Below are 54,252 nucleotides of genomic sequence, written 5' to 3'. Positions count from 1 at the left end.
CGCCGGGCGAGCCCTACTCGCGCTCACGTCGGGAGGTGCGTCGAGCCGGCCGCCGTCGCCTCTCCACGGGTTCCTTTTCCTTGGCCTCGTCTTCTTCCTCGGCCTCCTCCTCTTCGCCGCCGTCACGGCCGGTGATTCCCTTGAGGGAATCGGTGACCGCTTCCGCCGCGCCGGAGAGGGCCCCCTTGGATTTGCCCTTGGCCCCGCTCTCCACCGTGTCTCCGACGATGTCGGTCAACTGGGCGGGTGCCTTCCTCCCGGTCTCGAGGTCGAGACGGTTGCATGCCTCGGCGAAACGCAGATAGGTGTCGACACTGGCCACGACAATACGAGCGTCGATCTTGAGGATTTCGATCCCCACCAGTGACACGCGGACGAAGACGTCGATGACAAGCCCGCGATCCAGAATGAGTTCCAAGACGTCGTAGAGGCTGGTGCCACCACCACCGCGCGCGACAGCGCCTCCACTCTGCGGCACCACCGTCATGGTGCCTCCCTTCATGGCTGTTGCGGCCTCAGCCCAGTCGGTCGATCTGGCCGCGGCTGTAGCGACGCGTCCTTCGGTACTCCACCAGGTCGCCTTCCTCGTCCAGCGTCACTCGGTAGGTAGCCATCACGCTCGTGGTTTCGGGGACGCGTTCCAGTTCGAGTACCTCCACGTCGGCCTCCCAACCGGCTTCGGTGGATTTCAGTGCCGAGACGGACTCGGGGGCCCGCCCGAGCAACTCCTGCAGTTGTTCGACTGCGGAACGAATGGCCCAGGCTGCGTTGCCCCTGCCGGAGCGTCGCCGGGGGCCATCTGTGGTCCCCCGGTCCGTGCCGCGGCTACTGCTGCTGGATCGCCGCCGGGGTTCTGCTGCGGCCATGGTCTCTCCGGTGGTCGGAGCGCGCGCCATACTCCACGCACGAACACTATAATTCCATCATATAGGGGTACATATCGTCGGGCACGGATGGCTCTGAGCGAACCTGCCCGGTGGGGCAAGGACCCGCCCCCGTGGGGCCGCATGACGTGTCTCGGGTGCTCCCAGCAGCCGAAAGGCGCGTCGCGTGCGATCTGCTTCTGTCTCAACCACTGGTTGGGCAGGGGATGTTGGCCCGAATTCGAGTGTGTTCACCTCCCCTTTCCGAAGGGAACCGCCTCATGAACGACACGACCAAGATCGGCCTCGCCGCCGCGGTCGCAGCCGGCTATGTGCTCGGACGTACGAAGAAAGCCCGTTTCGCCTTCGGGCTGGCAACCTATATCGCAGGTCGCCGATTTGGGCTCGATCCGCAGCAGCTGTTGACGACCGGCCTGAAGAAACTCGGTGACGTTCCTGGAGTCGCCGAGCTGAACGAGCAGGTGCGCGGCGAGCTGCTGGACGCCGGACGCAAAGCCCTGGCCGCCACCGCCGACCGGCGCCTCGCCGGCCTCGCCGATTCTCTCCATGAGCGCACGCTGCGCATCGGTGAGGAGAAGGGCGAGGAGGAAGAGGGCGAGGAGGAACCGGAGGAGGGCGAGGAGCGCTACGAAGACGAGGAGGAGACGGAGGGCGAGGAGGAACCGGAGGAGGAAGAGGGAGAGGAGGAACCGGAGGAGGAAGAGGGCGAGGAAGAACCTGAGGGGGAATTCGAAGAAGAAGAGGAGGAGGAACCGGAGGAAGAAGAACCGGAGGCAGAAGAACCGGAGGCAGAAGCGGAGGAGGAGGAAGAAGAGGAAGAAGAACCGGAGGAGGAGGAAGAGCCAGAGGAAGAAGCCGAGGAAGAGCCGCCACGGCGTCGTCGCCGCCCGGTAGCGGGAAAGAAGCAGGCGGCCAAACCCTCTCCCCGTAGGGCGGGCGCCAAGAAAGCCGCCCCCGAGAGGAAGAGGACTCCTGCGAGGAGGACGCCCGAGAAGAAGGCCCCCGCGAAGAAGACCGCGGCGCAGAGGCCCCCGGCCAAGAAGTCGTCGGCGCCGAGGCCGGCAGCCAAGAAGACTGCCGCCAAGAAGTCGCCGCCGGCGAAGAAGACCGCGAAGAAGTCTCCGCCCCCTGCCAAGAAGGCGGCGGCGAAGAGGGCACCGACGAAGAGCGCGTCCGCGAAGAAGGCCCCGTCCAAGAAGGCGGCCTCCGCGAAGAAGGCGACTGCCAAGAAGACTCCCGCGCGGCGGAGGTAGGTCATGGCCGACAAAGAGCGAGACTCCGGCCGGGGAGAGGGATCCGGCCTCGACATGTTGCGCGACGAACTGACCGACTTCCTCGGTGCTCAGGTCGAACATCTCGTCGACAAGGCCGGGGAAAAGTTGGGGGATGTCACCGACCAACTCCTTGACACGGCCGAGAATGGTGGATCGGGTGGATCTCTTCTCGGTATCGGCGGACGCATCCTCAAAGGTGATTCCCCCTTGAAGGCGTTCGTCGGCGAGAAGGCCAAGGGCCTCAAAGACAATGTGATGGACAAGGTCAAGAGCGTTTTCGGCGGGGGACGCGGAGGCAAGTCCGGCAGCACCAAGGTGATGAACATCATTGAAGTGCTGGACGTCGGTGTGCCGATCCGCGTGGCATACAACTACTGGACCCAGTACGAGGAGTTCAGCGACTTCACCAAAGGCGTACGGAGTGTGTCCCGGAACGACGAGACCACCAGTGACTGGAAGGTGAAGGTCGGCCCCTCGACTCGCGGTTGGAAGGCGACGGTTCAGGAACAAGTGCCGGACGAGCGGATCGTGTGGAGTTCCGAGGGTGCGAAGGGCACTACTCACGGCTGTGTCAGTTTCCACGAACTCACGCCCGACCTGACGCGGATCGTGCTTGTCGTCGAGTACTACCCCTCGGGTTTCTTCGAGAAGACGGGCAACCTGTGGCGTGCCCAAGGACGCCGTTTGCGGCTGGACTTCAAGAACTTCCAGCGCTACGTCACGTTCGCCGACGAGGACGTCGAGGGCTGGCGCGGAGAGATCCGCGACGGCGAGGTAGTTCGCAGCCACGAGGAAGCACTGGAAGAGGAGGAAGCGGCAGGGGAGGGCGAGGAGCAGGAGGAGTACGACGAAGAGGCGCCCGAGGAAGAGGCGCCCGAGGAAGAAGAGGAAGAAGAGGAGTACGACGAAGAAGAGCCAGAGGACGAGTACGCCGAGGAGGAAGGGGAGGACGACGAGGACGAGGGCTGACGCGGCTCGAGCCGTGCGGTTCCCCTCGGCGTGACCTGCCCCGAGAGACGGCGTGACCTGCCCCGAGAGTTGGTCGGCTGGTGTTCCCGGACTCTCGGGCCTCGTCTTCTGGCCGGAGTGAGCCACCAGTTGGAGAAGCCGTCGGACGGACGCGGGTGCGGCGCTTGAACCACTGCGCGCTCACCCGCGTCCGGCGGGATATCGACGTTGACGACACGAGCCCCCGAAGACGCGGACCAGCCGTACGCCCTCGATCAGTGCCCGCTCCGCTTACGGAGGTGGCCTGTCGCCTTTTCCGTCATCTCGTGTGCCTTGGCGCGCAACTGTTCCCCACGCCCTGCCTGCTGCATTGATGAGTCCCCCAGGGCCTTGCCGAGAGTCTCCTTCATCTTGCCCGTGATCTGATGCACCTTCGCATTGCCCTTGCCCTTGGCCTTGGCCATCGGAATCGCCGTCCTCTCGAAGACGCTGGAAACGCGGCCCGTCCAGGACCGACACATCTTTGTTCACCGTGCGCCTGCCCGCGGGGCTCGGCAACTGGGAGCACCTCGTGCTTGCAAGCGGGATCCGCTGCTGAGGCAGGCCGTCGGTGTCCTGCCTTACTGTGCGCGGTGCGGTTTGTGGTGGGCGACCTGGAGGCGGACGTCGGTGTGCATGTGGCGGGTGTCGGGGGAGCCGGTGGACCGACGAGCGGTACGGATCGGGCCTTCGTACACGGCGTCGAGGGCGGCGCCGGGCGCACCCTGGGGGGTGAGAGCGAGTGTGATGTGGGTGCGGGGGTGGGCAGGTCGGCCCGTGATGTGCACGGTTGCATGCTCAACGCCCGGCTGGGCACCGGCTTCGGCGGCGATCGCGTCGCTGAGCGCGTGGTCGCGCAGTTCGACGCCTTCCTGCGGGGGCGTGCCGCCGACGGGCAGCGCTCCGGGGTGGCGTCGGTGCAGTTGGGCGAGCAGCCACCACAGGGCGAGCAGGGCGACGAGCGTGAGGGCGGCGATGACGGCGGGCCACCACCACCAGCCCTGACCGCTCCAGCGGGCCCGGTCGGCGGACCCGAGCAGGACGTCGTGCGGGGTGGTGAGGGGCCAGCCGACGGGCGGAATCAGATCGTGTCGCCGGTAGACGTCGAGCCCGGCGAAGAGAATCAGCAGACCGCCGCCGAGCAGTACCAGTCCGGCGAGGGCCAGCAGACTGCGGTTGAGTACGGTTCGCGGCGTCATGGTGTGGGCTCCGGTGTTGGGGGTTCGCTCAGCCGGTGCGTTGCCGCACGCGTACGACGATGCGAGGAGGGCGGGCGAGGACGAGCTGATCGCGCTCCTCGCCGAGGACGGCGGTGAGGTCGTCCTTCACCTGCTGGGGGTCGCGGAAGCGGACGTCCGCGCGGGCCTTGATGCGGTGGCGGCGCACCCGGACGCGAGCCCTGCTGACTCCCGGGACCCGCATGGCGGCGTCGCGCAGCAGGTCGGCGGCGCCGTCGCGGTCCAGGGAAGCCCGCAGCCCGGGCGCGGGGGAGCGCAGGGGCAGCCAGTGGCGTAGCCCGGGGGTGAGGGCCAGGACGATCAACCAGATGCCGAGCGCGGCGGCCACGGCGGCCCCCGTGAGCACCCACACATCGTCCAAGGGGCGGGTGGCCAATTCGTCGGCCAGGTGCCGTCGCCAGGCTGCCGCAGGGCGTCCCGCCCGTACGGCGACGACGTCGAACAGCGCCGCGACCGCCGCCACGAGAATCACCGAGGCGACCAGCGCGGCCGGAATGCGGCGCGCGGACCACGGGCGGTGGGTCCGATGGCGTCTGTCGTGCTCGCCCGCCGCCAACTCCGGCGGAAGGGGCGCGTCGTGTTCGGGTGGACCGGGCTCTGTCGGCTCTCTCGGCTCCTCGAGCTCCTTCGTCATCGGCACGGTGGCACGGCGCGCGGACGGCGTGGAGCCGCGTGCGGGAGGGTCCGGGTCGGGTGTCATTCCGGTCCTCCTTTCTGCGCGGCGTGCCCGGCGGCCCGGGCGGCGTGGCGCCTCATCGGACCCGTCCCCGGCTCGCGTCGGCGGCAGTCACCAACCGCCGGACGGTGAGGGTGACCTCTCCCACCGCCAAGCCGGTCAGCTGCGTCACCCGTTCGGCGACGTCGTGCTGGATCCGCTCGCAGACGTGGGGGATGTCGGTGGGGTAGGGCAGGTCCATGGCCAGGTGCAGGCGCACCGATCCGGTACGGACGGCTGCGGAGGCGCCGGGTGCCGCCGCCCCACCCCGGTCGGGCGGTACGGCGGCGCGTCGGGACTGGGCTGCGCGTGCGGCCCTGGCGGCGATACGGGCGACCACCCTGTCCGGGATGACGGTGGCCCCCCGTTCGGCCGGAGGTGGCAGGTCGGCGGATCGCCCGGGTGGGCCGGGCCCTTCGCCAGAGGGTTGGGAACCGGGCCGGGTACTCACCGCTACCTCCGCCTATGGAGGTCGAGGTCGCCCTGCACGACGAGGCCGATGATCAGCCCCGCCGCACCCAGAACCAGGACGAGCAGGAATGCCCAGAAGCCTCCGAAGTATCCGGCGAAGCCCAGGGCCATGCCGGCCGCGAGGCCCGTCGTCGCTGCGTTCATCATCCACTCACCCGTCTCGCGAACGAGACCGTCCGTGTGAGCACCCGCTCATGCCCAGGGCATGGCCGTGGTCACGGCGGTCGGTCACCGCACGCGGCCCTCGTCCCGTTCGGCCTCTTCCTCCTCGTCGGGGAGGTGGACGTCGTCGACGGCGATGTTCACCTCGACGACCTCCAGTCCCGTCATTCGTTCCAGGGCGCTGATCACGTTGGTGCGCACGGCACCGGCGACATCGACGATGGAGACGCCGTACTCGACGACGACGTCCAGGTCCACCGCGGCCTGGCGCTCGCCGACTTCGACCTTCACCCCACGCGTGACGCCCCCGCCGCCACCTGCGCCGGGGACACGTTCCCGCATGGCGCCGAATGCGCGGGCCATCCCTGCTCCCAGGCTGTGGATGCCCGGCACCTCGCGTGTGGCCATGCCCGCGATCTTGGCCACCACGCCGTCCGCGATGGTGGTCTTCCCCCGTGTCTCGGCCGGTGCTCCGGCCCCGGTACGGCCCTTCAGCGCGCTCACGCCTGTGTCTGGCCGGTTGCCCCCGCCGACGCTGGTGATGTTGTCCGTCATGGCGGTCGCCTCGAGTGGCTCGGTGTGACACCTGCGTGGTGTCTCTCAACAGTTTGGACACCCGAGGCGGCTTACCTCTCACAGGCATAGCGTGTGATGTGCATCACACAGGCGTGGTAGGGGTACACGCTCTTACCGAGCCACCTGCGAGAGCGTCATGACTCAACGTATTGCTTCCCCACAACGGGGATGCGACCTGCCGGACGGACTGCTTGCCGTGCGGGCGGCCGAGGGAGACGAAGACTCCTTCGCCGTTCTCGTCCAGCGGCACAACCGGTCCCTCCTGGCCCTGGCCCGCGGCATGCTCGGCAACCCCCAGGACGCCGAAGAGGCCGTTCAGGACGCCTTCGTCAGCGCCTGGCGGCGTCTACCGGAGTACCGTCACAGTGCGGAGTTCAGCACCTGGATGTACCGGATCACCATCAACCGCTGCTTGACCATGCGACGGCGGCGCCGACCGCCGCCTGTCCCCCTGGACACCGTCGCCGAACCCGCGACGGGCGACGCGAGGAGCCAGCCGGCCCGGTCCGCCGAGCAGGACGCGGCCACCGAGGCCCTCTCCCGCGCGCTCGCCGAGCTGGACGACGGCCAGCGGATCTGCTGGATCCTGCGTGAACTGCAGGGCCTGCCCTACAACGAGATCGCCCACGTGACACGGACCAGTGAGCAGACCGTGCGCGGCAGACTGTTCAGAGCACGCCGATCCCTGCAGGAGGCGATGGGCCCATGGCGCTAGACGACCCGCACGTCTGGCCTTCCGAGCCGCCCCACGCCGACGGGCACCGTCCCGGCCGCACCGCCGCCGGCCTGCTCCCGTTCGTGGGTGATGAGGTACTGCCCTGCGGTCGCCTGCTCAGCAGGGTCTGGGAACAGGTGCGGGACGCCGCACCGGCCGCGGACCCGCACACGGTGTCCTGTCCTCACTGCCGCGAGGCGGTCGAGGGACTGGCCACGGTGACCGCGGCCACCCAGGCGCTGCGTGCGGAAGACCCTCCCGGCCTGCAGACACTCGCCGACCGTGTCATGAACGTCGTCAGGGCGGAAATCCGGCTCGGACGGCTGCTGCCGCTGGCCGACCCGGACCGGGAGCTGCGGATCGCCGAGAACGCTGCCGCGAAGGTACTGCGGCAGGCCGCGGACACGGTCCCCGGTGTGAGGGCCTCGACCTGTCGGCTCGTACCCGCGGGCGAGGGCACCGACGTGCGGGTGACCATGACCCTGGCCGCTTCCCTCGACCGCCCGCTGCCCGACCGGGTTGATCAGGTACGCCGATCGGTGCTCCACTCGGCAGGACCGTACCTGGGTCTGGCGGTGACGACTGTCGACATCGTCGTGGTCGACGTTCTGGAGCCGTGGCCACCCCTGAGCCCCGGCCATCCCACAGGCGGTGGCACGTGATGACCGCCACCGGCACGCCCACGCTCCTCGGCGTCGCGGCCGAGGCGGCCCTCGCGGTTCCCGGCGTGGCCGACCTGCAACCCCGCCTGGCCCACTGCCTCGCGGCAGCCGCCGCGCTTACCCGGACGGACACCGCACCGCACCGCATGCCGCCCGAGGCGGGCATCCGCGCCGACCGGGCGCCGGACGGTTCGGGATGGCGCATCGAGGTGCGCTGCGTCCTGGCCGAGGGCCACCGAACCCTGGACACCGCCCAGAACGTTCACGACCGGGTACGGACCGCAGCCACGTCCCACCTCGCCGCTCACGGCGTCGCGGCGCCGGTCACCGTCACCGTCGCGGTCACGGTGACGCGTATCGCCGCCCGACCCGGCACGGCATGAGTGCCGCGAACACCGGCGAACGCCCTTCACGACCATGTCCTTCGATGCGGCCCTCGGCCGGGCCTCCTTGCCGGAGGCCGCACATGTTGCCTCACGAGTGTTTGAGCGGCGCTGAGGCGTGCACGCGCCCGGTATGACCCATACGAAACGAGAGACAGAGCGAAAGTACGAAGCTCCGTCGACCAAGGACACCTCGTGGCTGCCGGACCTCACCAGCGTGGACGGCATCGCATCGGTCGTGGGAGAGGGCCTCGACGAACTGGACGCCGTGTACTACGACACTGACGACCTGCGCCTGGTTGGAGCGTCGGCGACGCTCCGGCGAAGGACCGGCAGGGCTGATGCGGGCTGGCACCTCAAACTGCCCATCTCCGGGGACAGCCGGGAGGAGGTGCAGGTCCCGTTGTCCGACACGGTTCCGGACGCCTTGCGTGACCTGGCCCTTTCTCGCACCCGAGGGGGAGAGCTGAGGCCAGTCGTCCGTATCCGGTCCACTCGCAGCACGCGGCACCTCGTCGATTCCGAAGGTGCGGTCCTCGCTGAGCTGAGCCTCGACAAGGTCCGCGCGGATTCCCTTCTGGCCAGGACCAAACGGGCCTCATGGACTGAGATGGAAGTCGAACTCGCCGAGGACGCCGATCCCTTGCTCCTCGACCTCCTGGACAAGGCGCTGCGCAAGAAGGGCATCGACCGTGCGCGTAGTCCGTCCAAGCTGAGCCGGGCCCTGGAGGAAACAGGAACGGGAGCGTCGCGTCTGCCGGACACACGTGCCGAGACCGTCGTACCCGGCTCGGCCGCCGAAGAGGTTCTCAGGTATGTGGACGGACAGGTGCACGCCCTGGTGGACCTCGATCCCGCCGTACGCCGCGGCCTGCCGGACTCGGTGCACAGGATGCGTGTCGCCTGCCGCCGACTGCGCAGCACCCTGCGTTCCTACCGGGCGGTGCTGGAACGTGAGGTCACCGATCCGATCCGCGAGGAGCTCAGGTGGCTGGGCGGCGAGCTGGGCGCCGAACGCGACCAGGAGGTCCTCATGGAGCGGCTCGGCGTGCGCATCGGGGCCTCGCCCCGGGAGTTGGTCCTTGGGCCCGTCGAAGCCAGGTTGCAGGTGTGGAACGTCTCCCGTACCTCCAAGGCGCGGCAGCGCACCCTCGACGCCCTGGTCTCACCCCGTTACCTGGCCCTTCTGAATTCCTTGGCCACGCTCACGCAGCAGCCCCCACTGCGTCGTAGGGCCGCTCGCAAGCCGGAGAAAGTCATGGTCAAGGCGATCCTCAAGGAGTACGACCAGTTGGCCGGCCGGGTGGCGCACGCGCTGGAACTCTCCCCGGGGACGGAACGCGACGCGGCCCTCCACCAGGCCCGCAAGGCGGCGAAGAAGATGCGGTACGCCACCGAACCGGCGCGCGCCTCGCTCGGCAAACCCGCCAAGCGGCTCGGCAAGCGCGTCAAGGCCGTGCAGAAGGTGCTCGGGGACCATCAGGACACCGTCGTCGCGCGGGACGCCCTGCGGCACCTGGCCCTGGCGGCGCACGCGGCGGGAGAGCCCGCTTTCACCTGGGGCCTGCTGTACGGCCAGGAGCAAGCCGTGGCCGAACGCCGCGAACGGGAACTGCCGACCGCGTGGGCCGACGCATCGAAGCCCGGGCTGCGCAAGGCGCTCGTTCACTGAGAAGTCGTCCTCTCCCGGCGTTTCGACCCGGAGCACTGCGAAGCACCATGACGTGTACCCGCCGGCCGCCGACGTTCACCAGGCGGTCGGTGTGGAGGAGCACGCCGGGCCTACCGAAGGCGCCTCTCGCCCGGGACAGCGGTGATGTGTGTCCAGACGAACCACGAACCGAACCACGAACCGACCGATTCGCGGCGGGCGTCGGCGACCTGCGCGTGCGCGCGGGCCACCTTCAGACGGGCCTTCTCCCGGTTCTTCGACCTCTTCTGCTTGCGGGACAACTCCCGCTGCGCCTTCTTCAGCTTCTTCTCCGCCCGGCGCAGAAACCGCGGGCTGTCGATCTTCGTCCCGTCCGACAGGACCGCGAAATGGGTCAGGCCCAAGTCGATCCCCACAGACGGCAGACCGTCGGCATCCGGCATCCGCGCCAGGTCGGCGTCCGGGTCGGTCTCGATCACGAAGGAGGCGAAGTACCGGCCGGCCGCGTCCCGGATCACCGTCACGCTCGACGGGGCCGACGGGAGCCTGCGCGACCAGCGCACCCTCACCTCGCCGATTTTCGGCAGGAGCAGCCGCCCCGCCTCGGTGATCTTCCATCGGGCGTTCGCGGTGAACCGGATCGCCTGGCGGGCATCCCGCTTCGACTTGAAGCGCGGCGCCCCTACCCGTGCCCCCTGGCGGGCTCCTTTCAGAGAGGAAAAGAAGTTGGTGTAGGCGCGCTCCACGTCCCGCAGCGCGTGCTGCAGGATGACTGCCGACACCTCGGACAGCCACTGCCGCCCGGGGCTCCGCTTCGCCTCGGTGATCAGCGTCTTCGACAGCGCGCCCGCGCTCGGAAACGCAGCACCCTCCCGCCGGGCCCGCTCCCGGGCGGCGACCGCGTCGTTGTACACCACCCGCGCGCACCCCAACGCCCGCGCCAGCGCAACGCGCTGACCGGGCTCCGGGTCGAGGCGGAAGGCATACCGAAGCTGCATGATCCGGACGCCAACACCCACCACCGACAACCCCGACCCGATCAGCCAGCCCAGCCTCGCCCGAACAGTTCCGCACCGCTGTCATACGGGCAACATGGGCCCGGAGGAAGCATTCCCCGGCTCCGCCGGGCAGCCCTGCGGGCGCTCCGCGCCCACCCCGCCCGGCACCGCAACACTCCACGTCGCGGCCACAGGACCCCCAGGCTGAAGCCTGTAGCACTGCGCAAGAAGTTCGGTAGCACGCCCCCGGCACAGCACCGCGTGCTACGTCCGGATGCGCGGCGTGCGTTGGCGGGCGATGCTTGCCGAATGACCGAGCGTTCCGTGACCGTTTGCCCGCCCGTCAAGGGGGAGGGGCGCCAGGTACGCGTGGACGGGGAGCCTGTGGGGGCGGCGTCCAGTCTGCGAGGCTTGGCCGAGATCATGCGGCGGGCGGGCTGGGTGGGCTTGGATGAGATCGATGTGGCGGACTCACCGGTCATCGAGTGGTACGGCGGGGGCCCTGAGGTCTGGTGACGGCACACTCGAGTCGCCAGCGTCGGTCTGCGCCTGCATGGCTCGCCGCCCGGTAGGTGACGGCGTGCAGGGCGGGGGAGAGCCCGATGTCGTCGAACGTCGAATGCTGCTTCAAATGGGGCCACACAAAGATCAGTTCGCATGTGCGCGCAGGCACATGTGCACATGGGCCCGCGTCCGTTCCTCGCGGAGGCGATGCGGCCGGTGAAGCTCTTGGCCGCTCGCGCGGCGGACTGACCACGAAGTCCACATGGCGGCGGACGGCTGGTGCCGCCCGCCGCGGCGTACGGATGCGTTCCCGCAACCGATCAGGCAGCGAAATGGTCGATGGCTGGTGCCAGGTCGTCGTTGGTCATTGGGTGCCGCATGTCCCTGAGGAATGCCGCATGTCCCTGAGGAATCTTGCCGTGGCGCGGAGGGCGTGCTGCTGGCTGGTCACGACAACACTCATGTAGTCCTCGTCGGGGATCAGCAGCATCGCTGCGCGATAGCAACGTCGGGATCGAGAGGCGGTCGCTCACGACCGTGGGGGAACTCGGCAACCCTCTGCGCAGCGCCGACCAGCATCGGGGCGGGGCCTGGATCATCGGCATCATCGTCGGCCGCCGGGGTACCTGCGACTCACACCAACCCATGCTCGAGGAAGCGAGAACCCCGTGAGCGAGCGCCGCCCGGAAGCCCCTGGGACCAGCGGGAAGCCGATACCGAAGCCGGTACCCAGGGATCCGCCCGATCAGCAGGCCACCGCCGACGTGGACCCCTGGGACGCCGCCGGCGTCCCGACGAAGTCCACCGCCGAGGGGCAGCCAGACCTGGAGATTCCCGATACGGACGAGGCCGGCACCGGCCGCAGGGGCGCCCCGCACTCCGGCAGCCGACGCCCGGAGCATCCCGTCCCCGACGAACCGCCCGCCTGACGCTCCGCGTGCCGCGAGAGCCCCGGCGGGTGACGCTGGGAGAGATACCCGCGACTGGTGACAGGAGTCCGGCCGCCCGAGAGGACATGTCATGGGTGTACGCACTTGGGTGAGCGATTGGCCCGTCTACCGACAGCTGACCGGAGCCGATCCGCTGGCGCGTGGCCGGGCCGCCGTGTCGGCCCACACAAGGCAGCTCAGACCGCGCACCGACACCGCCGAACGGACGGTTTCTTCCATCTGCCCTTACTGTGCGGTCGGCTGCGGCCAGCAGATCTACGTCAAGGACGACAAGGTGGTCCAGATCGAGGGCGACCCCGCGTCGCCCATCAGCCGAGGGCGCCTCTGCCCGAAGGGATCTGCGACCCTTCAGCTCACCACGGGCTCCGCGCGTCGTCACGAGGTCCTCTACCGGCGCCCGTACGCCACCGACTGGGAGCCCCTCGACCTGGAGACGGCCATGGACATGGTCGCCGACCGAGTGGTCGAGACACGTCGTGCGACCTGGGAGTGGGAGAAGGACGGGCTGCGCACCGCACGCACGCTCGGCATCGCCAGCCTCGGTGGCGCGACCCTCGACAACGAAGAGAACTACCTGATCAAGAAGCTGTTCACCGGGCTCGGCGTCGTACAGGTGGAGAACCAGGCGCGGGTCTGCCACAGCTCCACCGTCGCGGGCCTGGGCACGTCCTTCGGCCGTGGCGGCGCCACCACCTTCATGCAGGACCTCCAGCACGCCGACTGCATCGTCATCCAGGGTTCCAACTTCGCGGAGGCGCACCCGGTCGGGTTCCAGTGGGTCATGGAGGCCAAGGAGCGTGGCGCCCGCATCATCCACGTCGACCCACGCTTCACGCGCACCAGCGCCCTCGCCGACCTGCACGTTCCGATCCGGGCCGGCAGCGACATCGCGTTCCTCGGCGCAGTGATCAACCATGTGCTCACCGAGGAGAAGGACTTCCGGGAGTACGTGCTCGCCTACACCAACGCCGCCTCGATCGTCAGCGAGGACTTCCAGGACACCGAGGACCTGGACGGTGTTTTCTCGGGACTTGACGTCGACGAGCACCACTACGACCCGCGCAGCTGGCAGTACGAGGGTGTGGAGGTCCAGGCGCCCTCCGGCGACGTCGACGAACAGTACGAGCAGAAGACACAGGGCTCGGGCCGCGCCGAGAGCCACGGGTCGGGAGGAGCGCGGACCGGTGCCCAGCCGCCACGCGACGAGACGCTCAGCCATCCGCGCTGCGTCTACCAGATCCTCAAACGCCACTACGCCCGCTACACCCCCGAACTCGTCGAAGAGACTTGCGGAATCCCGCGTGCGACCTTTCTGCGCGTCTGCGAAGCCCTGACCGCCAACTCCGGTCGCGAGCGCACCAGTGCTTTCGTGTACGCGGTCGGCTGGACCCAGCACTCCACCGGATCCCAGTACATCCGCGCTGCCTGCGTCCTCCAGCTCCTGCTCGGCAACATCGGTCGTCCCGGCGGCGGCATCCAGGCCCTGCGCGGCCATGCCTCCATCCAGGGCTCCAGCGACATCCCGACCCTCTACAACCTCCTCCCCGGCTACCTGCCGATGCCGCACGCCCACGCCCACGAGGACCTGGACACCTTCGTCGAGGCCACCCGCACCGACAAGGGCTTCTGGGGCAACATGCGGGCCTACTTCGTCAGCCTGCTCAAGGCTTACTACGGCGACGCCGCCACAGCGGACAACGACTTCTGCTTCGACCACCTGCCGCGCCTCACCGGCTCCCACTCCACCTACGACACGGTCATGGCGCAGCTCGACGGCGACTGCAAGGGCTACTTCCTGATGGGCGAGAACCCGGCCGTCGGGTCGGCCAACACCCGCCTCCAACGCCTGGGCATGGCCAATCTGGAGTGGCTGGTCGTCCGAGACTTCTCCCTCATCGAGTCCGCGACCTGGTGGCAGGACGGACCGGAGATCGAAACGGGTGAACTGAGCACCGAATCGATCGGTACCGAGGTCTTCTTCTTCCCGGCCGCCGCTCACACCGAGAAATCCGGCTCGTTCACCAACACCAACCGGTGGATTCAGTGGCACCACGCGGCCGTGGAACCGGAAGGGGACGCCCGCAGCGACCTGTGGTTCATGTACCACCTGGGCCGCCGCATCAAGGAGAAGCTGGCCGGCTCGACCGACCCCATGGACCAGCCCGTCCGGGATCTCACCTGGGACTACCCCGTCGAAGGGCCGCTGCGTGAGCCCGTCGCCGACACGATCCTGGCCGAAATCAACGGACACGGCCCGGACGGCGGTCCGCTCTCCGCCTATACGGAGTTGAAAGACGACGGATCCACCCGCTGCGGCTGCTGGATCTACTGCGGGGTGTATGCCGACGGCGTCAACCACGCCGCTCGCCGCACACCCCACACGGAGCAGGACTACGTGGCCGCCGACTGGGCCTGGGCCTGGCCCGCCAACCGCCGCATCCTCTACAACCGTGCCTCCGCGGCCCCCGACGGCAGCCCGTGGAGCGACCGCAAGGCATACATGTGGTGGGACGGCGCGGAGGGGAAGTGGACCGGCCGCGACGTCCCCGACTTCATACCCGACCGCGCGCCCGACCACGTGCCACCGGAAGGTGCGACCGGGCCCGAAGCCCTGCGCGGCGACGACCCGTTCATCATGCAGGCCGACGGCAAGGGCTGGCTGTACGCGCCCGCGGGCCTGGAAGACGGGCCGCTTCCCACCCACTATGAACCGCAGGACTCGCCCTTCCCCAACGCCCTCTACCCGTCGACCGCGCGCTCGCCCGTACGTCGGCTGCTGCCCCGCGAGGGCAACCGCTACCACCCCAGTGGCGACGAGCCGGGCGCGGATGTGTATCCGTACATCGTCACCACCCACCGTCTCACCGAGCACTTCACCGCCGGAGGCATGAGTCGCTGGTCTCCCTACCTCTCCGAGCTCCAGCCCGAGTTCTTCTGCGAGCTCTCCCCGCAGCTGGCTGCCGAGCGAGGCCTGGAGCACGGCGGTTGGGCCACGATCATCACCGCCCGCAACGCTGTCGAGGCGCGCGTCATGGTCACCGAGAGGCTCAAGCCCTTGACCGTTCACGGGCGGACCGTCCACCAGATCGGGCTGCCCTTCCACTGGGGGCCCAACGGGATCTCCACGGGGGACGCGGCCAACGAGCTCATGGCCATCGCGCTCGACCCCAACGCCCATATCCAGGAGGACAAGGCACTCACCGCCGACATCCGCCCCGGCCGCCGACCCCGTGGGCCCGACCTGCCGAAGCTGGTCGCGGAGTACCGCCGGCGCGCGGGCATCACCGACACGACCGGGACGGAGACCCGAACATGACGGACCGGCACCTGCTGAGCGGCCCCGAACCGGACCCTGCCCGCGACGCCGGGCACCCCGACCCCCCGGAACGCGTCGGATTCTTCACCGACACATCCGTGTGCATCGGATGCAAGGCCTGCGAAGTGGCTTGCAAGGAGTGGAACGCGATCCCGGAGGACGGGATGCCGTTGAGCGGCATGAGCTATGACAACACCCAGGGCCTGGGCGCCTCCACGTGGCGTCATGTCGCCTTCATCGAGCAGAAGGTGCCTGCGCCGGAGGGTCGCACCGAGCTCTCGCTCATCGAGGGAGCGCCTGCGGCTCCCGAACCTCCGCAGGCGCCTGGCGACATGCGCTGGCTGATGTCCTCGGACGTCTGCAAGCACTGCACCCACGCGGCCTGCCTGGACGTCTGCCCCACCGGCTCCCTGTTCCGCACGGAGTTCGGCACGGTCGTCGTTCAGGAGGACATATGCAACGGCTGCGGCTACTGCGTGCCTGCCTGCCCGTACGGGGTGATCGAGCAACGCCCCCACGACGGAAGGGCGTTCAAGTGCACGATGTGTTACGACCGCCTCGGCGCGGGCCAGGAACCGGCCTGCGCGAAGGCCTGCCCGACCCAGTCCATCCAGTTCGGCCCCTTGGACGAGCTGCGCGAACGTGCCACCCTGCGTGTGGACCAACTGCATGAACAGGGCGTGGAACGAGCCCACTTGTACGGACATGATCCGCAGGACGGGGTCGGTGGTGACGGAGCCTTCTTCCTCCTCCTCGACCAGCCGGAGGTGTACGGACTTCCGCCCGACCCTGTCGTGACCACCCGTGACCTTCCGGCCATGTGGAGACACGCGGGCACCGCCGCGCTGTCCCTCGCCGGGAGCATCGCGCTCGCCTTCGCACTGGCCGGTCGAACCAAGGAGGCACGATGAGCAGGACCCGGCAGCGACGGGGCGAACAGCTCATGGTTCCGCGCGCGGAATTCGAGTCCTACTACGGGCGCCCGATCATCCACGCTCCGTCCTGGGCAGCCCGGGACATCGCGGGGTACTTCTTCCTCGGCGGTCTCGCCGGAGCGGGCTCGGTGCTCGCTGCAGGTGCTCAACTCACCGGGCGCCCCCGTACCGCCACCGCGATGAAGGTCTCGTCCCTCGCCGCCGTTTCGCTGTCAGCCGCCGCCTTGATCCACGACCTGGGCAGACCCGGCCGGTTCGCCAACATGCTGCGGGTGTTCAAACCCACGTCCCCGATGAGCATGGGCTCATGGCTGCTCAGCGCGTACGGCCCCGCCGCCGGCGCAGCCGCTCTCAGTGCCGTCACCGGTCGGATGCCCCGGGCGGGCGCCACCGCGACCGTGGGAGCGGCGTTGCTCGGGCCGGCTCTGGCCTCGTACACCGCGGTCCTTGCCGCCGACACCGCCGTTCCCGCCTGGCACGGCGCTCACCGAGAACTTCCCTATCTGTTCACGGCGTCTGCGACGGCCGCCGCCTCGGGGATGGCATTGATCGTCGCGCCAACGCGCGAGAGCGGTCCCGCGCGTTGCGCGGCGGTACTCGCCGCAGCCGCCGAAAGCGTGGTGACCGAGGCCGCGGAACGACGCCTGGGACTGGTTGCCGAGACCTGGCGCGAAGGCCGCGCGGGCACGCTCATGCGCACCGCCCGCGCCCTCACCCTGGCGGGCGCCGCGACCGCGGCGCTGGCCGGCGGCCGCAGTCGGCCGGCTGCCCTGGTGGGTGGGCTCGCACTGCTCGCGGGTTCGGTCTGCACCCGCTTCGGGGTCTTCGCGGCGGGCATCGCCTCCGCCGAGGATCCGAAGTACACCGTCCTACCTCAGCGGAATGGAGTGTGACCCCGATGGTCACTGTGTCCCTCACCGGAGCGTCCAAGCAGGACGCCGCCACCGTCTTCGACGTCCTGAGGACGGCGTTCCCCACCGACCGGCCCTCCGACGCCGCGCCCCAGGAGCAGCCGGGAGACCACCCTGTCGTGTGGACCGCGGAGTTCGAGCCGACGCAGGAGCGCATACCCACCGGGTCGACCCCGCTGGAGGGTTCGCTCACCGCCACGCTGCAGGGCGGCTACGTCGCCGTGGACCAGCTCTGCGAAGCCCTGCGAGCCGCGTTCGCCGTGTACGAGCGGGGCACGGCGTCGGGAGATCAGGAGAAGGAGGTCGACCTGCAGCTCCGGAGGAAGCCGTAGTGACAGGGGCACCGCGTTCTCGCAGCTCCATGCGTGCCCGAGCGGCCCCAACCAGGAGGAGAAGAGCGACATGGTGCAGATCGGGTACACGATGATGACCGAGCAGGCCGGCCCGAGGGAGCTCGTCGACCATGTGGTCGGAGCCGAGCACGCCGGCTTCGACTTCTCCGTCACATCCGATCACTATTTCCCCTGGCTGGAATCGCAGGGACACGCCTCCTACGCATGGAGTGTGCTCGGTGCCGCCGCGCAGGCCACCGAACGCATTCCCCTGATGACGTACGTGACGTGCCCGACGACCCGCTACCACCCGGCGGTGGTTGCCCAGAAGGCCGCCACCGTGCAACTCCTCTCCCAGGGACGCTTCCGCCTCGGACTCGGCTCCGGGGAGAACCTCAACGAGCATGTGGTGGGCGGCGGATGGCCCGCCGCGCACGTCCGGCTGGAGATGCTGGAGGAGGCAGTGGAGATCATCCGCTCGCTCTTCGAGGGAGGGAACGTCAACCACCACGGCGTCCACTTCGACGTCGAGAACGCCAGACTGTGGGACCTGCCCGACTCGCTGCCGCCGATCGGTGTCGCCGTCTCCGGTGACCGCTCGTGCGAACTCGCCGGTCATCTTGCCGATCTTCTGATCGCGACTGAACCCAAGCAGACACTGATCTCCGCGTTCGATCGGCACGGCGGCGCGGGCAAGCCCAAGGTCGGCCAACTGCCGATCTGTTACGACACCGACCGTGATGCGGCGATCGCCCGCGCCCACGACCAGTTCCGCTGGTTCGGCAGCGGCTGGCCGGTCAACTCCGAACTGCCCGGACCCGCCGGATTCGCCGGTGCCACCCAGCTCGTACGGCCCGAAGACGTGGCCCGGTCCATTCCCTGCGGCGACGACGTGGACGCCGTCGTCAAGGCCGTGTCCCCCTACGTCGATGCGGGGTTCACCGAGGTCGCCCTCGTCCAGATCGGCGGCGACCACCAGGAGCCGTACCTGGATTGGGCCCAGCGAAAGCTGCTGCCCGCCCTGCGCGCACTGTGAAAGGCCGAGGACGCCTGAGATGACCACGAAACGTGCTGCGATCTTCGATGTCGACGGAACACTTGTCGACAGCAATCACCTGCATGTCGTCACCTGGTGGGAGGCATTTCGGCAGGCCGGTCACCACGTCCCCATGCGTGAGATCCACCGGGCCGTGGGCCTCAGTGGCGGCGACCTGATCGACCACCTGCTCGGCGACGACCGCGACCCTGACGACGACGAGCAGCTCACCGCGGCCCACCACGCCCTCTACGCCACGTACTTCGAGCGACTGCCGTCACTGGACTCGTCGGCCGACCTGCTGCGCGCTCTGGCCGCGCGAGGCTGGGAGATCGTACTGGCCACCTCGGCGGGCGGCGCGGAGCTCGCAGCGCTACGAAGTGCCATCGACGCGGACGACGTCATCCTCGGGTCAGCCAGTGCGGACGACGTCGCCGACGGCAAACCCGCCCCTGACCCCGTCGCACAGGCCAGGGAACTCGCCGGCGTACCGAGCGAACGAGCCGTGTTCGTCGGCGACACCGTCTGGGACATGAAAGCCGCCGTGCGGGACGGCGTGGTCCCCGTCGCGGTCCTGTCCGGCGGGATCCCGCGCGCGGACCTGGAGGCAGCCGGCGCCCGCGCGGTGTACCGCGACCCCGCCGACCTCCTGGAACACTTGGACAGCAGCGCCTTTGCCGACCGGGACTGACCGGAGCTCCAAAAGGGGGCAGCAAACGGGACACTTCGCTGATTGATGCCAGCCCGTGCCCGCCGAACCGAGCGGCGGGCACGGGCGATCAGGCGTCGCTGATGGGCGTGGCGTAGGGCGACAAGGGTTGCCTAGCCCTTCCTGCGATGGAACGCCAGCCAAGCGAGGGCCGTTGCGCCCGCGGCCGCCAGCAGCAGCTTGCGGTTGTCCCTCACCATCCGGGCACCCTGAGCGGCTTGCTGCCGCACCGGCTCGGGAGCCTTCTCCTCCCACACGTTCCCGGCTTGCGCGGTCTTCTCCCGGACCTGTCCGGCGGTCTGCGCCGCCTTGTCCTTGACCTGGTCGGGCAGCTTGTCCTGGACCGAGTGCGCGGCCTGGGCAGCCTTGGCCTTCAGCTCACCGGCCTTGGCCACAACCTGCTCCTTGACCTCGGCGGTCTTCTCCTTGGTCCGGGCTTTGACGGCGGCCTTGTCGGCCAGTGTCTGGATCGTCTCCCCGAGCTCGGCACGGGTCTGCTCGACCTGCTCACGCAGTTCGTCAGGAGGGGAAGCGGTCTGCTCGTGGTCGGACGGGTTGCTCATCGCTGGGCACTCCTCTTGATCTCGGCCACATCGGCCTTCACATTTTCGATTGTCTGCTCCGGCATGGGCGGCGCCGCCTGAGCGACCTGTTTCTTCCCGGTCAGGGCCATGGCTCCCAAACCCCGGCGCCTCCGAACAGTCCGCCGCTCGCGCCCTAGCGCCTGCCCTGCTCTTCATCTCCGTCTGCGCCAGGCGGAGTTCGCCCCGGACCAGCTCGGTCAGCTGCCGCGCGGCCCGGTGCACCAGCTCTCCCACCTCATCCGACCCGGACCCCCGTGCCTGTTCACCGGGCTCGTCGGCGTGCGGCCGCACAGTCGACACGGCCATCACCTCCCGCCTGTCTCCTCGGTCACTGCCGAGGCCCTGCGACGAGACCCGGCAGTCAGTGAAGGAGCGAGTACCCCGAACAGAGCAGTTCAGGGCAGTGCATGCGAACTGGCCCGAGGGGCCACGCACTCCGGGACTGGCATGCAAGTGTCGCCGAGTCGGCGTACGTCTTCCTCGTCCCACGTGGGTGTCACGCGGCTGGGCACAGCGCTCCGCCCCCGGCGGGTGGCCGCCGGGGGCGGAGCGTCTCGGCGTCGAACTCCAGACCCAACAGGACCGCCAGGTTGCTGATTCATCACACACCAGGCAGACAACGCCCCCGGACATCGTGTCGTAGGCCGTGTTGGATGAGGCCAAATTCGCACCACAGAACGCGAATCCGGCGGAGCTGATCAGCCAGATCGCAGGGGCGAGGACGCCGAAGGATCATCAGCGCGACCGTCACACGACACGTACTACTGGCAGGATCTTCCACACCGGGCGGTGCTCCGGCATGTCGTACATGCCGTTCTGGTTTCGGCATCCCTTAGATCCTCGCTCCATGCCCCTCCGACGGTCGAGGAATGGAACAGATTCCGAGCAGTTCGAGAAATTCCAGGGCGGCACTATATTGCGGTAGGTGACGGGATGGAGTGTCACAGAAACGCGATCAGACGCCACGACAGATTGGTCGCGATGGCGAACACGCTGAAATGCAGCCCCGTTGGTTTTTGCCGTGTGGTTAGAATTTCGGTGCGTTGTTCATAAGACGTGAGGGAGGGGGCGGGACGTGCCGTACTCGCGCGCAGAGGCCCGGACGAGACACCCTCGGCACGAACGTCGAGGGGAAGCACGCCTGCCCGGCGTGATCGCGACACTCGCCGCGATCACGCTGTACCTGGGTTTGCCGCAGCGGCTGCTGATCGCACCTCGCTACGTGCTGCCCGCTCTGGAATTGATTCTGCTCGTACCGCTCATCGCGATCAACCCGAGGCGCCTGACCCGCCAGACCCGAGCCTTCCGCGTCCTGTCCCTGCTGCTCGTAGCCATCATCGCGACGGGCAATCTGGTGGCGCTGGGCATCCTGATTCACGAGTTGGTGTACGCCGGGGTGAAGGACGGCCGGTCATTGCTGCTGGCAGCCTTGCAGGTCTGGCTCACCAACGTCATCGTCTTCGGGTTGGCCTACTGGGAACTGGACCGGGGCGGCCCTGTCAGCCGCACCCAGGAGTCCCGCGGCGCATTGCCCATGGCGGACTTCCGATTCTCGCAGGACGAGAACGACGACGCCGTGGAGGAAGTCGCCGATGGCGCCAGTGGCACGTCCGACTGGGTTCCGACTCTCGTGGACTACCTGTATGTGTCGGTCACGAACTCCACCGCATTCAGTCCGACCGACACCATGCCGCTGTCGACGAGAGCCAAGATCATGATGAGCATCCAGAGTGTTTCCGCCCTGTTGACCTCGCTCCTCGTGATCGCCCGCGCCGTCAGTGTCCTGCACTAGGGTCCGTACTCCATCGGATTTCACCCAGAGTATGAACGCGGCGAGTGAGACCGCCACCCCCTATGAGGCGGCGGTCGCCTCGTATCTCGCACGGACTCCCTGGTCGTCCTGAGCCGCGGTCCACGTTCTTGGCGTTCCTCTGATCCTTCCGTGGATACTCCGCTCTTCAGGGCGGAGAGGAATCGGACTCCTGCGGAGCAGGGCAGGGAACGGCGATCCGCCGCCCGGGCGGATCGTCGTTCGCGGCCAACGTCCCGCTGGGATTCAGCGGAGCACCGACGTGGCCGATATCTTTCCCGACCGTACTGCCCTCACCCGCCTGGTTGGTGCCGTGCTGGCCGAGCAGAACGGCGAACGGACTGCGGCTTGCCGCTGTATGGGACTCGACCTGCTCAGGAGGGCCCGCCTCCACCCGATCGAGTCGAAACGGACGAGGCCCGTCCTACCCGCCGAACGCACTGCATAGCCTCAAAATGAGATCACCGAGTGGTCGTCGATACACCAAGCCGGCGGACGTGACCCGTATCCGCCGGGCGAGAACGCTTCCACCCTGTCTCCCGGGCCTTGCGGCGAAGCTGTTCGCTCGCCGGCCTGACCGCTGTATGGGTTGGTAGGCCAGGACTTTGCCGGGGAATCTTCCTCGTCTCGCCCTCGATCTGTTTCGTCCTGACATTTCTTGGTACTGCCACATTCCGCGGACACGGCTGCTCGACCGCCTTGCGGCTAGGTTGCGGAGCCGTCGTGCCCAGCGCATGGTTTAAGCACCAATTCGAGCCTCACTGGAGGGCAACGGATCATGAGCAAGGCGAAGGCAAAGGCCAAGCAGGTCAAAGGAAAGCTGAAAGAGACCACCGGCAAGGCCATGGACGACGAGGGCATGCAGGTCGAGGGCCATGGTGAGCAGATCGCCGGTAAGACGCAGGAGACCGCGGACAAGGCGGCGGGCCGTGTGAAGAGGACCGGCCGGTAGGACTGCTCGCTCCGGCGACACATTCGACGGGACGCACGAGCTGAGAGAACGCCGAGTCCGAAGATCTCGACGGTCGGCACCACCTGCGGTGTGGCTGCGTGAGCCGATTCGAGGCGGCCGGGACAGCCCCGACCGCCTCGGTCTGTTGCCCGCCACGGCAGGGGGTGCGACGCGTCTGGCGGCGGTCGCCGCGCGGTGAGCGTGGAGCAGCCGGTTGCCGTGCGCTCGAAGGGGCACCCGGCTTTTGGGCGGGCACCGGGTCCCTGGGTCGGTCCACGCCCCTTGATGGCAGTGGTGTCAGGCAGGTCAGGCGGTACGAGGATGAAGAGCGACGCAGCACTGCACGGTGAGGTCACCGCCAGTCACTCGGTGTTCGGGGCCCCCTGCTGGGCGAGTCTGACCACGCGCGATCTGCGGGCGGCGGAGGACTTCTACCGCGCCGTGCTGGGCTGGGAGTGGCGCACGAGCAGTACGGTGGGCGACCAGTACCGTGTTGCGAGCGTGCACGGGGTCCCGGTCGCAGGGGTTTCGGAGGTGCACTTCGGGGTCAACACGGTCGTCGTGTGGACTCCGTATTTCGCGGTGGCGAGTGCGGACGAGACCGTGTCGCGTAGCCAGGAGCGCGGGGGTACGACCGCGGTGGGGCCGATCTCGTTCCCGCCGGGCCGGGCGGCGCTGCTGGCCGACCGGGACGGAGCGGTGTTCGGCATCTGGGAGGGCGAGCTGGTGGCCGGCTGGGAGGAGTGGCGCCGGGCGGCACCGGTCTTCGTGCGGCTGCACACCCGCGACGCCTTCGACGCCGCCATCTTCTACGCGGAGGTCCTGGAGTGGGCGTCCTCGGACCCCCGGTCCTGCGAGGTGCGCTACGAGGACAACGAGGTCGTGCTGCGCAGCCGGGGCGACGTCGTGGCCCGTATCCACTCCGGCGCGGTCGAGGCCGCGCCCGACCCGACCATCCGGCCGCACTGGCAGATCCACTTCACCGTCGACGACGTCGAGGCCGCCGCCCGCGCCGCCCGCGCCCACGGCGGCACGGCCCACCAGCAGGGACTCGGCTCGACCGAGGCCATCCTCACCGACCCCGACGGAGCCCGTTTCTTTGTGACCACGCGAAGGACGGGCTGAGGGCCGCAGCGTCAGTGCTGCCCGGTCCAGAATGTGCCGAACGGTCTCCAACTCGAGGTCCTGGTCGGCGACGTGCCGTTCGGTGATCTCCGCGAGCCGGGTCACGAGCGCGGTCGGCTCGCGGTCATGGCATGACGCAGGAAGGTGCGCACTGTCTCAGCAATCCATCGGCGCCGCGTGGACATCTGTACAAACAGCATGCCAGGCCAGTGGAGCCACACCGGACTCCGACCATGCCCGAACCGAAGCTGAGTTCCTGTCTCGTCAGAACTTCTCAGGTGGGGGTGTGGGTGGTGAGTTGTGCGGTGAAGACGGTGGTGTTGTTTTGGTGTGCGGTGATGTGGGTGGTGGGGGTTTGGTCGTTGGTGTTGGTGTGGGTGGTGATGTAGGTGGGGGTGTGGTGTTCGGTGTAGTGGTGGAAGGTGGCGTGGAGGGTGGTGGGGTGGGTGGGGTGGGTTGTGGGGGTGGGGTGGGTGTGGGCGGTGGCGGCTTGGTGGGCGGCTTCGAGGAGGACCATGCCGGGGATGTGGTCGGTGGTGTGGTCGAAGAGGATGGGGTGGTGGGGGTTGGGGGTGAGTTGCCAGGTGTGGGGGTGGGGGGTGGGGGTGAGGACGATGTCGTGGGGGAGGGTGCGTCCGTAGTGGGTGGGTGGGGGGTTGGGGGGTTGGTGTTGGGTGCCGGCGGTGCTGGTGCCGATCGCGGTGGTGCCTGCTGCTGTGGTGCTTGTGGTGCTTGTGGTGTTTGTGGGGGTGGTGGTGTGGGGGTGGCGGAGGCGTTGGTAGGTGGTGGGGGTGAGGCAGGTGAAGCGGCCGGTGCCGGTGGCGGTGGGGTGGCCGTTGCGGGTGATGGTGATGTGCATGGTGAAGTCGGTGGGGCGTTTGGTGTGGGGGTGGTGGGGGGTGTAGGTGGCGGTGAGGGTGAGGTCGGTGGGGGTGGGGCCGATGGTGAGGTGTTGGGGGTGGGTGGTGAGGTGGAGGTTGCGCATGAGGAAGTGGTGGCCGAGGGGGATGCCGAGTTCGGCGTGGGCGAGGTAGATGCCGGTTTGGCGGATGGTTTCTGCGGCTTGGAGGGGGTGGTGGTGGGTGCCGTCGGGGGTGGTGAAGAAGGTGTGGGCGCGGGGCCATTGGGCGGTGAGGGTGTAGTGGGTGTTGCCGGTTTGTTCGCAGCCGGTGAGGAAGACCTCGGCGAGGGTGGAGCGGTGGACGTATTCGCGGGGGACGGTGGTGGTGAGGCGGGGCATGCGGGCGGGGTCGACGGGTGTTTTTGCGCGGGTGTCGGTGCCCGTTTTTGTTTCCGTGCTGGTCTGCGTGGCGGGGTCTGGTTCTGCTGCCGGGTGGGGGCCTGTTGCCGTTCCCGTTCCCGTTGCCGTTCCTGTTCCCGTTGCCGTGGTGGCGGGGGTGGGGTGGTTGTCCTGGTGGACGGTGAGCAGGGTCATGTGGGTCTCCGTGGCGCTGTGGGAGGTGCCGGGATGGACCGTGCAGGGTCATAAGATACGAACCTACCGGTTTTCTTTTCAAGGGTGGGCGGGGAATTTCGCGGGGGCGGGCCGGGGGGTTGGTCCGGGGGTCGGGTGGGGGTGTGCGGGGTGCATATTCATTGGTTCGCTGTGGGTGTGGGGTGGGGATCTTCGCTGGATAAGCGGGGGTTTTGATTCCGTTCTGCGGGTGTCTTCCGGGGGTTGGGGGTGGTGTGCGAGGCTCGGGGTCGGGTGGTTGTGGGGGTGTGCTGGGGTCTCTTGTGTGGGTCTCGGGTGAGGCTATAGTGAAACCGGCCGAGCGGTTTTGTTTTGCAAGTGGTTCTCTGGCGGGTGTCGGTGCTGTCGGGGGGACGGCTTCCGGGATGCGCATGGCCCGGGGCCGGCACCGGACGCACACGGGCCGGGGTCCTCGTTCGGGGTGAGTGCCGAGGGCCGTGCGCATGGCGTCGTAGCCCGAGGGTCCGTACCTCGGCAGGTGACAGGCATGTGGCGCGCGCGAATTCGGCCTTGGTGCGCTGGGAAACCTCACCAGTAACGCTGTGCTGGTCGCCGGAGCCGGGTCGCGCCATCGGCGAAGGCGTCGTGGAATGCCTCGCGCAGGACGGAGCGACCGTCGCGATCAACCACCGCGTCAGCGCGGCGGACGCCGAACAGCTGGTTGCGGAGCTTGAGAAGAACCGGTAGTTGAGGTCTGATCGAGGCAACTGACCGTGCCCCGCTACTGGCTACTTGCCCCTGAAGAGGGGTTGGCCTTTGTCTGGTGCGTAGACGACCCGATCGCCCCAACTCCCCAGGCCGACCCCTCACATTGGTGTCATGAGAGCGCAACAGCCCTGCGTGAGGGGGGACCCGCGGCGCTGGTCAAGGACTCGCCTGGGGGCTTCAGGCGGTGGCCTGGTCGTGTGCCGGGCTGAGGTAGTGCACGGCGGTCTGTTCGACGTGCGGGATGAGCAGGCCCTGCAACTCCTCGGCTGCGACCTTGAGAAGGCCGCCGTCACGGGTGGCGTGGAGGGTTTCGAGGACGAAGGTGACGTGGGTGGAGTCCTTGGTGACACGGGTGCGGTGGGCGTCGCGGTGGTTCCAGTGGCGGGTCAGGACGCCGGTGGTGTCGGCGTAGATGATCTCGCTCGGCTTGGGGTTCTCGATGGTGTCGGGATCGCCGAGCGGGGTGAAGGTCTCGGTGCCGTCCGCGTGGCGGATCTCGACGTCGCCGGTGACGTGGTCGAGGTCGAAGGCGCCGGCGGGCAGGCCGTGGCGGACGGAGACGGCGTTGTAGGAGTCGGCGGCCGGGTTGACGCGCGGCAGCTCCCCCTTCTTCGCGAGGCGGCGACCGAGCGCGTCGACGCTGGGGCGGATGCGGCGGGGGTTGGTGCCGAAGGCGCGGTAGGCGGTGTGCCACGCCTCGATACGGGGATCGTTCTCGTCGGCGGGCTGCCAGGCGCCGTCGGCAAGTTGCTGCTCCAGTTCCTCCACGGCGGCGGTGGTGTGGGGCCAGGATTCATGGCTGCGCAGGCCGGTCGCGGTGATCAGGGCGACAAGGGTGTCGGGGAAGGCGTCGGCGACGGCGGGGCTGAGGCGGAAGACGGTCATGGGCGGTGTTCCGTTCCTGTGTGGGTGCGGATGGGCGCGGGTCAGGGCTTCCAGGGTCCGATGCGGTTCCAGGCGGCGGCGCTGCTGGAGGGCGGTGGGCACGTCGAGGCCCTGGCCGCGTGGCTGGTGGGGACGCCGTCGGTGGGCGGGCTGCCGGCTGGGGCGCGCCAGGGGCCGGGGATGAACGCGTAGTCGCCGAAGACGGTGAGCAATGATGTGGGTGCGGCAGGTGAACTGGACGGCTGTGTAGTCCCGACGGCGACCACGCCCCCGTCGCCGTCGATCAGCCGCCCTACGGCCGGATGCTGCCACCCGCGCCGAAGGCAGACAGCAGCGCGGTGCGCGACGGGCGTGCCGACCCGGCGCTGACCAGGGTCACCGCGACCAGCGCGAGCGGCAGGCCCATCAGCCCGGCGGCGCCCAGGTGCTCGCCGTGCAGCAGGCCCACGGCCACGGGCAGCACGGCGGACACGAGGGCGGTGACGCAGCCGCCCCGCCTCGGTGATCTTTCGCGGTGAACCGGATCGCCTGTCGGGCATCCCGCTTCGACCTGAAGCGCGGCGCCCCCACCCGTGCCCCCTTCCGGACGCCCTTCACCGAGGCGAAGAAGTTGGAGTAGGCACGCTCCACGTCCCGCAGCGCCTGCTGCAGGATGACTGCCGACACCTCGGACAGCCACTGCCGCCCGGGGCTCCGCTTCGCCTCGGTGATCAGCGTCTTCGACAGCACGCCCGCACTCGGAAACGCAGCACCCTCCCGCCGGGCCCGCTCCCGGGCGGCGACCGCGTCGTTGTACACCACCCGCGCACACCCCAACGCCCGCGCCAGCGCAACGCGCTGACCGGACCCCGGGTCGAGACGGAAGGCATACCGAAGCTGCATGATCCGGACGCCAACACCCACCACCGACAACCCCGACCCCATCAGCCCAACCCAGCCCCACCCGAACACTTCCGCACTGCTGCACCGCCGTCGTGCGGGCAACACCGGCCCGGACGAAGCATTCCCCGGCTCCACCGGCAGCCCTGCGGGCGCTCCGCGCCCACCCCACCCGGCACCGCAACACTCCGCGTCGCAGCCGCAGTCAGCCATCGGTCGATGCGGATGATGTTGAGCGCGGTGGCGGCGAAGACGCCCGAGACCAGGTGATCAGCTCGCGCTGGGGCAGAGGCGAGCCAGCTCCGGTAGCGCTCCAAGAACACGCGGAATGACAGCTGCGGCCGGTGGACTTCGCCGAGGCCGTGGGCGGTTCCGTCCCGTCCGCTGTCGGGCGAGACGGGTCCGTCGGAGGCGCGCGTGAGTGCGTGGACGACGGTGCTCCGGCGGGGCTCTGTCCTCCGTCGCAAGACCTCCGGTGGTCGCACCCTCGGTGCCTGCTACGGAAACCAGACCTCGCAGATGCTGTTCTCGCCCTCCTCGCTCCGGTCGACAACGAACGCCGACTCGAAGCGGTCCTCATCCGCGTAGACGGACAGGGCGCCGCCGGTGAGCATATGGAGGAAGCCGTCGTAGTCGAAGAACCCTTCATCGCTGATGTCGTATCCCTCACCCAACGGGTCGAGGTCGATCCCCGCAGCGGCCAGCGTGGCACGCGGGTCGCCGGTGATCTCCAGCTCGTCGAAGCCCTCGACCATCAGATCCGGGGTACCGGGCACAGCAACGAGGATCTTCGTGTACGAGGCGCCGAAGTCGCGTTCGCAGACAGCGACGATCCGGGCGTCCGGATGCTTCTTCCTCTGCGCCTGGAACTCGTCCTCCAAAGCAGTGGCCATCACCCCGTCTTCGACAAGCGCCGGGTCACTGATCTTCACCGTGGAGCCCCACGCGGCCGCGCGTACGCCGTCCAGCTCTTCCCGCTTGGCCGGGCTTCCAGGATGCCCCAGCCGGGACGGAGCGTACTCGTGGTGGATCGCTGAGACGGTCGACAGGGACAGCACCGCAGCGCTGGCCACCGCCGGGTCGTGGGCAGTGGCAGACGGACGCTCGTTGGGCCGGAGCGGGGCCGCGAAGGGGGGATGGACGATGACCAGATGCGCGTGCCCGCTGTGACGGGGATTCACCTGCGTTCCGGGGGATACGGGACTCATGCCGCCGAGCGTATGCCGCAGCCCGCGATCCGGATGTAACGGTCCTGTGGAGAAGGAGAGTTGACCCGGTTGTCGAACCGTGTATCGGCTACGGCCGATACGCGCGTGTGTCTAGCGTGAGCTCCGTTCGTCGGCGCCACATCGACCACGGGGGCCCCTGGCGCCACGAACACCCCATGCCCTACTGGGCCCCCACGGGGACATCACGTGCCAAAACCCATACGCAACCGGCGGTTGCGTGCGCTGCGCCGGTCGGCCGTCGCACTCGCGTGCGCTTCGGTCATGGCCCTCACCGGGCTTCCCGGAATCACCTTGGCGACCGCTGCACCGAAGCCGCTGGACCCGGGCAAGCGCTGTGACGAGTTGTACGGCCTGCCCAGCAGCACCAGCCCGACCGTTGCTCTGCCGGAGTTCGACGCCTCCCGCGCGAAGTCCCAGTGGGACGAATACGAGTACGTCAACCCTGCCAAGGAGTGGGACGGTCTCGGGCCGCCGTCCGCCGCCAAGGAAGCCGCACTGTCGCAGCTGACCAAGGCCCCGGCGACACAGCCTGACCGGGTCTGGTGGAGGTGGCTCCAACAGAAGGACAAATACCCCAAGTTCGAGGACTACCGGGACGCGAAGTTCATCACGAACTCCGGGAACGACCCCCGCGGCAAGGCCTTCGAACGGAAGGTGATCAAGGATCACGGGCTGGTCGGACCGGACTGGATCTGCCAGAAGGAGGTCGAGTTCAAGGACCCCGACACCGGCAAGACCTACCGGCGCAAGCTCGACGCCTTCAACACGCGCACTAAGCAGATCCTGGAGATCAAGTCCAACGGCAGCCCGGACCGTAGAGAAATCCCCAAGGACCTGGCATGGGCCAAGGACCCCAACTGGAAGGACAGCCGGGCCAAGTTCGTCTTCGCCGAGCCCCAGAAGGCCGACGCGAAGAAGTTCCTGGGAGACATGCGCCAGATCGCTGGGGACCGGGTCACCGAGTACAACTACCGCTCCGACCGCGTGGAGCTCGCCCCCAAGGGCGGACAGCGCGCCACGAGCAGTCTGCTGGAGCCTTTGGGCCAGTCCGGCACCACCCGCGGCGGCGCCACCGACCTGATCCGCGAGTCGCGGCCCACCCCGAAGGACATGGCGGAATACCTGAACCGCAGGAACGTAGCCAACCCGGGTGGTCTGCCCCGTGGCCCCGGCGGCGTCGACTTCTCCACCCTGGACCTGAAGTACATCGGCAAGCCGGTCAAGGGCAAGGGCGTCGACTTCGCGTTCGACGCGAACGAAGACCCCACCGAGAAGTCCGGATGGGGAGGCAAGGCCAAGGCCCAGCTCATCTCGGACGCGTTCTTCACCTGGCTCGCCCTGAGCCCCGACAAGTTCTGGGTCAACCTCAACCCGGACGAGCCGGACCGCATCATGGACGCCAAGTTCGGCAAGACCGACGCCGGCCGCGTGCTCCTGGAAGCAGACCTCCAGATGAAGCACGACTTCTACAAGGCCATGGACCCCGATACCGACCTCGGCAAACGCTATTGGGCGGCCCTGCCCAAGCAGAACGGCTACCCGTGCATGCCCGGCCTGCGCAACTGGATCGAGCCGAAGACCGCGCAGGTCCGCGAGCAGGACGGCGGCATCTACATCCTTGACACTCCGCTGCGTCTGAAGTCGACCGCGCAGACCACGATCACTCCCGGCCCTGGCACGCCGATCTGCACCCCGAACGAGGCCGAGACCAAGGCGGCACAGCGCGTCATCGACCAGATGATCGTCCCCGCGGTGGAGAAGACCATCAACACCGCACCCCAGTACGCCGACCTGCGGCGCGTCTACACCGCCCGCGTCGCGGCCGAGTACATTCGCCAGCAGGACGCCAAGGCGCCCACCGACTACCACAAGATCATCAACAGTGGTGACGTCTCCCGCTGGCCGCTGCGCGCGCCCAACCAGAACTGGACCCGCGAGGCCCTGTTCAACAAGTACCGGTACATCTACACCCACGGCGAGTTCGAGTACAAGATTCCTGCGAACGGCACCGTCCAGGTCTACCTCGTGGGCGGCGTCGACCTGTCCAAGCAGCCCAAGCACAACGTCAGCAAGGCACGCTTCACCGCCCAGCACCGCTACCTGCCCCGACAGGCGCAGACCAGCGTGAAGACCCTCACCGACAACACCGACATGACGGGACGGGTCCTCCTCGGCGCGAACACGGCCGCCGACGACACCGGCACCTCCACACCCACACCCACGCCGACCCCGACACCGACGCACACGGGTAAGCCGACCCCCACCCCGACCCACAGCGCCGGAGGCGGCGGAAGCACGCGCACCCCGCCACCCGCCACGCCCGCACCCAGCGAGCCGGGCGGTGACCTCGCGCACACCGGCAACGACTCCCCGATCGGCCTGATCTCGGGCATCGCCGCCGCCCTCGCCGTGGCCGGTGGGGCGCTCGTGTGGTGGATGCGCCGCCGCAAGACCGCCCAGGAGTAGCCTCGCGGCGGATGAACACACATGAGGGGCCGGTACGCGCAACCCGCGTACCGGCCCCTCATTTTCAGCAGCTTTGGGGCTGCCGGGAACCGGCGAGTCGTTGCCGCCGCCACCGCATTCGGTCAGTCCGGCCTCACGCCGCCGGTGGTACTGCCGCGGTGTGGCATGTCGGATGCGTGGGGGACTTCGGGCGGGAGGAAGGCCGCTGTGTCGCGCAGCTCGCGGACGATGTCGACGAGCGCGGTGACGGCGGGGTCGGTGTTGTCGCGGCGCCAGACGATGCGGTGGTCGGCGTAGGAGCTCGGGTCGGTGAAGGGGCGGTAGACGATTCCCGCGAAGGGCCTTGCCGCGGCTGCGCTGGTGATGGTGAGGCCGATGGCCGAGCCGGTGAGCACCATGGGGAGGAGCCGGTCGAGGCTGGAGATCTCGCGGTGGACGGTCACCGTGGCACCGCGGGACTCGAGCTGGCTGACCAAGTGATCGTGCAGCCAGGGGTTGACCTCGCGCTCGACGATGACAAGGGGTTGGTGGGACAGCTGGACGGGGTCGATCGTGTCCGGGGCCGCGAGGGGATGACCGGCGGCGAGTGCGACCACGAGCGGTGCGCGGGCCACCAGCAGAGAGGCCAGCTCGGGAGGGTGCTGGGCGGTCCAGCAGAAGCCGAGGTCGAGACGGCGGTCACTGAGCTCGGACAACTGGGCGGTAGTCGTCATCGGTTGCGGGGCCAGCCGGATGGCGGGAAAGCGGGCGTGGAGCGCGGGCACCGCGAGTTGGAACAGGCGCGGCCCAAGATCCTCTGTGTAAAGACGGAGTGCCGGCCGCAGCGGGCACTGCGCCAGGGCGATCGGTGAAATCATCACGTTGAGAAAGCTTCAGTGAGCCGGGAATCCCAATCCGAGGTGCCGGCCGCCGTGCCTGATCCCCGCCGTGTGCGCGGGCGCCGGTACCACCTCGGCGTGCTGCCGGCCCTGTGCCTGACGCGGGTGCTCGGCGAAGCCCGCTTCCTCGCGCAGACCGCTCGGTACGCAGCGGACACCCCTCCGGAGGTCCGCGCCGGACTCGACCCGGGCGGGGAGGCGGTGCGCGGTTCGCGCACCGGCAGCAAAACGGCGGTCCACCTGCCGGCTGCCGCCCTGCACGGCAGCCGGACCGTCATCGCCCAGCGCCAAGTAGCGGCCAAAAGCAACGAGATCCCGGTGTTCCCCCTGCTGTTGGCCCGCTTCGACCTGCGCGCCGTGGTCGTCACCGCCGACGCGGGGCCCTACGGCTGAAGGTGTGCACCGTCCAAGCCGGACCACTCTTCCCCACGCCCTCCAAGCCTCTTCCCCACGCCCTCCGAGCCGTCGAGATCAAGCGACGCCGCGTCAACACCAAGACGGGCGACGTCCAGACGAAGACGGTCTACGCCGTTACGCCGGCTGGACCAACATCACCCCCGCGGCCGACCACTACCGGTCGACGGCGTCTGCCCGGATGCCGTGGTACCCGGAGTGAGTGCATGACGGCTGGACCAGGTCAGGGCCGCGGTTGCGGTCAGGGCGAGGAAGGGGACGGTGAAGCCGGCTCGTGGGCCGCCTGGACCGTCGAGGAGTCGGCCGACCGCGGCGGCAGAGACGGCGATGCCCGCCGCGCTCGCGGAGTTCGTCCAGGTGAAGGCCTGGGTCAGGACCGACCGGTCCATGACCGACTCGACAAGCGTCGAGGAGACGATGATGCATGGAGCGATGCCCGCACCGGGGAGCAGGAGGGCAAGGCCGAGCTGCCAGGGGGAGTTGGCCAGGAGCGGCAGCAGCGATGCGCAGGCGAGAAAGGTCAGGATCAGGGGCAGCTGGGCCGCGGGCGGGGTGTGTCGGCGGTGTCGCCCGTAGGCCAGACCCGCCAGCAGGCTCGCCGCACTCATCAGTCCGTACAGGAGCCCGGCTGCCGCGGCGGCGTGGTGAACGTCGGCGAAGGCGCTCACCGAGACCTGCATCGAGCCGAAGAAGACGCCCAGGGCCAGGTTGACCGCCAGCAGGGTGGCGAAGTTGCGGGTCAACAGAGGGCCTGGGCCCCGGGCGGCCGTACGATCCGGGGCGGGCGCCGGGGCCGTACGACGCAGCGCCGCGAAGGCCAGTCCGGCGCCGACGACGAGCGCCCCCGCCAGCACCGTACCCGCGGCCGGGTGCACCTGGGTCGCCGTCAGCACCGCGAGGGTGGGACCCAGGAGGAAGGCGGCTTCGTTGCTGATCGTTTCGAGTGCGAAGGCCGGAGTGAGTTCGGCCCTGCCGTGCAGCAAGGCCGACCAGCGGGCCGCGGAGAGCGCACCGAACTGCGGGATGGTCGCCCCGGCGGCGAGGCCGGCCGCCATCAGCGGGACCGCGGGCGCCCCCGTCAGGGTCAGCGCGACCAGGGCGGCGATCGCACCGGCATGAGCGCACAGGAGGGGGATGAGGACGCGCGGTTGTCCGAAACGGTCCATGAGACGGGCCGTCTGCGGGCCCGTCAGGGTCTCGGCCACGGCGAACGAGCCAGTGACCAGGCCGGCCACCCCGAACGACCCGGTCTCGGCATGGACCAGCCAGACGATGCCGAGGCCGGCCATAGCCACCCCGACCCGGGCAGGAGCCGAGGCCAGGAAGAAGGCCGTCGCGCCGGGGGTCTGGAGGGCTGAACGGTAGGAGACGGTTTCCGTCCGAACCAATACGGTATGGCGAAGTCCCCGTACGCTACGGCGGAAATCCGGTGCGGTACGACGAAACCAGTGCCGCGGAGTCACGGTGAACCTTCCGCTGCGCGGTGGGACGGTCCGGGCGGACGGCGCCCATCGTGGGCATCGCCTCCCGCCGTCAGGAGTCGTCCATGATGACGTCGACGGGGCGAATCGAAGTCCGCGTCGGCGTCGGCTCCAGCGCCGGCAGAAACGTTGAGTGCTGAGATCGAGGAACCGAGATCGAAGAGGGGGTCGGGCAGAAGAAAACACTAGTGGCGACTGCACGTCACGGGAACCGCACCTGCGTGAAATGGTGTGACAACTCCATGGTTTCGGCGTCGGCGCGGCCGGCCGGGAGAGCAGGGCCCGCGATGCCGGGTCGCCAACGACTGAGGCGTGCGTGGCGCGGAGGGCGAACGACGCGGCGCCCGGAGAGCGAGGCGATGTTCAGGAGGTCAGCCTGGCGGATCTGCCTGCGGCCCTTCGTGCTGAGAACGGCGGGCTCCCCGCCTCCGTCTGCCGATCTCGTTCAGGAGGATCGCCACAGCGACACCGGCGGCCACACCGATGATGGTGTCGGCCAGTCGCAGGAGCGGCTCCTTCCATGCCTCCTGCGGGCTGAGACTTGCGACGACCATGATGACCGTGGTGCTGATGGCCGCGGTCACCTCGGCGTCGGGCTGGCCGATCAGTCCGGGGATCAGCACGCTGATCGCCACAAGCAGAGCGAGGCCCCAGGGGTGGAAGGGCCAGATCGCCAGGTAGGCCAGACACAGCGCGAAGCTCACGAGCGTCGCCGACATGCGGGCGAACGCCGCATGGAGGCTCTTCTGCCGGCTCGCCCGCAGCACAAAAATCGTGGCGATCACGGCACACATACCGCCGAGTCGACCGTCTTCGTGTGACAGGTGGACGTCCGACATGATGGTGATGGTCAGCCAATAGCTGAGCAGGCTGGCCAAGCCGACCGTCACGGCATAGTTCAGCGTCTTCACAGGCGCCGCCTTCAGTAGGTCTGCCTTCACCGGCTCCCTCCGACCACGGTTGCTGGACTGACGATGCGATCGAAGGGGGCCATCGTTTCTCCGATTGATCAGCCTGGAGCATGTTCTGCATCGCAAATATCACTGAGGATCAAAATGCGTTCGGAGGATATCCGGTTCTCGATGAACACAGCGATGCGTCGCGGCACACCAGGCGTGCCGTGACGCATCGCGTGATGGCCGCTACGGGTAGATCTCAGCGGCGCTCCGGAGGGCGCGGACGCGGACGAGGTGGAGCGCCATGCCAGGCAGAGCACATGGTTCCCCTTCGAGGCCGATACGGACTGGTTCCACAACGACATCGGCTCCGACTACGGCATAGCCGCACTCTCCCGTGACTGCCGCCGGATCGCCGTGCTGGCGGCGACGGACACCGACTAGAGACACAGTCCGTTGCCGGTGCCCGGCAGCGCACCTCGTGTGAGGCATCGCGCCGGCCGTCTCTCACACGCTGAGCGACAGGAAGTCCCGCACCGCCCGCATGTGCCAGCTAGGCAAAGGACGTTGGTGGGGCTATTTGATTCCGGTTCCGGCAGCATTTTCGTGAAGGGCACTGCCGGGGCGAGGCCTTGGGCACAACTGAAGTGCGATGCGGGCTCGGCAGGCCGTAGCGTCCTGGGATGAGCAGCTTCAACACGCACCGGAGACGGGTCTACGACGAGGGCCGGCCCGCGCGTGTCCGGCATACGAATCTGCGGTCTTGCCTCGTCCACTTCGCGCCCTATGGCTTCCGAGCCACCTATCACCACCTCTGCGTGAGTGCGGGGATTCCCAAGAATCTGGAGAAGGATCCGAGCTCCCTGATACGCGCCGTCGAGGAGCTGCACCACGCCCGACAGCTCTGGCTCGCTGACGAACGCGCCTATGCCAACAGTCGCCGAGCGGACAAAGCGCGCGGCCTTCGGCAGGTGAAAGCCGACGAGTCCTGGCGGGGCCGGCAGCGTGGGTGGGGGAACATCGCCTACTGTCCCGAGCCGACGATCCATCCCGAAGAGCCGCTGCCAGTGGTTGTCGAGCGGGTGCTCCGCTCGTCGGTCCCGCCCGATGAAGCTTCTGCGCTGACGTGCCGGGTGTGCGGAAGCCGGGACAACACCAGCGCCTGGCACGACGGTGTCCACCGGATCCATCAGCTGTGCAGGGAATGCGGGGTCAGCCTCGCGGTGCGGCGGGCCGAAGCGCCCGACCCGCTGTTGGCGGCCGATCACGCCCGGAAGTGGAAGGAGATCTGGAGGCTGCGCAACGAATCTCCGCGCAACCCGAGCTGAGTTTCGGCACGGGGGTCGGCACACGGTGGGGTGAGAATCCGCGCTCGGAGGCGTGCGCTTCTCGCGGTGGGAGGTTCTCATGTGGTCGCATGATCCACCCGGTGACCTTGCGGGGAGCAGGGACGGACGCAGGGGCCGGGACGGCTGTGCCGTCAAGCAGGGTCCTCACGTAGTGGGAGAGTGTTGAGTACCCGCCGCGGAAGCCCCGTTCGCGGATCTACTGGTACAGCTCGGTGGCAACGGTGTTGCCTGTGGTGAACTCGGCCTGCGAATACGGCTTGAACCGGTCGAGGGGTACGTCCCTGCGGTCGCGGGCGGATGCGAGCAGGACGTCGAAACTGGTGTCGCGGTAGCGGCGCACGGCCTTGCGGACCGGCGTCTCGGAGGTCCGGTCCGGAAGGACGTCGTCCGGGTGTCGGCTCTCGATATCGACAACGATGGTTCCGTCACAGCCGTGTGCCGACCGACCCGGCCACCCGACTCTGCCGCGACAGCTCGGAGCCGACTCCGTAGTTCTGTTGGTGACGTTCCATCAGGCCTGGCACTTGCTCAACGAACTCACAAACCACACAGGGTTGGAGCATCCTGGAAGAACCGGCGCACGGTCGGCCGGACCAGCCACGGACGACCGCCTACAGGGCAGTCGGCCAGAGTGGGACGGTAGCGGCTGTGCACCCGACGGGATACCGCACCACAGTCCGGGCACGGTGTCGAAGGGCGGGTACCCCGTTTCGCCAAGCGTCAGGCAGGCCAGCGGGCACGGCGGAAACCCAGGTGGCCTCAGCGCACCATCTGGGTAGAGTCGAGCCATGCCCGAGCTGCAGCGACTCCAGGCCGACCATGCGTCGGCGGTCCTGGCCTTCGAGCTGGCGAACCGCACCTACTTCGCTGCCGCGGTCTCCGACCGCGGCGACGACTACTTCGACGAGTTCGCCGACCGGCACAGCGCCTTGCTGGCTGAGCAGGAGGCCGACACCTGCGCCTTCTATGTGCTCGTCGCCGAAGACGGCTCGGTGCTCGGCCGGTTCAACCTGGTCAACATCGAGGATCACACCGCGGAACTCGGCTACCGGGTCGCGCAACACGTTGCCGGGCGCGGCGTGGCGACCGCGACCGTCCGGAACCTGTGTCAGCTGGCGGCGACGCGGCACGGGCTGCGCACACTCAGGGCGGCTACGGCCCGCGAGAATGCCGCGTCACAAAAGGTGCTGACCAAATCCGGGTTCGTCCCGGTCGGCCCTGCCGATCCGGCCGATGTCGGCGGCAAGCCAGGCACCTGGTATCAGCGCCACCTCTAACCTGGCCCCGCCAACCGACCCTGGAGCGCGACCCGTTGGGACCGACCGCGGCCCGGCACTGTCCGTACTGCCGGCAATCCGTCACCATCGCGCTTCTCGCCCCGCCCGGAGGCCGCATGCCCCTTCGTCCCCACAGCCGTCCCCGACGTCATTCCGCCGCGAAGGACTCCGTGACCGTTGACTGACCGCTGCTGATCACCGGGTCCGCCGACCGGACGGTCGGCGGACCCGCGCACGCTCCTCGCCCGCCACTCTCGCCATCAGCCGCGGGATGACGCCGTTCCGGAGCATTGTCAGGGCCGGGAGCGCCTCAGGCGGCGGCCCAGGAGGATGGCTCCTGTGCCGGCGATCAACGTGCCGGTGGCGATGCCGGTGAGTGCGGTCTCGGCCCGGGCGTCATGGGTGGTTCCGGTGGCGGCCAGCGCAGGCCGGGCGGGATCGGCAGCCGTGGCGGCCTGGAGGAGGAGGGCGGTGACCGCGTCGGGGTGGGAGACCATGGCCACGTGGGAGGAGTTGATCTCCACCGTGTGTGAACCCGCGCGTTTCGCCTCGAAGCGTTCCTGATCGGGATTGATGGTCTTGTCCTGCTTCGCGACGAGGAACCACGACGGGATGTGCTTCCAGGCGGCCACCTTGGCCGTCTCCGAGAACGCGGTCGTTGCCGCGGGTCGCTGGGTGACCGCCATGACCCTCGCGGTGTTGACCGGCAGGTCCGCGGCGAAGACCGAATGGATCCTGTCGGGCTTGAGATACAGGTCTGTCCCGCTGACGCCACCGGCCCGGTAGGGAACGGACTTCGTGGCGGTGCCGAGTTCGCTGGGGTACTTGGCCCCCAGGGACATTCCGCTCTCGCCCACATCGGGCATCAGTGCCGAGACGTACACCAGGGACTTCACCCGGGGGTTGGCCGCGGCGGCCGTGCTGATCACGGCGCCGCCGTATGAGTGACCAGCCAGCACGATCGGGCCCTTGATGCTGTCCAGTACGGAGGCGATGTAGGTGGAGTCGGTGTACAGCCCGCGCAGCGGGTTGGCGGGAGCGATGATCGTGTAGCCACGGCGTTCGAGCCGTTCTACTACCCCATTCCAACTGGAGGCGTCCGCGAACGCCCCGTGCACCAGCACGATCGTGGGTTTGGTCGTGGTCGCGGTTGTGGTCTTGCCGGCGTCCGCGGCGACAGGGACCGCCAGGACCGTGGACAAGGCCACGGCGCACCCCGCCGCCATGACGTGCGCGCGATGTATTCGGCTCCGTGAACCCGGGACCGGAAATGCTGGCATGCCGTTCTCGCTTTCCGTGAGACCTATGACACGGATTGTTCAGGCGTCCGCACCGGCAGGCTCGGCCAGCACTCCAATCGGGTGAACGGGTGAAAGAAGTACGCCCCGGGAGTGAATGCCGGAGGCAAAGGGTGTTCGGAGCCTACGTCGTGTCCCTGTGTGCGGTCCGATGACCGTCCGGAGCCGTGCGCAAAGCACTGGCTCGACCAGCTTCCGTCGTAGAAAGCGCGCCGCTGCGCGAACTTCGGTTCGGCTCGGTGAGCCCAAACTCGGCGACGAGCAGCGTCGGCTGTCAATTACGACGTCAGTCGGCGCTACCGAATGTTCTGTCGCCTTGCTGGATGGCCCGTTGCGTTCAACGGGCCATCGAGCAGGCGGTGGCACTCGCCACGCGGCGCCACCGGGAGACCAGGAACGATCAGGAAGCGATCCTGGCGTTCAGCCCGTAGTCCAGTTCTGAACCATCGACCAGCACCGCCTCGACCGTGCGTGTACTGGGGTCGATGTCGGCCACGATCCCGTCCCCTGCGTAGCGGGGGTAGCCCGAGGCGCCCGTCTCGCCCGTCGCCTCGACGACTGCCGATCGCACGGCCGAGTCCTCCACAGAGGCGCCGCCTCTGCCCTCGATGTGTTCAGGTACCAACAAGATACGGAAGCGCTGCGGCTCTGTAGTCATGCTCCGGTATTTAATCGCCTGTCCCACCAACCGTGGGAAAGGCGCACGACAGGTCTGCGCAAACAGGCCCCGTCGGCTGGGTTTCCCCACCCGGTAGGGAGGTACGGCAGGAACCGAGACACCGTCCGTCGCCCCGCTCCACCGCTTCGCCGACGCCGAGGAGGTCGCCGCCGCGGCTCAGCAGGAGGCCCTGGCGGCGCTGCAACCCCCGCTTCAGCTCTTCGCCAAGAGGGGAGAGCTCGGTGAGATCCTCTTCTTCGCCCTCTTCGGACAGGCGCCCCGGCTCCTCGGGTGACGCCGAAAGATGACGGTTGTTCGGTAGTCCAGCACTGGCAACTGCTGGTTGGGCCATGCTCGTTGGCCGGGGTACTCGTATTTCGTCACGATTTGATGGCGAAGGGTCGTGCTGTGTGTGCTGGGCGGACGTCTGTGGCGTGGGGGTGGTGAGACGGCGGCGGGGCTCCCCCCAGTGGTTCAGGCCGTCGGATCTTTCCTCCAGGACGAACGAAGGATCGACTATGCAGCGCCACACATGGGGATTTGCCGCTGTCGGCGTGGGCGCCGTGGGTCTTTGCGCCATATGGGCCACGACGGCGCTCGCCTCCTCCGATCACGGAACCGAGCGTCAGGATCCGCTGCGACCGCGGTGCGAAGTTGAGCCTCTCGATGGAGGAGCAGAAGGCTCAGGGACAACCGCAAGCAACCGCTACGGCAGGCGGGTCGTACACACTGACCTCGGTCAACGCACTCGCCACCGGGTCCTTCGAAGTCAGGGTCACGCTTCCGACCACTCCAGTGATCAACAAGCCCGGACTGTGGGCGCAATGCCCCTCGCCGGCGACAGCCCGGCCGTCGACCCCAGGAACTGCTCGAGTGCGGGCACGAAGTCGCCAGACGACAGGCCGTGGAGAGAGAGCAGGGGCAGCACCTCGCTGATCTTCGGGGACTTGCGGCGCCAAGGCGGCAGGATCGCGGAGGAGAACCGCTTGCGCTCGCCGAGGCCTCGTCGACGCGCTTGTCGTTCACCCGTGGTGCCTTCACCTCGACCGCCCCGGCCGCGGTCGTGACCTTCCTCGGCCGGTGATAGCCGTTGCGGACCACCAGGCGGCGCCCGTGCTCGTCGCGCTGGTCGGCCAACTCTGCTATATACGCGTTGACTTCGGCTTCCAGGGCGGCGGCGAGCATCCGCCTCGCGCCCTCGCGGACGATGTCGTCGATCAGGAAGCCGGTCTCGGTCGTTCCCTCGGCATTCACCACGCTCAGCACGGGCGTGCCTTCCCGACCGACGGTGCAACGTCGGCCTACTCGATGACCAGAAGTCGATCACTCGGGAAGGTACGCCCTTTGCGCCCCACCCGAGGCCGATCCACAGGTCATGAGCATTGCTCGGAGAACCGGGAGCGCCGCTCCTGATCAGCGGCTGGGCGTGCCGCGGCCACCCGCAGGAGACGACCCGCTCGGCACTCGTCGGCGGCCGCTTCCCGCATCACCGGGATCCCCGAACGCCGCATCCTGGTGGTGATCCAGGACAGTCCCGCGCGTTCCGCCCTCGAAGGCGGCCAGGTCCTGCCCGACCCGGGTCAGGAGAAGGAATGGCTGAGCCGTCAGGAGGCGTAGGGCCGCGGCCGGGGAGACAGCGCGTGGGCCCATCCATGTCATCTCGATTGGCCGTTCGGCGGTTCGGTGCGATCACGCGGTGAAGAGTGGGAAGCCGTTCCGGCACTACGTATCGCGGTTGGCCCTTGAAAGCCCGGTGACCGCGAGCCCGGGGCATCTGCTTACAGCGCCCATCTCAATCCGGTGTTCCGGTCCATGTCCGACTCGCTGCGGGCGCTTGGCTTCTTCGACGTACGGCTGTTCCGGGCGCTGGAAGCCGTACGCCTGGCCCCGGAAATGTGGCGACCGTCGGCGGCAGCATGCTCACATGGCGCGCAGGCCCCGGTCGGCGAAGGCGATCAGCCACTCGAAGCTCTCGTCGATGTCGGCGCTCCACTGGAAGCCGTTGGCCACCTGCAACGTGGCGAACCCGTGGCAGAGGCTGCGGAGCATACGCAGGGCGTGGTCCACGTCGGACTCCGGGACCTCGTAGCCGCGCAGGACCGTCATGAACGCGCCCAGTAGCCGCTGACCCGCGACGGCCAGCGGATCGTCCGGGCCGGAGGGTTCCACGCCGATCGTCGCGGCGTACCGGCCGGGGTGCTCCAGGACGAAGGCGCGGAAGGCGCGCGCCGCGGCCGCCAGGGCGTCGCGACCCGCGTACCCCTGGACCGCGCCGCCGACCGCGTCGGCGGCCTCGCTCAACGCCAAGGCCGCGATACGCCGGTTGAGGTCTTCCTGGCCGCCCACGTGCTTGTACAGGGACGGCGTGCGCACGCCCACCCGCTCGGCCAGCGACCCCATCGTCAGGTTGGCGAGGCCCACCTCGTCGGCGAGGGCGGCGCCGGCCGCGACCACGGCCGCCGGGTCCAGGCCGACCCTAGGCACGAGCGGCGTCCGATCCGAGGAAGGCGAGCATGAGCGAAATGACCTGTTCGGGGAACTGGTCGTGCGGGTAGTGCCCGGCGCCCTCGATCATCTCAAGGCGGCCGAGGCCGGACGGCAGCGCGTCAGTGATCGCCGAACCCTCGGCATGCGGGTCGGCCCAGTCGGGGTCGAGCGTGCCCATCACGACCAGGACCGGGCAGCGGACGTTGCCGAGCTGCGCGCCGGCATCGGTCGGGGCGCTGCGGCCCATGCCCTGCATGGCCTTCATCCGGCCAGGCTCGCGCAGCAGGGAGTCGATGCGGTCGAGCCGCTCGGACCAGTCGGCCGGCTTCACGCCGGGGTAGGCCACGTCGAGGTACGAGCGCCAGAGCGGCACGCTGCCGAACGTGCCCGCGCCGAGCAGCCGCAACATGCCCTGCCGGAAGCGTTTCACCCGCAGGTCGCCGAGGCGGATCGACTGCTTGCGGGTGAACGGCGCCAACTCGACGACCCCGGTGATCAGCGAGGGCTCCTGCGCCGCGGCGATGGTGGCGGCGCCGCCGGAGATGGAGTGGCCGACGAGCACGGCCGGGCCGCCCAGGTGGCGGATCACGGCGAGCAGGTCGCCGGCGATGGCGGTGCGGCTCCAGGCCGGCCAGCCGACGCTGGACTCGCCGCAGCCGCGCAGATCGACCGCGGCGACCCGATAGCCCGCCGCCACCAGTGGCGGGATCACGGCACGGTAGGCGCCGCGGCTGTCGCCCATACCGTGTGCGAGAACGATCAGCGGGCCGGACCCCGCCACCTCGTATGCGATCGTGCCGCCGTCGACGGCAAGGTACTCGGTCATGGCATCCCCTATCTGGCTAACTCTGTTAGCTAAAAGCTAATCTTATTAACCAGCCCTGTCAACGGCGCACTCCCCGGCACGGCCAGGAGGAACGACGAAGCGTCGCGGACGGGGGCAGGCTCGGATCGGGATCGAGGGGGAGGCGTCGAGGACGTTGCCGGCGGCGTCGGGGCGTCAGGGGCGACGTACTCCGGGACGGACGCCGTGGAGCTCGACGAGGGTGGTCTCCAAGCGGGTATGGCAGGTCTCGTCCTCGTCGGCGGGTTGCCAGGTGCCGTCGGTGAGCTGCTCCTCGAGGTCCGGGCTCGCGCTCCTCGTCGTCCTCGAGTCGCTCCGGCCGGGCGAGCGACTGGTGTTCGTGCGGTACGACCTGTGCGCGCTGCCGTTCGACGCCAACGGCCTTGCCGGGGTCATGTCTTGGCGCGAGGACGGCACGGCTTCGATCCGGACGTCGCCTTGCAGCCGACGAATACCTTCCACGTCGGCTTCTGGTTCAACCACCCCACCGGCCGCCGTAGCCTGCGCTCTCACCGGCCCGCCCACACCGTTCAAGGGCGAGCATCAGGCCGGCCCGCTGGTCTTCATCACCCGTCCGAACGCCGTTGCTGGTCTCGGCCCCCTGTGCACCAAGCCCGACACGTCCACCCCTCCGGCAACCTGCAGCCCGTAAGGGCGACGACGACAATCGCCCGGCCCGACTGAGAGGTAGGCCGGGCGGCTGCGACGTGTCACCCGCCGCCCGTTCGGCGACCGGTGAGGGGATATTACGTGCACCACCACCGCCGCCTTCGCCCACTGCGGGTCGCCGCAAGCGGGGGCACATCTGATGGCCCGTCTCAGGATCGTGACCGGCCACGACGACCAGCCTCAGCCGGGGCAACGGGGCTGTGCCCATGCGGTCACCGTCCGGCCCGGCTCAGCCCATGCACATCGCACAGCTCAGAGGCCTGCGTTTCAGAGCCCTGAATCATTGTCGTGGAGGGCAGGTCAGCGGACCGCGCATAGCCCAGGCACTCGACGACATCAGCCGACGGACCCGGCGGCGGTGGCACTGGATGCGCTACGACGACCCGTCCCCGGAGAAGCTACAGGAGATGCATGACGAGCTCCTCGACCACATCGCCGCGCGCACCGTGGAGGATCCCGCATTCGACGAGTCGTCGCGCACGGCACTGCGGACCGCGGCGGAGTGCTCCCTGGGGGCGCTGAGCGTGGGCTGCTTCCTCGACGGTGACCAGGAAATCCACTTCTCGTTGATCGGCGAGACACTCAGCAGCGAGGACATCGCCTTCGGCGACGCCATCGAGCAGGTCCCCACGGCCAGATGGTGGTGCGACGGGTTTGCGATGTGCCTGGTCAGCGGACTGGTGTGAGAATGGCAGCGGGTGATCGGTCTGCTGCTGCGGAGCGACTACGCGCCCGCGATCCGCGACGGAGTGCCGTACTCGAAGCTGAATTCGACGTCGGATCCGGCGGACCTCGCCGCGATGGACGCACTGTGCGGCTACCTGACCCAGGCGCGCGGGCACCTGCCCCGGGACTGGCCCACCGTGACCCTGCGCAAGCCGGACACCGACGAGCGCGCCGAGGCGGCCCGGAAACTGGACGCGGCCCGCCCCCTGACACCGGATCAGCGCCTCCTTCGCGTACTTCTCGACGATGACCAGCACGTCTTTGAGCAGGCTCTCGTGGCCCGGCTCATCGAGCACCGGGAGTGCGTGGGATCCGATCCCGCCCCCCGTACTCTGCTGCCGTTCAGCGCCCTTGCCCTGGCCGCCCTTGCGGTCCAAGTGCATGGGTGGGATTTGGGCGTCCGGTCCGGCTGTCTGCCGCAGGGCATGCTGGGTTCCCCGGAGGCGCTGCGGCGAGCGGAAGACGCCGGCGGAAATGGCCCGGGACGTTGGACCGTCAAGTAGTCGTCAGTTCGGACAGCGGTAGTCCTCAGGTGCCTCGACGTGGCCGCGAACACTTCGCTGGCCTCCGACCGACGGTTGTTCTCCCGGCAGGACCACGCCCTCGAACTGCCCAGCCGGCACAGCACGTCGAAGTAGCCCGCCACGCCCCGCTCCGGCGGCCTCAACCTGCCGCGGCCTCGTATGCGTAGACCGAATGCCTATATCGGCTCTTCAAAGAGGCTTCTGGACCTCTGGCAATGACGTTATGTCAGTTCTGGTTGATGCTGGCCGAAGGGGGCTGTCTCTGCCCCAGGAGCTGGGCTTCGGCTCGGGGATGGCCTGCTGGCGACGGCTGCGGGGATGTAGGGCGGGCCGGCCACCGGTCCGTCCCCGGTGGATGGGGCAAGGCCGGCAGCAAGTACCCCCAGGGGATGGCCTGCTCGATGCGTCAGAACGTACTCACAGCGGTCGTGCCCGCGCAGCCTCACCTCCGGGATCTCAGCACGTCGACCTCACAGCCCGGCTCGAACGGGTCGAAGCCGTGCTCGATCAGCCAGCGAACCACCAGCAGGCTTCGCAACGACCACCACGCGTGGATCACGTCGAGGTCGATGTCGGTGCCATAGCCGGCGATGACGTCGTCGAGGTGCTCCTCGTGTCCGAGCGTGAAGGTGGCGAGGTCGTACAGGGCATCACCCTGGCCCGCCTCGGACCAGTCGATGATGCCCGTGACCTCGCCGCCGTCGACAAAGACGTGCGCGATCTGCAGGTCGCCGTGCGTGAACGCCGGAGTCCACGGCCGGAGCGCGGCCTCGGCGACTTGGCGGTTGCGGGTGACGAGGTCAGCGGGCAGGACACCGTTCGTCACGAGCAACTCGCACTCGTCGTCGAGTTCCGCCGCCAGCGCGACGATGCTCCGGCCGGCCCGGCCCGGCAGGGGCGGCAGCGGCGCGTCGTGCAGCTTCCGGATGGCGGCGCCCGCCGCGGCCCACGCCGCCGACGACCCGGTCGCCGGCCCGCCGAGGCGCCCAAGCGTCGTCCCGGGGAGTGCGGCGAGCGCGAGCACGGGCGGCTTGCGCCACAGGACCTCCGGGGTCGGGACCGGCGCGAGGGACATCGCCTCGACCTCGACGTCGATGCGCGCCTGATCGGCGTCCACCTTCAAGAACACGTCACCGACGCGCAGAGTCGCGCGCTCGGAATGGGCGACAACGACGTTGACCTCATCCATGGGCGACCAGTATCCCGGGGATCACCGCCGACGTCGCCGGGTTTACCGCGTCGGGTCAGGTACTCCCCGTCCGCGAACTGCAGGTAGGACGGGGTGTCGAGTCGGCGTTCGTGACGGGGTAGAGCAGGACCTGGCAACCGACCCGGACATCACCGCCCCTGTCCTTGGCCATCAGGGCGAGGGCCGCGGACATGTTTCCGCCCGCGGAGTCGCCGCACACGGCGAGGCGCGAGGCATCCAGGCCGTGCTGTGCGCCTTCGCGGGCGGACCAATGGGCCACGGCGTAGTTCTGCTCGATCTGGGTGGGGTACTTGGCCTCGGGGCCCGGTCGTAGACGGGGGCGACCGCAGTCGCACCGGCGCCGACGGCGAGTTCGCGTACGAGGCGGTCGTGGGTGTTCTCGTCGCCGAACACCCACCCGGCTCCGGGGATGTAGAGGATGACCGGAAGCGTCCCGGAGATGCCGCGCGGGCGCACGACGCGGGTGCGTACCTGCCCCCACTTGCCGGCGTCGACGGTCACCCATTCCTCCTCGACGTCGGGTTTCGTGACACCTTCTCCGGTCTGCAGGCCGGCCAGAATGTCACCTCCCTGATCCGGCGACACCTCGTAGATCCGCGGGTGCGGGGCCCATCGACGGTGGCGGTCAGTTCGGGTCCCTGCATCTGGGGGAGACCGGCGAGCACGAAGTCGACGGCGGGGGCGACCTGGCCGTGGGTCGGTTCCGGCAGGGTGAACGGGAGCGGGCCGTTCGGGCGTGCATGTTGTGGCGCACGTGGCAGAAGACGTTGAACGCCATGGTGTTCGCCAGGAGATGGCGCGGATACGTACCGAGCCCGGGCATTCGACGGCCTCGTCGGCCCGGGCGGTTCCTGGGCCGCTTCCAGGAGCTCCAGTTGCCGGGGGTTGCCGCGCCGCCACTCGTCGAGGACTTCCGCATCGCTCCAGCTACTGCGTTCGTCGACGCGCAGGTCCTGGTACCGCTCGCGGTTCTTCGGCAGGGAAGGGCCGGCGGCGGTGGGTCCACGGCCTCGGAGGTGAGGGCCGCGAGGTGGGCCACCCCGTCGATGGCACGCCGGCCGCCGCACGAGGACGGCAGCTCCCCTTGCTCGTCGTCCACCTGGGGGATGCTCTCAACTAGTTGCGCCGTGCTCGAACGTACGGCGGCGATGCCGGCACGGGTCATCGTTCCTCCCTCGCCTCTCTCGAAGGGACGGTCCAGTCAGGTGCCGAGGAGCAGGGCTTCGACGTACGCGACGTTCAGGCGGGTCGCCTGTTCCGCGAGACGGCGGGACCCGTCCGGGGAGACGGTGCACGTCTGCACCCACACCGTGGCCGCCCAGACCGTCGCGGGCCTGGTCCATCACGTCGGCGACCGGCTTCTCGTTCGCGAGCGCGGTCAGTACGATGTCGGCGCCTTGGCAGGCCGCGGCCGACGTGTCGCACACCGTGGTGCCGGTGTCGGCCAGCGGCTCGGCGGCGGCGCGGTTTCGGTTCCAGGCGCGCAGCCCCACTTCCGCCGCCGCGATGTTGCGTGCCATGGCCTCCCCCGTGGTCCCTGTGCCGAGCACGGCGACCACGGGCCAACCCTGCCCGGACGGCGGGGTCCGTTCGTTCCGCTCATCGTCGCGCCTCCACGCGACGCGCGCCGCGACGCGCGCATGCCAGCGGTGTCGACTGCCGTCCGGTGCCAAGGGGTTCAGGCGTCCTGGGTGATCCAGACGGTCTTGGCGTTCATGAACTCCCGCAGGGCGAGGTCGGGCAGCTCGCGTCCGTAGCCGCTGCGTTCGACGCCACCGAAGGGGATTTGACGAGGACCTAGGGCCGGAGCACGATCTTGCCGTGGGTGTGTCGTCGTTCCAGTTCGCGGAACGCGTCTCGCACCCGCTCCAGCGGGTATGTGCGGGCGATCGGCACTTCCAGCTCTCCGCGCGCGGCAAGCCGGGCCAGCTCGCCGAGCACGACGGCGCACGCCGCCGCACCTTCTCCGTAGGTTCGCGCCCCCACCCTGGCCGCGGCCTGCCAGTCGCTGATCGTGTTGATCCGCTCGGGCCACACGCCCAACTCCACGGCCAGTTTCACGTAGCCGTCGCCGAACGTGTCGATGAACGCGTCGACGTTCCCGCCGGAAGCCTGCCGGATCCGTTCGGCGGCGTCCTGCCCGTATTCGACCGGGATGACACCGCGATCCTTCAACCAGGCATGGTTCTGTTCGCTGGCCAGCCCGATCACCGTGGCGCCGCGTCGCCGCGCGAGCTGTACGGCAAGAGACCCGACGCCGCCCGCCGCACCGGACACGACGACTGTCTCGGCCGGTTGGGGGTCCACGGCGAACACGGTGGCGTACGCGGTCGTGCCGGCCACGTACAACGACCCGGCCACGTCCCAGGAAAGCCCCTCCGGGCGCGAGGTCAGATTCACGTCGTCGACCACGACGAACTCCGCGTGGCTCGCCCTGTGATGGGTGAAGCCCAGGACCTCGTCGCCCACTGCGAAGCCACGCACCTGCGGACCGGCTTCCACCACGACGCCGGCCAGATCGCTGCCCTGCCCGGAAGGGAAGGTCGCCGGCCAGCGTCCGTGCCGCGCGCCTTTGCGGATCATCGTCTCGCCGGGCTGGATCCCGGCCGCGCGGACCTCGACCAACACCTGCCCGGGGCCGGGCGCCGGCCGCTCCACCTCCTCCACCCGCAGCACATCGATCCCGCCGTACTCGTGGAACCGCACCGCCTTCATCACGTGATCACCGCTCTTCCTCGTTCGGACAGGTCTTGGACGGTCACGCCCTGGACGGCCACACATCGACCGGGCCATCGCATTCAACGGTTCAGAAACGGAGCTGTCTTCCCAGGACCAACGGTCCGAGGAAGTATTTGACGAACGGTGAGCATGCACCATCTCGAAGTAGCTGGTCAGGGGTGGTGCTGTGGCGGAGATCCAGATCACGCGGCCTCGCTCGTCGGTCAGGGCCAGGACGTGCAGGCAGCGGCGGTGGTGTTTGCCGGAACAGTTCGGGCGGTTCGCGGCGCCGGTGCGGCGCTGTGTGGGGATGAGGGCGCCGTCGATCAGGACGACTTCGCCGCCCCGCTTGGCGATCTTTCTCAGGGCGCGGTCCAGCCGCGAAGGTTTCGCAGCGAGTAGGCCGATGACCTCGTCGCACCAGCGCCGCACGGTGGTGGCGGAGATGTTGCTGCCGCCTGCCATGTCGGCCAGGCGCGGGTCGTGCCAAAGCACCGCGAGGACGATCAGCGCGATCTTCCCGGGCGGCAGCGCCCGCCGGCGCGAGCGTATCGCCTTCAGGTGGCGCCGAAGCAGGTCGGCGACGTGGGTCAGGGCGCGCGCTTGGACAGCGGCAGACCACACCGGTAGACAAGGGAGACGGTGCCCCTTGGCGGGCCCTTTGGTTTTGGTCACACAAACTCAACGGCCGCCCGGCAGACCGCGGTTACGCTTACAGCCGAGCGGTGAACTTCCCGTCGGGAAGCTTCCGCAGCCAGCCGCGGTCGGCCAGCTTGGTCAGCTACCCGCGCAGCGGCTCCAGGGCGCCCCGCCCCCCGGTGTCAGCCCGAACGGCTCGCCGACCTGCCGGGTCTTCACCGGCCCCGCGGCATGCTGCGCGACGGCGAGGATGCGCTGGTACTCCGGAGGCAGCGCCCTCTGGTCCACGCCCGGCGCGCGGTGCGGGACCGGCAGTGCCCCGCGCCCGCCCACCTGCGCAGACCCGGCGCGGTCGACGCCTGTGCCGTGGCGACCTTCTCGCTCGGCCGCTCCGGCACCTTCTCGGCGACCGCGAGTTCGTCCCGCTCGGCGTGCACCTCCTCCAGCTGCTTGGCCAACTGCTCTTCGAGTCCGTCCAGTTCCGCACGAGGCGTGGCGATCCGCTCCAGCACCACGGGGTCCGTCATGGGGCTGATCGTGCGGCAACACCGGCGACGTCGAGCGGAAAGTCCCGAAAGCGTCCTGCCAGAAGATCTGCACGGCAGACTGCCGCCCCGGAGAGCGCAACCACCCCCGACCAGCGTCACACCGGGCTCCTGAACTGCCCTCAAGACGGCGGCAGCTCAGTGTTGAGCCTGTCGGCAGGCACGCGTTCGATACGGGTCCAGCCCCTCCAGCCTCGCTCCTCCAGGATCGCCAGCACCCGCTCGGCGCCCGGTGAGGACTCGACCATGGTGGAGTCCAGCAGGTCGACGAACTGGTCGTCGAAGCCGTCGGCACCCACCTCGCCGGCCTCCACAGCCCGAATCCTCAGGCGCTCCAGGATGTCGGCGACCTCGACGACCCGCGGATCGTCGGCCGAGCAGTCGAGCGCCCCCCTGAGAAAGCTGTAGAGCCTCACCATGTCGGGATCGTCCAACTGCTCGTGCTTCTTGGCGATCACGGCGTCGATCAGGTGCGGCACCTGGGCGGCGATCATGATCCAGGCATCCCGCTCCAGCTCGATGTACCGCTCCTCGACACCGAGACCGCGCAGCCGGTCGAGGTAGTCCACGACGCTCCGGGGGAGCGCCAGGTGCTCTCCGGCGGCGAGCCGGGCGAGTCGTCTGCGCGTGCCCTGCAGCCGCCGGATCTCGGCACGCAGGTCCTTGTCGATTTCTTGGACGCCATCGGCGAACTCCTCCGGGTCGGCGTCGAGGAGTTCCTGCACCCTGGCCAGCGGCACGCCGGCATCTGCCAGGGTATGGATCCGGATCAGTCGTACGACCGCGGCAGCGTCGTAGATCCGGTACCCGGATCGGTCGCGTTCGGGCTCCGGCAGCAGCCCGATCTGGTGATAATGGCGTACCGCCCGCACCGTCACCCCGGAATACGCCGCAAGCTGGCTGATGGTGAGCATGGGTCTCAGCCTGCCTCAGGCGATCTTCCGGCGATAGGCGACCATCGCGAAGACGTACGCCACGACGAGGATGCCGACGCACCACGCGAGCGCGATCCAGATGCCGTCGCCGACCGGCTGCCGGGCGAACAGGTCGCGGATCGTGTTGACGATCGACGTCACCGGCTGATGTTCCGCGAACCAGCGCACCGGGCCAGGCATGGTCTCCGTGGGCACGAACGCCGAGCTGATGAACGGCAGGAAGATGAGCGGGTAGGCGAACGCGCCCGCGCCCTCGACCGATGCCGCGGAGAGCCCGGGGATCACGGCGATCCAGGTCAGCGCCAGGGTGAACAGGAGCAGGATGCCGGCGACCGCGAGCCATGCCAGTGCACCTGCCCCTGAACGGAAGCCCATGAGCAGAGCGACGCCCACGACGATCACGAGCGAGATCAGGTTGGCGACCAGAGAGGTGAAGACATGTGCCCACAGCACACCTGACCGTGCGATCGGCATGGACTGGAATCGCTCGAAGATCCCGCTCTTCATGTCGGTGAACAGCCGGTACGCGGTGTAGGAGATGCCCGACGCGATAGTGATGAGCAGGATGCCGGGCAGCATGTAGTTCACGTACGAAACCGACCCGGTGTCGATCGCCCCGCCGAAGACGTAGACGAACATCAGCATCATGGCGACCGGCGTGATGACGGTCGTGATGATGGTGTCCATGCTGCGTGTGACATGGCGCAGGGTCCGCCCCGTGAGAACAGCAGTGTCGCCGAAGAAGTACGCGGTCATCCTTGTCCCCTAGCTGTTCGTGCCGGTGGCGTCGCTCTTGTCGTCGTCGCCGATGATCGCGAGGAAGATCTCCTCCAGGGTCGGCTGCTTCTCGACATACTCGACCGTGGTGGGCGGGAAGAGCTGCCTGAGCTCGGTGAGGGTGCCGTTCACGATGATCCGACCCTGGTGGAGGATCGCGATCCGGTCGGCCAACTGCTCGGCCTCGTCCAGGTACTGCGTGGTGAGCAGCACCGTCGTTCCATAGCCGGCGAGCTCTTTGACCGCCTGCCACACCTCGATGCGCGCCTCGGGGTCGAGCCCGGCCGTCGGCTCGTCCAGGAAGATCACCGGCGAACTCCCGATGAGGCTCATCGCGATGTCCAGCCGGCGGCGCATCCCACCCGAATATGTCGACACTCTGCGCGCGCCCGCTTCGGTCAGCGAGAGACGATCGAGCAGGTCATCCGCGATCGCGCCCGGGTCCTTGAGGTGACGCAGCTTGGCGACGAGTACGAGGTTCTCCCGACCACTGAGGATCTCGTCGACGGCCGCGAACTGCCCGGTGAGGCTGATGGACTCCCGCGCGTTCGCCGGTTGCGTGGCGACGTCGAAGCCATTGACGCTCGCCGTCCCCGCGTCGGCCCTGAGGAGCGTGGCGAGGATCCTCACGGTCGTGGTCTTGCCCGACCCGTTGGAGCCGAGCAGGGCGAAGATGTCGCCCCGCGCCACGTCGAAGTCCACACCGCGCAGCACTTCGAGCTTTCCGTACGACTTCTCGAGACCCTGCACGCGAATCGCCGGACCGGCGATCGATGGGGCTTTCATAGCCATCTGCCTCCTTTGTGGAGCTGTTCCGGGCGACTGCGCGGAAGCTCTGCCGGAAGGATGGAGGGTTGACCCAGCGTCAAGGTCAAGTCCGCTCCGACCACGTCATACAGATCGTCCACGCTGGTGCGGGTCGTCCCGTGATTCCTTCCCATCGGGGCAGTGGCTGGGCGGAGCTTCTCCAGCGCCGAAGAAGTCCGCGATCAGTGCGAACATCACCTCGGGTGAGGGGCGGCGACGTTCAAGTACGCGGACTGGAGAGCGGACGGCGCATACGGCAGAAAAGGGTCGCGGGCTCCGCCTCAGCCCACCCGACCAGCCCCTGCCGCCCGGCTTGATCTGGAACCGCGTGTCGTGTTGGTTCCCACGGCCAACTGGTCGAGGTCCGGGCGGCGTTGAAAGCCGGGCGCGGACTCGGCAGGGCCCGCCGCTCCCGGGTGCCCATTGCCTTGCGGCCCTGGGCTGTTTAAGGAGTGGCTGCGTGGGGTTGATGCCTTGTAGGGTCCCGGTCATGGCTTGTCGCATTTCCGAGCTGGTGATCGATTGCCGGGACCCGCAACGGCTGGCGGCGTTCTGGTGCGAGGTGTTGGGCTTCATCGTGCTCGACATCGACGACGGCGCGGTGGAGATCGGACCACGGGAAGGGTTCGGCGGATTGCAGCCGACTCTGGTCTTCAGCCCCACCACCGAGCCCAAGGCGGGCAAACTGCCGCTGCACATCGACGTCAACGCCACCGACCGGGATCAGGACGCCGAACTCGAACGCCTCCTGAAGCTCGGGGCGCGCCCGGCCGACATCGGCCAGACCGGCGATGAGCCCTGGCACTGCCTCGTGGACCCCGAAGGCAACGAATTCTGCCTCCTGCAAGCCCGCCTGAGCTGAGCATCGGCCCGCGCCGGCAAGCGCCGAAACCACACCCTGAGACTTTCGACGCTGAGTTTTCCGGTCACAGGAATCAGCGCTTCCGGCACTGGTCGGCCTGCTGAGAGCGGCGAAGGAAGGCATGTTGTGGACCCCTTGCTGCAGTATCAGCGGATGCGGACCGGCTTGTCCGTGAGCGCAGCAGATTCATTCCGTACGAGTGCGGGGTCCGAGGTGAACTGTCCGCCGCTGTAAGGTTCTTGAAGAACAGGGGACGGAACCGTGCTCCTCGACGAACCCGACGACGGCACGGGTGGACGCCCCGAAGTGCAGCGCGGCGAGCGGTCGAGGACCCGCGGCCTTCCAGGATGAGGCCGCGGAACTCGTCGATCAGGCCTGCCGTCTGGAGTGCCGGTTGGCCGTTGTAGTCGTGGATGTCGAGCATGCCGCCCTGCGTGCGGACGGTCGGTGAGGTCTCCGCCTCGTAGACCGTCGCGGGAATGCCGTGGACGTGGAGGAGGCGGGCGAGCGTCAGTCCTCCGAGCCCGTATGGCCGTTGGCAGCGCCAGTTGGCCGCTTCGGACGGACAGTGGCACGGAGCGCCCGAACTCGTCGCCGTGACCGCGCTTTCGCGCGTCGGTCACAGACTCGTGAAGAGGTCGTCTAGCGGGGCCGGTACCTGTCCGGGGTCGAGGTTGTGGACCAGGAGATGCCCGTAGCGGATCTTGCGACCCTTCTTCGTGCCGAGGAAGCGCCGC

General features: G+C 68.7%; 52 protein-coding genes and 11 pseudogenes (1 of these 63 only partly in view). 27 read left to right on the top strand and 36 right to left on the bottom strand.

The window, feature by feature from the left end; translation table 11 throughout:
* Nucleotides 1-13 precede the first annotated feature (13 nt).
* Both AAFF41_RS03070 and AAFF41_RS03065 read right to left on the bottom strand, forming a co-directional pair.
* Nucleotides 14-487: a gas vesicle structural protein GvpA gene (locus tag AAFF41_RS03070; protein WP_319752919.1), complete on the bottom strand. Its 474-nt coding sequence runs from the start codon at nt 485-487 to the stop codon at nt 14-16.
* A 28-nt stretch (nt 488-515) separates the two neighbouring features.
* Nucleotides 516-866 carry a gas vesicle protein GvpO gene (locus AAFF41_RS03065; protein WP_343323408.1) on the bottom strand — a complete coding sequence of 117 codons (351 nt, stop codon included), beginning with the start codon at nt 864-866 and terminating at the stop codon, nt 516-518.
* Between the two features lie 278 nt (nt 867-1,144).
* Here AAFF41_RS03065 and AAFF41_RS03060 point away from each other — a divergent pair, with 278 nt between their 5' ends.
* Together AAFF41_RS03060 and AAFF41_RS03055 are read left to right on the top strand one after the other, a co-directional pair.
* Nucleotides 1,145-2,137 (top strand): histone protein, encoded by a 993-nt coding sequence (locus tag AAFF41_RS03060; protein WP_343323407.1) that lies wholly within the window; start codon nt 1,145-1,147, stop codon nt 2,135-2,137.
* Nucleotides 2,138-2,140: 3 nt separating this feature from the next.
* Entirely contained in the window at nt 2,141-3,127 is a 987-nt protein-coding gene (locus tag AAFF41_RS03055) for an SRPBCC family protein (RefSeq protein WP_343323406.1), read from the top strand.
* Nucleotides 3,128-3,381: 254 nt separating this feature from the next.
* Here AAFF41_RS03055 and AAFF41_RS03050 read toward each other — a convergent pair whose 3' ends face one another.
* The 6 genes from AAFF41_RS03050 to AAFF41_RS03025 form a co-directional block, all read right to left on the bottom strand.
* On the bottom strand, nt 3,382-3,570 hold the full coding sequence (locus AAFF41_RS03050) for a CsbD family protein (protein ID WP_319752916.1): 189 nt from the start codon (nt 3,568-3,570) through the stop codon (nt 3,382-3,384).
* A 156-nt stretch (nt 3,571-3,726) separates the two neighbouring features.
* Nucleotides 3,727-4,344, bottom strand: a complete 618-nt coding sequence (locus AAFF41_RS03045) for an alkaline shock response membrane anchor protein AmaP (protein ID WP_319752915.1) — start codon at nt 4,342-4,344, stop codon at nt 3,727-3,729.
* A gap of 28 nt (nt 4,345-4,372) precedes the next feature.
* Nucleotides 4,373-5,083 (bottom strand): DUF6286 domain-containing protein, encoded by a 711-nt coding sequence (locus tag AAFF41_RS03040; protein ID WP_319752914.1) that lies wholly within the window; start codon nt 5,081-5,083, stop codon nt 4,373-4,375.
* Between the two features lie 52 nt (nt 5,084-5,135).
* On the bottom strand, nt 5,136-5,438 hold the full coding sequence (locus AAFF41_RS03035; protein WP_319752913.1) for an Asp23/Gls24 family envelope stress response protein: 303 nt from the start codon (nt 5,436-5,438) through the stop codon (nt 5,136-5,138).
* Nucleotides 5,439-5,551: 113 nt separating this feature from the next.
* Nucleotides 5,552-5,716, bottom strand: a complete 165-nt coding sequence (locus AAFF41_RS03030) for a hypothetical protein (RefSeq protein ID WP_319752963.1) — start codon at nt 5,714-5,716, stop codon at nt 5,552-5,554.
* An 81-nt stretch (nt 5,717-5,797) separates the two neighbouring features.
* Complete coding sequence (locus tag AAFF41_RS03025) at nt 5,798-6,286, bottom strand: Asp23/Gls24 family envelope stress response protein (RefSeq protein WP_319752912.1); 489 nt, start codon at nt 6,284-6,286, stop codon at nt 5,798-5,800.
* A 157-nt stretch (nt 6,287-6,443) separates the two neighbouring features.
* Between AAFF41_RS03025 and AAFF41_RS03020 the strand changes: the two genes are divergently transcribed.
* The 4 genes from AAFF41_RS03020 to AAFF41_RS03005 all read left to right on the top strand — a co-directional run bounded on the left by AAFF41_RS03020 (nt 6,444) and on the right by AAFF41_RS03005 (nt 9,739).
* The gene (locus tag AAFF41_RS03020; protein WP_319752911.1) at nt 6,444-7,022 is read left to right on the top strand and encodes an RNA polymerase sigma factor; all 579 of its coding nucleotides are present in this window, start codon (nt 6,444-6,446) and stop codon (nt 7,020-7,022) included.
* On the top strand, nt 7,013-7,684 hold the full coding sequence (locus AAFF41_RS03015) for a hypothetical protein (protein WP_319752910.1): 672 nt from the start codon (nt 7,013-7,015) through the stop codon (nt 7,682-7,684). Before AAFF41_RS03020 ends, AAFF41_RS03015 begins: the two co-directional genes overlap by 10 nt.
* Nucleotides 7,684-8,067 carry a hypothetical protein gene (locus tag AAFF41_RS03010; protein ID WP_319752909.1) on the top strand — a complete coding sequence of 128 codons (384 nt, stop codon included), beginning with the start codon at nt 7,684-7,686 and terminating at the stop codon, nt 8,065-8,067. The genes AAFF41_RS03015 and AAFF41_RS03010 overlap by 1 nt, the downstream gene beginning before the upstream one ends.
* A gap of 133 nt (nt 8,068-8,200) precedes the next feature.
* The gene (locus AAFF41_RS03005; protein WP_343323405.1) at nt 8,201-9,739 is read left to right on the top strand and encodes a CYTH and CHAD domain-containing protein; all 1,539 of its coding nucleotides are present in this window, start codon (nt 8,201-8,203) and stop codon (nt 9,737-9,739) included.
* Nucleotides 9,740-9,927: 188 nt separating this feature from the next.
* Here AAFF41_RS03005 and AAFF41_RS03000 read toward each other — a convergent pair.
* Nucleotides 9,928-10,716, bottom strand: a pseudogene (locus AAFF41_RS03000) (RNA-guided endonuclease InsQ/TnpB family protein); the annotation flags it as partial.
* A 1,172-nt stretch (nt 10,717-11,888) separates the two neighbouring features.
* Between AAFF41_RS03000 and AAFF41_RS02995 the strand changes: the two are divergent.
* From AAFF41_RS02995 to AAFF41_RS02965, 7 genes are all read left to right on the top strand, one after another.
* A complete protein-coding gene (locus AAFF41_RS02995; RefSeq protein WP_319752907.1) occupies nt 11,889-12,149 on the top strand; it encodes a hypothetical protein in 261 nt (86 codons plus the stop codon).
* A gap of 91 nt (nt 12,150-12,240) precedes the next feature.
* The gene (gene fdh / locus AAFF41_RS02990) at nt 12,241-15,486 is read left to right on the top strand and encodes a formate dehydrogenase (protein WP_319752906.1); all 3,246 of its coding nucleotides are present in this window, start codon (nt 12,241-12,243) and stop codon (nt 15,484-15,486) included.
* Nucleotides 15,483-16,397: a 4Fe-4S dicluster domain-containing protein gene (locus AAFF41_RS02985; protein ID WP_343323404.1), complete on the top strand. Its 915-nt coding sequence runs from the start codon at nt 15,483-15,485 to the stop codon at nt 16,395-16,397. Before fdh ends, AAFF41_RS02985 begins: the two co-directional genes overlap by 4 nt.
* A complete protein-coding gene (nrfD, locus tag AAFF41_RS02980; protein WP_343323403.1) occupies nt 16,394-17,314 on the top strand; it encodes an NrfD/PsrC family molybdoenzyme membrane anchor subunit in 921 nt (306 codons plus the stop codon). The genes AAFF41_RS02985 and nrfD overlap by 4 nt, the downstream gene beginning before the upstream one ends.
* Before the next feature lie 5 nt (nt 17,315-17,319).
* Nucleotides 17,320-17,664, top strand: a complete 345-nt coding sequence (locus tag AAFF41_RS02975) for a hypothetical protein (RefSeq protein ID WP_343323402.1) — start codon at nt 17,320-17,322, stop codon at nt 17,662-17,664.
* A gap of 70 nt (nt 17,665-17,734) precedes the next feature.
* Nucleotides 17,735-18,700: an LLM class F420-dependent oxidoreductase gene (locus AAFF41_RS02970; RefSeq protein ID WP_319752902.1), complete on the top strand. Its 966-nt coding sequence runs from the start codon at nt 17,735-17,737 to the stop codon at nt 18,698-18,700.
* A 19-nt stretch (nt 18,701-18,719) separates the two neighbouring features.
* On the top strand, nt 18,720-19,391 hold the full coding sequence (locus AAFF41_RS02965; RefSeq protein ID WP_319752901.1) for an HAD family hydrolase: 672 nt from the start codon (nt 18,720-18,722) through the stop codon (nt 19,389-19,391).
* A gap of 131 nt (nt 19,392-19,522) precedes the next feature.
* Here AAFF41_RS02965 and AAFF41_RS02960 read toward each other — a convergent pair whose 3' ends face one another.
* Nucleotides 19,523-19,972 carry a DUF3618 domain-containing protein gene (locus AAFF41_RS02960; protein ID WP_319752900.1) on the bottom strand — a complete coding sequence of 150 codons (450 nt, stop codon included), beginning with the start codon at nt 19,970-19,972 and terminating at the stop codon, nt 19,523-19,525.
* A gap of 416 nt (nt 19,973-20,388) precedes the next feature.
* Nucleotides 20,389-20,716 (bottom strand): annotated as a pseudogene (locus AAFF41_RS51390) (hypothetical protein); the annotation flags it as partial.
* Nucleotides 20,717-21,143: 427 nt separating this feature from the next.
* Here AAFF41_RS51390 and AAFF41_RS02950 point away from each other — a divergent pair.
* The 4 genes and pseudogenes from AAFF41_RS02950 (at nt 21,144) to AAFF41_RS02935 (ending at nt 23,880) form a co-directional block, all read left to right on the top strand.
* Complete coding sequence (locus tag AAFF41_RS02950) at nt 21,144-21,785, top strand: hypothetical protein (RefSeq protein WP_319752899.1); 642 nt, start codon at nt 21,144-21,146, stop codon at nt 21,783-21,785.
* Between the two features lie 262 nt (nt 21,786-22,047).
* Nucleotides 22,048-22,251, top strand: a pseudogene (locus AAFF41_RS02945) (IS256 family transposase); the annotation flags it as partial.
* Nucleotides 22,252-22,581: 330 nt separating this feature from the next.
* Complete coding sequence (locus AAFF41_RS02940) at nt 22,582-22,755, top strand: CsbD family protein (protein WP_319752898.1); 174 nt, start codon at nt 22,582-22,584, stop codon at nt 22,753-22,755.
* A 321-nt stretch (nt 22,756-23,076) separates the two neighbouring features.
* Nucleotides 23,077-23,880, top strand: a complete 804-nt coding sequence (locus tag AAFF41_RS02935) for a VOC family protein (protein ID WP_343323401.1) — start codon at nt 23,077-23,079, stop codon at nt 23,878-23,880.
* A 274-nt stretch (nt 23,881-24,154) separates the two neighbouring features.
* On the opposite strand, the gene AAFF41_RS02930 is transcribed toward AAFF41_RS02935, so the two are convergent.
* Entirely contained in the window at nt 24,155-25,315 is a 1,161-nt protein-coding gene (locus tag AAFF41_RS02930; RefSeq protein WP_343323400.1) for a ScbA/BarX family gamma-butyrolactone biosynthesis protein, read from the bottom strand.
* 528 nt (nt 25,316-25,843) lie between these two features.
* Between AAFF41_RS02930 and AAFF41_RS02925 the strand changes: the two genes are divergently transcribed.
* Entirely contained in the window at nt 25,844-26,041 is a 198-nt protein-coding gene (locus tag AAFF41_RS02925) for a hypothetical protein (RefSeq protein ID WP_319752129.1), read from the top strand.
* Between the two features lie 198 nt (nt 26,042-26,239).
* Here the strand turns inward: AAFF41_RS02925 and AAFF41_RS02920 are convergent, their stop codons facing one another.
* Nucleotides 26,240-26,947 carry a B3/B4 domain-containing protein gene (locus AAFF41_RS02920; RefSeq protein WP_343323399.1) on the bottom strand — a complete coding sequence of 236 codons (708 nt, stop codon included), beginning with the start codon at nt 26,945-26,947 and terminating at the stop codon, nt 26,240-26,242.
* 30 nt (nt 26,948-26,977) lie between these two features.
* On the opposite strand from AAFF41_RS02920, the gene AAFF41_RS02915 reads away from it, so the two are divergent.
* Nucleotides 26,978-27,139: a hypothetical protein gene (locus AAFF41_RS02915; protein WP_319752131.1), complete on the top strand. Its 162-nt coding sequence runs from the start codon at nt 26,978-26,980 to the stop codon at nt 27,137-27,139.
* A 109-nt stretch (nt 27,140-27,248) separates the two neighbouring features.
* Here AAFF41_RS02915 and AAFF41_RS02910 read toward each other — a convergent pair.
* The 3 genes and pseudogenes from AAFF41_RS02910 to AAFF41_RS02900 all read right to left on the bottom strand — a co-directional run.
* Nucleotides 27,249-27,431 (bottom strand): annotated as a pseudogene (locus tag AAFF41_RS02910) (EamA family transporter); the annotation flags it as partial.
* Complete coding sequence (locus AAFF41_RS02905) at nt 27,353-27,829, bottom strand: helix-turn-helix domain-containing protein (RefSeq protein ID WP_425526096.1); 477 nt, start codon at nt 27,827-27,829, stop codon at nt 27,353-27,355. The gene AAFF41_RS02905 and the pseudogene AAFF41_RS02910, both read right to left, overlap by 79 nt.
* 494 nt (nt 27,830-28,323) lie before the next feature.
* A complete protein-coding gene (locus AAFF41_RS02900) occupies nt 28,324-29,034 on the bottom strand; it encodes a DUF6333 family protein (protein WP_319752132.1) in 711 nt (236 codons plus the stop codon).
* Nucleotides 29,035-29,241: 207 nt separating this feature from the next.
* On the opposite strand from AAFF41_RS02900, the gene AAFF41_RS02895 reads away from it, so the two are divergent.
* The gene (locus AAFF41_RS02895; RefSeq protein ID WP_343323398.1) at nt 29,242-31,521 is read left to right on the top strand and encodes a hypothetical protein; all 2,280 of its coding nucleotides are present in this window, start codon (nt 29,242-29,244) and stop codon (nt 31,519-31,521) included.
* Nucleotides 31,522-31,643: 122 nt separating this feature from the next.
* On the opposite strand, the gene AAFF41_RS02890 is transcribed toward AAFF41_RS02895, so the two are convergent.
* Complete coding sequence (locus tag AAFF41_RS02890) at nt 31,644-32,378, bottom strand: LysR family substrate-binding domain-containing protein (protein WP_343326239.1); 735 nt, start codon at nt 32,376-32,378, stop codon at nt 31,644-31,646.
* Nucleotides 32,379-32,432: 54 nt separating this feature from the next.
* Here AAFF41_RS02890 and AAFF41_RS02885 point away from each other — a divergent pair, with 54 nt between their 5' ends.
* Nucleotides 32,433-32,792 carry a hypothetical protein gene (locus AAFF41_RS02885; protein WP_343323397.1) on the top strand — a complete coding sequence of 120 codons (360 nt, stop codon included), beginning with the start codon at nt 32,433-32,435 and terminating at the stop codon, nt 32,790-32,792.
* A 158-nt stretch (nt 32,793-32,950) separates the two neighbouring features.
* Here the strand turns inward: AAFF41_RS02885 and AAFF41_RS02880 are convergent, their stop codons facing one another.
* Nucleotides 32,951-34,201, bottom strand: coding sequence for an MFS transporter (locus tag AAFF41_RS02880; protein ID WP_343323396.1), 1,251 nt, complete (start codon nt 34,199-34,201; stop codon nt 32,951-32,953).
* A gap of 464 nt (nt 34,202-34,665) precedes the next feature.
* On the bottom strand, nt 34,666-35,205 hold the full coding sequence (locus AAFF41_RS02875) for an FUSC family protein (RefSeq protein ID WP_343323395.1): 540 nt from the start codon (nt 35,203-35,205) through the stop codon (nt 34,666-34,668).
* Nucleotides 35,206-35,460: 255 nt separating this feature from the next.
* Between AAFF41_RS02875 and AAFF41_RS02870 the strand changes: the two are divergent.
* Both AAFF41_RS02870 and AAFF41_RS02865 read left to right on the top strand, forming a co-directional pair.
* Nucleotides 35,461-35,634, top strand: a pseudogene (locus AAFF41_RS02870) (DUF6183 family protein); the annotation flags it as partial.
* A 239-nt stretch (nt 35,635-35,873) separates the two neighbouring features.
* The gene (locus AAFF41_RS02865) at nt 35,874-36,518 is read left to right on the top strand and encodes a hypothetical protein (RefSeq protein WP_343323394.1); all 645 of its coding nucleotides are present in this window, start codon (nt 35,874-35,876) and stop codon (nt 36,516-36,518) included.
* A gap of 217 nt (nt 36,519-36,735) precedes the next feature.
* Here the strand turns inward: AAFF41_RS02865 and AAFF41_RS02860 are convergent, their stop codons facing one another.
* Together AAFF41_RS02860 and AAFF41_RS51385 are read right to left on the bottom strand one after the other, a co-directional pair.
* Nucleotides 36,736-36,879: a hypothetical protein gene (locus AAFF41_RS02860; RefSeq protein ID WP_319752137.1), complete on the bottom strand. Its 144-nt coding sequence runs from the start codon at nt 36,877-36,879 to the stop codon at nt 36,736-36,738.
* 197 nt (nt 36,880-37,076) lie between these two features.
* A complete protein-coding gene (locus AAFF41_RS51385; protein ID WP_351521864.1) occupies nt 37,077-37,256 on the bottom strand; it encodes a transposase family protein in 180 nt (59 codons plus the stop codon).
* A 71-nt stretch (nt 37,257-37,327) separates the two neighbouring features.
* On the opposite strand from AAFF41_RS51385, the gene AAFF41_RS02855 reads away from it, so the two are divergent.
* Nucleotides 37,328-37,816 (top strand): GNAT family N-acetyltransferase, encoded by a 489-nt coding sequence (locus AAFF41_RS02855; RefSeq protein WP_319752138.1) that lies wholly within the window; start codon nt 37,328-37,330, stop codon nt 37,814-37,816.
* Nucleotides 37,817-38,109: 293 nt separating this feature from the next.
* On the opposite strand, the gene AAFF41_RS02850 is transcribed toward AAFF41_RS02855, so the two are convergent.
* The 5 genes and pseudogenes from AAFF41_RS02850 to AAFF41_RS02830 all read right to left on the bottom strand — a co-directional run bounded on the left by AAFF41_RS02850 (nt 38,110) and on the right by AAFF41_RS02830 (nt 43,085).
* On the bottom strand, nt 38,110-39,096 hold the full coding sequence (locus AAFF41_RS02850; RefSeq protein WP_425526095.1) for an alpha/beta fold hydrolase: 987 nt from the start codon (nt 39,094-39,096) through the stop codon (nt 38,110-38,112).
* A 418-nt stretch (nt 39,097-39,514) separates the two neighbouring features.
* Nucleotides 39,515-39,772 carry a hypothetical protein gene (locus tag AAFF41_RS02845; RefSeq protein ID WP_054230231.1) on the bottom strand — a complete coding sequence of 86 codons (258 nt, stop codon included), beginning with the start codon at nt 39,770-39,772 and terminating at the stop codon, nt 39,515-39,517.
* An 832-nt stretch (nt 39,773-40,604) separates the two neighbouring features.
* Nucleotides 40,605-41,038 (bottom strand): annotated as a pseudogene (locus AAFF41_RS02840) (transposase); the annotation flags it as partial.
* Nucleotides 41,039-41,692: 654 nt separating this feature from the next.
* Entirely contained in the window at nt 41,693-42,226 is a 534-nt protein-coding gene (locus AAFF41_RS02835) for a TetR/AcrR family transcriptional regulator (protein ID WP_343326238.1), read from the bottom strand.
* Between the two features lie 22 nt (nt 42,227-42,248).
* Nucleotides 42,249-43,085, bottom strand: coding sequence for an alpha/beta fold hydrolase (locus AAFF41_RS02830; RefSeq protein WP_319752140.1), 837 nt, complete (start codon nt 43,083-43,085; stop codon nt 42,249-42,251).
* Nucleotides 43,086-43,386: 301 nt separating this feature from the next.
* Between AAFF41_RS02830 and AAFF41_RS02825 the strand changes: the two are divergent.
* Together AAFF41_RS02825 and AAFF41_RS02820 are read left to right on the top strand one after the other, a co-directional pair.
* A pseudogene (locus tag AAFF41_RS02825) lies at nt 43,387-43,483 on the top strand (RNA polymerase subunit sigma-70); the annotation flags it as partial.
* 525 nt (nt 43,484-44,008) lie between these two features.
* Nucleotides 44,009-45,001: pseudogene (locus tag AAFF41_RS02820) on the top strand (immunity 49 family protein).
* A 463-nt stretch (nt 45,002-45,464) separates the two neighbouring features.
* On the opposite strand, the gene AAFF41_RS02815 reads toward AAFF41_RS02820, so the two are convergent.
* From AAFF41_RS02815 to AAFF41_RS02780, 8 genes and pseudogenes are all read right to left on the bottom strand, one after another.
* Nucleotides 45,465-46,211 carry a phosphotransferase family protein gene (locus AAFF41_RS02815; protein WP_319752141.1) on the bottom strand — a complete coding sequence of 249 codons (747 nt, stop codon included), beginning with the start codon at nt 46,209-46,211 and terminating at the stop codon, nt 45,465-45,467.
* A 55-nt stretch (nt 46,212-46,266) separates the two neighbouring features.
* Nucleotides 46,267-46,625, bottom strand: a pseudogene (locus tag AAFF41_RS51380) (alpha/beta hydrolase fold domain-containing protein).
* Between the two features lie 950 nt (nt 46,626-47,575).
* Nucleotides 47,576-47,782: pseudogene (locus tag AAFF41_RS02805) on the bottom strand (NAD(P)-binding domain-containing protein); the annotation flags it as partial.
* 247 nt (nt 47,783-48,029) lie between these two features.
* On the bottom strand, nt 48,030-48,947 hold the full coding sequence (locus tag AAFF41_RS02800) for an NADP-dependent oxidoreductase (protein WP_343326237.1): 918 nt from the start codon (nt 48,945-48,947) through the stop codon (nt 48,030-48,032).
* Nucleotides 48,948-49,804: 857 nt separating this feature from the next.
* On the bottom strand, nt 49,805-50,116 hold the full coding sequence (locus AAFF41_RS02795) for a hypothetical protein (protein ID WP_343323392.1): 312 nt from the start codon (nt 50,114-50,116) through the stop codon (nt 49,805-49,807).
* A gap of 140 nt (nt 50,117-50,256) precedes the next feature.
* Nucleotides 50,257-51,048 carry a MerR family transcriptional regulator gene (locus AAFF41_RS02790; protein WP_343323391.1) on the bottom strand — a complete coding sequence of 264 codons (792 nt, stop codon included), beginning with the start codon at nt 51,046-51,048 and terminating at the stop codon, nt 50,257-50,259.
* A gap of 15 nt (nt 51,049-51,063) precedes the next feature.
* Nucleotides 51,064-51,825, bottom strand: coding sequence for an ABC transporter permease (locus AAFF41_RS02785; protein ID WP_319752144.1), 762 nt, complete (start codon nt 51,823-51,825; stop codon nt 51,064-51,066).
* A 9-nt stretch (nt 51,826-51,834) separates the two neighbouring features.
* Complete coding sequence (locus AAFF41_RS02780; protein ID WP_319752145.1) at nt 51,835-52,632, bottom strand: ABC transporter ATP-binding protein; 798 nt, start codon at nt 52,630-52,632, stop codon at nt 51,835-51,837.
* Between the two features lie 511 nt (nt 52,633-53,143).
* On the opposite strand from AAFF41_RS02780, the gene AAFF41_RS02775 reads away from it, so the two are divergent.
* Nucleotides 53,144-53,515 (top strand): VOC family protein, encoded by a 372-nt coding sequence (locus AAFF41_RS02775; protein ID WP_343326236.1) that lies wholly within the window; start codon nt 53,144-53,146, stop codon nt 53,513-53,515.
* 334 nt (nt 53,516-53,849) lie between these two features.
* On the opposite strand, the pseudogene AAFF41_RS02770 reads toward AAFF41_RS02775, so the two are convergent.
* Nucleotides 53,850-54,029 (bottom strand): annotated as a pseudogene (locus AAFF41_RS02770) (FAD-dependent monooxygenase); the annotation flags it as partial.
* Nucleotides 54,030-54,134: 105 nt separating this feature from the next.
* A protein-coding gene (locus AAFF41_RS02765) for a TOPRIM nucleotidyl transferase/hydrolase domain-containing protein (protein ID WP_319752146.1) crosses the window boundary here: on the bottom strand, nt 54,135-54,252 show its 3' end. The gene runs 500 nt beyond the window's last position; the window shows 118 of its 618 coding nt (coding positions 501-618); its start codon lies off the right edge, out of view — the gene reads right to left on this strand; it ends in the stop codon at nt 54,135-54,137.

This window comes from Streptomyces mirabilis (assembly GCF_039503195.1).
In the GTDB taxonomy this organism is placed as follows: Bacteria; Actinomycetota; Actinomycetes; order Streptomycetales; family Streptomycetaceae; genus Streptomyces; species Streptomyces mirabilis_D.
This window is presented reverse-complemented; position numbering and strand designations above follow the sequence as displayed.

Coding starts and splice junctions, on each gene's coding strand:
- AAFF41_RS03070 (WP_319752919.1), bottom strand. CDS start 487: ATGACGGTGGTGCCGCAGAGTGGAGGCGCTGTCGCGCGCGGTGGTGGT.
- AAFF41_RS03065 (WP_343323408.1), bottom strand. CDS start 866: ATGGCCGCAGCAGAACCCCGGCGGCGATCCAGCAGCAGTAGCCGCGGC.
- AAFF41_RS03060 (WP_343323407.1), top strand. CDS start 1,145: ATGAACGACACGACCAAGATCGGCCTCGCCGCCGCGGTCGCAGCCGGC.
- AAFF41_RS03055 (WP_343323406.1), top strand. CDS start 2,141: ATGGCCGACAAAGAGCGAGACTCCGGCCGGGGAGAGGGATCCGGCCTC.
- AAFF41_RS03050 (WP_319752916.1), bottom strand. CDS start 3,570: ATGGCCAAGGCCAAGGGCAAGGGCAATGCGAAGGTGCATCAGATCACG.
- AAFF41_RS03045 (WP_319752915.1), bottom strand. CDS start 4,344: ATGACGCCGCGAACCGTACTCAACCGCAGTCTGCTGGCCCTCGCCGGA.
- AAFF41_RS03040 (WP_319752914.1), bottom strand. CDS start 5,083: ATGACACCCGACCCGGACCCTCCCGCACGCGGCTCCACGCCGTCCGCG.
- AAFF41_RS03030 (WP_319752963.1), bottom strand. CDS start 5,716: ATGATGAACGCAGCGACGACGGGCCTCGCGGCCGGCATGGCCCTGGGC.
- AAFF41_RS03025 (WP_319752912.1), bottom strand. CDS start 6,286: ATGACGGACAACATCACCAGCGTCGGCGGGGGCAACCGGCCAGACACA.
- AAFF41_RS03020 (WP_319752911.1), top strand. CDS start 6,444: ATGACTCAACGTATTGCTTCCCCACAACGGGGATGCGACCTGCCGGAC.
- AAFF41_RS03015 (WP_319752910.1), top strand. CDS start 7,013: ATGGCGCTAGACGACCCGCACGTCTGGCCTTCCGAGCCGCCCCACGCC.
- AAFF41_RS03010 (WP_319752909.1), top strand. CDS start 7,684: ATGACCGCCACCGGCACGCCCACGCTCCTCGGCGTCGCGGCCGAGGCG.
- AAFF41_RS03005 (WP_343323405.1), top strand. CDS start 8,201: ATGACCCATACGAAACGAGAGACAGAGCGAAAGTACGAAGCTCCGTCG.
- fdh (WP_319752906.1), top strand. CDS start 12,241: ATGGGTGTACGCACTTGGGTGAGCGATTGGCCCGTCTACCGACAGCTG.
- AAFF41_RS02985 (WP_343323404.1), top strand. CDS start 15,483: ATGACGGACCGGCACCTGCTGAGCGGCCCCGAACCGGACCCTGCCCGC.
- nrfD (WP_343323403.1), top strand. CDS start 16,394: ATGAGCAGGACCCGGCAGCGACGGGGCGAACAGCTCATGGTTCCGCGC.
- AAFF41_RS02975 (WP_343323402.1), top strand. CDS start 17,320: ATGGTCACTGTGTCCCTCACCGGAGCGTCCAAGCAGGACGCCGCCACC.
- AAFF41_RS02970 (WP_319752902.1), top strand. CDS start 17,735: ATGGTGCAGATCGGGTACACGATGATGACCGAGCAGGCCGGCCCGAGG.
- AAFF41_RS02965 (WP_319752901.1), top strand. CDS start 18,720: ATGACCACGAAACGTGCTGCGATCTTCGATGTCGACGGAACACTTGTC.
- AAFF41_RS02960 (WP_319752900.1), bottom strand. CDS start 19,972: ATGAGCAACCCGTCCGACCACGAGCAGACCGCTTCCCCTCCTGACGAA.
- AAFF41_RS02940 (WP_319752898.1), top strand. CDS start 22,582: ATGAGCAAGGCGAAGGCAAAGGCCAAGCAGGTCAAAGGAAAGCTGAAA.
- AAFF41_RS02935 (WP_343323401.1), top strand. CDS start 23,077: ATGAAGAGCGACGCAGCACTGCACGGTGAGGTCACCGCCAGTCACTCG.
- AAFF41_RS02930 (WP_343323400.1), bottom strand. CDS start 25,315: ATGACCCTGCTCACCGTCCACCAGGACAACCACCCCACCCCCGCCACC.
- AAFF41_RS02920 (WP_343323399.1), bottom strand. CDS start 26,947: ATGACCGTCTTCCGCCTCAGCCCCGCCGTCGCCGACGCCTTCCCCGAC.
- AAFF41_RS02915 (WP_319752131.1), top strand. CDS start 26,978: ATGGGCGCGGGTCAGGGCTTCCAGGGTCCGATGCGGTTCCAGGCGGCG.
- AAFF41_RS02905 (WP_425526096.1), bottom strand. CDS start 27,829: ATGCAGCTTCGGTATGCCTTCCGTCTCGACCCGGGGTCCGGTCAGCGC.
- AAFF41_RS02900 (WP_319752132.1), bottom strand. CDS start 29,034: ATGAGTCCCGTATCCCCCGGAACGCAGGTGAATCCCCGTCACAGCGGG.
- AAFF41_RS02890 (WP_343326239.1), bottom strand. CDS start 32,378: ATGATTTCACCGATCGCCCTGGCGCAGTGCCCGCTGCGGCCGGCACTC.
- AAFF41_RS02865 (WP_343323394.1), top strand. CDS start 35,874: ATGAGCAGCTTCAACACGCACCGGAGACGGGTCTACGACGAGGGCCGG.
- AAFF41_RS02855 (WP_319752138.1), top strand. CDS start 37,328: ATGCCCGAGCTGCAGCGACTCCAGGCCGACCATGCGTCGGCGGTCCTG.
- AAFF41_RS02850 (WP_425526095.1), bottom strand. CDS start 39,096: ATGCCAGCATTTCCGGTCCCGGGTTCACGGAGCCGAATACATCGCGCG.
- AAFF41_RS02845 (WP_054230231.1), bottom strand. CDS start 39,772: ATGACTACAGAGCCGCAGCGCTTCCGTATCTTGTTGGTACCTGAACAC.
- AAFF41_RS02830 (WP_319752140.1), bottom strand. CDS start 43,085: ATGACCGAGTACCTTGCCGTCGACGGCGGCACGATCGCATACGAGGTG.
- AAFF41_RS02815 (WP_319752141.1), bottom strand. CDS start 46,211: ATGGATGAGGTCAACGTCGTTGTCGCCCATTCCGAGCGCGCGACTCTG.
- AAFF41_RS02800 (WP_343326237.1), bottom strand. CDS start 48,947: ATGAAGGCGGTGCGGTTCCACGAGTACGGCGGGATCGATGTGCTGCGG.
- AAFF41_RS02795 (WP_343323392.1), bottom strand. CDS start 50,116: ATGACGGACCCCGTGGTGCTGGAGCGGATCGCCACGCCTCGTGCGGAA.
- AAFF41_RS02790 (WP_343323391.1), bottom strand. CDS start 51,048: ATGCTCACCATCAGCCAGCTTGCGGCGTATTCCGGGGTGACGGTGCGG.
- AAFF41_RS02785 (WP_319752144.1), bottom strand. CDS start 51,825: ATGACCGCGTACTTCTTCGGCGACACTGCTGTTCTCACGGGGCGGACC.
- AAFF41_RS02780 (WP_319752145.1), bottom strand. CDS start 52,632: ATGAAAGCCCCATCGATCGCCGGTCCGGCGATTCGCGTGCAGGGTCTC.
- AAFF41_RS02775 (WP_343326236.1), top strand. CDS start 53,144: ATGGCTTGTCGCATTTCCGAGCTGGTGATCGATTGCCGGGACCCGCAA.